Source organism: Corynebacterium freiburgense, from assembly GCF_030408815.1.
Lineage (GTDB): Bacteria > Actinomycetota > Actinomycetes > Mycobacteriales > Mycobacteriaceae > Corynebacterium > Corynebacterium freiburgense.
This window is the reverse complement of the sequence record NZ_CP047355.1, coordinates 1038083-1095753: the sequence shown is the minus strand read 5'-3', so window position 1 is coordinate 1095753 and position 57671 is coordinate 1038083. Positions and strand designations below refer to the sequence as shown.

Annotated in this window: 47 protein-coding genes (2 of these 47 running past the window's edge); 29 read left to right on the top strand and 18 right to left on the bottom strand. The window is 49.2% G+C overall.

The features are described 5' to 3' along the window. On the bottom strand, positions 1 to 17 hold the start of the coding sequence (locus CFREI_RS04980) for a heparan-alpha-glucosaminide N-acetyltransferase domain-containing protein (RefSeq protein ID WP_051256069.1). Its footprint begins 1462 nt before the window's first position; only the first 17 of its 1479 coding nucleotides appear in the window; the start codon lies at positions 15 to 17; its stop codon lies beyond the left edge, outside the window. Then, the gene (locus CFREI_RS04975) at positions 11 to 4006 is read right to left on the bottom strand and encodes a Pls/PosA family non-ribosomal peptide synthetase (protein WP_051256092.1); all 3996 of its coding nucleotides are present in this window, start codon (positions 4004 to 4006) and stop codon (positions 11 to 13) included. The genes CFREI_RS04980 and CFREI_RS04975 overlap by 7 nt, the downstream gene beginning before the upstream one ends. A 149-nt stretch (positions 4007 to 4155) precedes the next feature. Between CFREI_RS04975 and CFREI_RS04970 the strand changes: the two genes are divergently transcribed. Together CFREI_RS04970 and CFREI_RS04965 are read left to right on the top strand one after the other, a co-directional pair. Beyond that, entirely contained in the window at positions 4156 to 5244 is a 1089-nt protein-coding gene (locus CFREI_RS04970; RefSeq protein ID WP_027013326.1) for an alpha/beta hydrolase family protein, read from the top strand. Positions 5245 to 5506: 262 nt separating this feature from the next. Then, positions 5507 to 6958, top strand: coding sequence for a hypothetical protein (locus tag CFREI_RS04965; protein ID WP_156907802.1), 1452 nt, complete (start codon positions 5507 to 5509; stop codon positions 6956 to 6958). A gap of 628 nt (positions 6959 to 7586) precedes the next feature. Here the strand turns inward: CFREI_RS04965 and CFREI_RS04960 are convergent. Beyond that, positions 7587 to 9641, bottom strand: coding sequence for a DEAD/DEAH box helicase (locus CFREI_RS04960; protein ID WP_027013329.1), 2055 nt, complete (start codon positions 9639 to 9641; stop codon positions 7587 to 7589). 302 nt (positions 9642 to 9943) lie between these two features. On the opposite strand from CFREI_RS04960, the gene CFREI_RS04955 reads away from it, so the two are divergent. The 6 genes from CFREI_RS04955 to CFREI_RS04930 all read left to right on the top strand — a co-directional run bounded on the left by CFREI_RS04955 (position 9944) and on the right by CFREI_RS04930 (position 18861). Next, positions 9944 to 12703, top strand: a complete 2760-nt coding sequence (locus CFREI_RS04955) for a Z1 domain-containing protein (protein WP_051256070.1) — start codon at positions 9944 to 9946, stop codon at positions 12701 to 12703. Continuing rightward, a complete protein-coding gene (locus tag CFREI_RS04950; protein ID WP_027013330.1) occupies positions 12690 to 13664 on the top strand; it encodes a PD-(D/E)XK motif protein in 975 nt (324 codons plus the stop codon). Before CFREI_RS04955 ends, CFREI_RS04950 begins: the two co-directional genes overlap by 14 nt. A gap of 6 nt (positions 13665 to 13670) precedes the next feature. After that, positions 13671 to 15674 (top strand): hypothetical protein, encoded by a 2004-nt coding sequence (locus tag CFREI_RS04945; protein ID WP_027013331.1) that lies wholly within the window; start codon positions 13671 to 13673, stop codon positions 15672 to 15674. Continuing rightward, on the top strand, positions 15674 to 16603 hold the full coding sequence (locus tag CFREI_RS04940; RefSeq protein ID WP_027013332.1) for a hypothetical protein: 930 nt from the start codon (positions 15674 to 15676) through the stop codon (positions 16601 to 16603). Before CFREI_RS04945 ends, CFREI_RS04940 begins: the two co-directional genes overlap by 1 nt. Beyond that, the gene (locus CFREI_RS04935) at positions 16600 to 17388 is read left to right on the top strand and encodes a DUF6339 family protein (protein ID WP_027013333.1); all 789 of its coding nucleotides are present in this window, start codon (positions 16600 to 16602) and stop codon (positions 17386 to 17388) included. Before CFREI_RS04940 ends, CFREI_RS04935 begins: the two co-directional genes overlap by 4 nt. Positions 17389 to 17808: 420 nt before the next feature. After that, positions 17809 to 18861: an AAA family ATPase gene (locus tag CFREI_RS04930; RefSeq protein WP_027013334.1), complete on the top strand. Its 1053-nt coding sequence runs from the start codon at positions 17809 to 17811 to the stop codon at positions 18859 to 18861. 108 nt (positions 18862 to 18969) lie between these two features. Here CFREI_RS04930 and CFREI_RS04925 read toward each other — a convergent pair whose 3' ends face one another. Beyond that, positions 18970 to 19317: a DUF4064 domain-containing protein gene (locus CFREI_RS04925; RefSeq protein ID WP_027013335.1), complete on the bottom strand. Its 348-nt coding sequence runs from the start codon at positions 19315 to 19317 to the stop codon at positions 18970 to 18972. Between the two features lie 178 nt (positions 19318 to 19495). Beyond that, positions 19496 to 20941 carry a GntP family permease gene (locus CFREI_RS04920; protein WP_027013336.1) on the bottom strand — a complete coding sequence of 482 codons (1446 nt, stop codon included), beginning with the start codon at positions 20939 to 20941 and terminating at the stop codon, positions 19496 to 19498. 43 nt (positions 20942 to 20984) lie between these two features. Here CFREI_RS04920 and CFREI_RS04915 point away from each other — a divergent pair, with 43 nt between their 5' ends. Further along, positions 20985 to 21560, top strand: coding sequence for a TetR/AcrR family transcriptional regulator (locus CFREI_RS04915; protein ID WP_027013337.1), 576 nt, complete (start codon positions 20985 to 20987; stop codon positions 21558 to 21560). Here the strand turns inward: CFREI_RS04915 and mmsB are convergent. The 5 genes from mmsB to CFREI_RS04890 all read right to left on the bottom strand — a co-directional run bounded on the left by mmsB (position 21529) and on the right by CFREI_RS04890 (position 27061). Then, the gene (mmsB, locus tag CFREI_RS04910) at positions 21529 to 22419 is read right to left on the bottom strand and encodes a 3-hydroxyisobutyrate dehydrogenase (protein ID WP_027013338.1); all 891 of its coding nucleotides are present in this window, start codon (positions 22417 to 22419) and stop codon (positions 21529 to 21531) included. The genes CFREI_RS04915 and mmsB overlap by 32 nt on opposite strands. Positions 22420 to 22433: 14 nt before the next feature. Further along, positions 22434 to 23954, bottom strand: coding sequence for a CoA-acylating methylmalonate-semialdehyde dehydrogenase (locus CFREI_RS04905; RefSeq protein ID WP_035112409.1), 1521 nt, complete (start codon positions 23952 to 23954; stop codon positions 22434 to 22436). Positions 23955 to 24147: 193 nt separating this feature from the next. Next, positions 24148 to 24897: a hypothetical protein gene (locus tag CFREI_RS04900; protein ID WP_027013340.1), complete on the bottom strand. Its 750-nt coding sequence runs from the start codon at positions 24895 to 24897 to the stop codon at positions 24148 to 24150. A 153-nt stretch (positions 24898 to 25050) separates the two neighbouring features. Continuing rightward, complete coding sequence (locus CFREI_RS04895) at positions 25051 to 26202, bottom strand: MFS transporter (protein WP_084170836.1); 1152 nt, start codon at positions 26200 to 26202, stop codon at positions 25051 to 25053. 712 nt (positions 26203 to 26914) lie between these two features. Next, on the bottom strand, positions 26915 to 27061 hold the full coding sequence (locus tag CFREI_RS04890) for a hypothetical protein (RefSeq protein WP_169719172.1): 147 nt from the start codon (positions 27059 to 27061) through the stop codon (positions 26915 to 26917). A 98-nt stretch (positions 27062 to 27159) separates the two neighbouring features. On the opposite strand from CFREI_RS04890, the gene CFREI_RS04885 reads away from it, so the two are divergent. Continuing rightward, positions 27160 to 27678, top strand: coding sequence for a hypothetical protein (locus CFREI_RS04885; RefSeq protein WP_051256071.1), 519 nt, complete (start codon positions 27160 to 27162; stop codon positions 27676 to 27678). Here the strand turns inward: CFREI_RS04885 and CFREI_RS04880 are convergent. Together CFREI_RS04880 and CFREI_RS04875 are read right to left on the bottom strand one after the other, a co-directional pair. Further along, positions 27675 to 28487 (bottom strand): hypothetical protein, encoded by an 813-nt coding sequence (locus tag CFREI_RS04880; protein ID WP_027013342.1) that lies wholly within the window; start codon positions 28485 to 28487, stop codon positions 27675 to 27677. The genes CFREI_RS04885 and CFREI_RS04880 overlap by 4 nt on opposite strands. A 97-nt stretch (positions 28488 to 28584) precedes the next feature. Further along, the gene (locus CFREI_RS04875) at positions 28585 to 29370 is read right to left on the bottom strand and encodes a (2Fe-2S)-binding protein (protein ID WP_051256072.1); all 786 of its coding nucleotides are present in this window, start codon (positions 29368 to 29370) and stop codon (positions 28585 to 28587) included. 94 nt (positions 29371 to 29464) lie between these two features. Between CFREI_RS04875 and CFREI_RS04870 the strand changes: the two genes are divergently transcribed. From CFREI_RS04870 to CFREI_RS04850, 5 genes are all read left to right on the top strand, one after another. Further along, complete coding sequence (locus tag CFREI_RS04870) at positions 29465 to 30508, top strand: alpha/beta hydrolase (protein ID WP_051256073.1); 1044 nt, start codon at positions 29465 to 29467, stop codon at positions 30506 to 30508. A 5-nt stretch (positions 30509 to 30513) separates the two neighbouring features. Further along, positions 30514 to 31323: a shikimate 5-dehydrogenase gene (locus CFREI_RS04865; protein ID WP_027013343.1), complete on the top strand. Its 810-nt coding sequence runs from the start codon at positions 30514 to 30516 to the stop codon at positions 31321 to 31323. Between the two features lie 39 nt (positions 31324 to 31362). Then, on the top strand, positions 31363 to 32169 hold the full coding sequence (locus CFREI_RS04860; protein WP_051256074.1) for a hypothetical protein: 807 nt from the start codon (positions 31363 to 31365) through the stop codon (positions 32167 to 32169). Between the two features lie 15 nt (positions 32170 to 32184). Then, complete coding sequence (locus tag CFREI_RS04855) at positions 32185 to 35715, top strand: ABC transporter ATP-binding protein (protein ID WP_035112413.1); 3531 nt, start codon at positions 32185 to 32187, stop codon at positions 35713 to 35715. 134 nt (positions 35716 to 35849) lie between these two features. Next, on the top strand, positions 35850 to 39590 hold the full coding sequence (locus tag CFREI_RS04850; protein WP_027013344.1) for a multifunctional oxoglutarate decarboxylase/oxoglutarate dehydrogenase thiamine pyrophosphate-binding subunit/dihydrolipoyllysine-residue succinyltransferase subunit: 3741 nt from the start codon (positions 35850 to 35852) through the stop codon (positions 39588 to 39590). Positions 39591 to 40329: 739 nt separating this feature from the next. Here the strand turns inward: CFREI_RS04850 and CFREI_RS04845 are convergent. Then, a complete protein-coding gene (locus CFREI_RS04845) occupies positions 40330 to 41007 on the bottom strand; it encodes a hypothetical protein (RefSeq protein WP_027013345.1) in 678 nt (225 codons plus the stop codon). A 107-nt stretch (positions 41008 to 41114) separates the two neighbouring features. Between CFREI_RS04845 and corA the strand changes: the two genes are divergently transcribed. Continuing rightward, on the top strand, positions 41115 to 42167 hold the full coding sequence (gene corA, locus CFREI_RS04840; protein ID WP_051256075.1) for a magnesium/cobalt transporter CorA: 1053 nt from the start codon (positions 41115 to 41117) through the stop codon (positions 42165 to 42167). Here the strand turns inward: corA and CFREI_RS04835 are convergent. Further along, entirely contained in the window at positions 42130 to 42633 is a 504-nt protein-coding gene (locus CFREI_RS04835; protein ID WP_051256076.1) for a YflT domain-containing protein, read from the bottom strand. The two genes, corA and CFREI_RS04835, sit on opposite strands and share 38 nt — an antisense overlap. A gap of 116 nt (positions 42634 to 42749) precedes the next feature. On the opposite strand from CFREI_RS04835, the gene CFREI_RS04830 reads away from it, so the two are divergent. Genes CFREI_RS04830 through CFREI_RS04795 form a run of 8 tightly spaced genes read left to right on the top strand, consistent with a single transcriptional unit; the run spans position 42750 to position 49234 of the window. Next, positions 42750 to 44057, top strand: a complete 1308-nt coding sequence (locus tag CFREI_RS04830) for a magnesium transporter MgtE N-terminal domain-containing protein (RefSeq protein WP_027013347.1) — start codon at positions 42750 to 42752, stop codon at positions 44055 to 44057. Positions 44058 to 44069: 12 nt separating this feature from the next. Beyond that, positions 44070 to 44651, top strand: coding sequence for a DUF1003 domain-containing protein (locus tag CFREI_RS04825; RefSeq protein ID WP_027013348.1), 582 nt, complete (start codon positions 44070 to 44072; stop codon positions 44649 to 44651). 12 nt (positions 44652 to 44663) lie between these two features. Next, positions 44664 to 45788 (top strand): Mrp/NBP35 family ATP-binding protein, encoded by a 1125-nt coding sequence (locus CFREI_RS04820; protein WP_027013349.1) that lies wholly within the window; start codon positions 44664 to 44666, stop codon positions 45786 to 45788. A 43-nt stretch (positions 45789 to 45831) separates the two neighbouring features. Continuing rightward, positions 45832 to 46434, top strand: coding sequence for a DUF4178 domain-containing protein (locus tag CFREI_RS04815; RefSeq protein ID WP_027013350.1), 603 nt, complete (start codon positions 45832 to 45834; stop codon positions 46432 to 46434). Further along, complete coding sequence (locus tag CFREI_RS04810; RefSeq protein WP_027013351.1) at positions 46434 to 46904, top strand: DUF2617 family protein; 471 nt, start codon at positions 46434 to 46436, stop codon at positions 46902 to 46904. The genes CFREI_RS04815 and CFREI_RS04810 overlap by 1 nt, the downstream gene beginning before the upstream one ends. Then, positions 46901 to 47296, top strand: a complete 396-nt coding sequence (locus tag CFREI_RS04805) for a DUF4247 domain-containing protein (RefSeq protein WP_051256077.1) — start codon at positions 46901 to 46903, stop codon at positions 47294 to 47296. The genes CFREI_RS04810 and CFREI_RS04805 overlap by 4 nt, the downstream gene beginning before the upstream one ends. A gap of 16 nt (positions 47297 to 47312) precedes the next feature. After that, positions 47313 to 47726 (top strand): DUF350 domain-containing protein, encoded by a 414-nt coding sequence (locus CFREI_RS04800; RefSeq protein ID WP_027013352.1) that lies wholly within the window; start codon positions 47313 to 47315, stop codon positions 47724 to 47726. Further along, positions 47714 to 49234: a polyamine aminopropyltransferase gene (locus tag CFREI_RS04795; protein WP_027013353.1), complete on the top strand. Its 1521-nt coding sequence runs from the start codon at positions 47714 to 47716 to the stop codon at positions 49232 to 49234. Before CFREI_RS04800 ends, CFREI_RS04795 begins: the two co-directional genes overlap by 13 nt. Positions 49235 to 49255: 21 nt before the next feature. On the opposite strand, the gene tatB is transcribed toward CFREI_RS04795, so the two are convergent. The 3 genes from tatB to sigE are packed head-to-tail and all read right to left on the bottom strand — an operon-like array spanning position 49256 to position 50722. Beyond that, complete coding sequence (gene tatB, locus CFREI_RS04790) at positions 49256 to 49702, bottom strand: Sec-independent protein translocase protein TatB (RefSeq protein WP_027013354.1); 447 nt, start codon at positions 49700 to 49702, stop codon at positions 49256 to 49258. A gap of 9 nt (positions 49703 to 49711) precedes the next feature. After that, positions 49712 to 50071 (bottom strand): anti-sigma factor family protein, encoded by a 360-nt coding sequence (locus CFREI_RS04785; RefSeq protein ID WP_027013355.1) that lies wholly within the window; start codon positions 50069 to 50071, stop codon positions 49712 to 49714. A 42-nt stretch (positions 50072 to 50113) separates the two neighbouring features. Beyond that, positions 50114 to 50722, bottom strand: a complete 609-nt coding sequence (sigE, locus tag CFREI_RS04780; protein ID WP_035112455.1) for an RNA polymerase sigma factor SigE — start codon at positions 50720 to 50722, stop codon at positions 50114 to 50116. A 184-nt stretch (positions 50723 to 50906) separates the two neighbouring features. Here sigE and CFREI_RS04775 point away from each other — a divergent pair, with 184 nt between their 5' ends. Next, positions 50907 to 51587 (top strand): O-methyltransferase, encoded by a 681-nt coding sequence (locus CFREI_RS04775; RefSeq protein WP_035112415.1) that lies wholly within the window; start codon positions 50907 to 50909, stop codon positions 51585 to 51587. A gap of 91 nt (positions 51588 to 51678) precedes the next feature. Here CFREI_RS04775 and glgC read toward each other — a convergent pair whose 3' ends face one another. Beyond that, positions 51679 to 52905, bottom strand: a complete 1227-nt coding sequence (glgC, locus tag CFREI_RS04770) for a glucose-1-phosphate adenylyltransferase (RefSeq protein WP_205618470.1) — start codon at positions 52903 to 52905, stop codon at positions 51679 to 51681. A gap of 211 nt (positions 52906 to 53116) precedes the next feature. Between glgC and glgA the strand changes: the two genes are divergently transcribed. From glgA to CFREI_RS04750, 4 genes are all read left to right on the top strand, one after another. Next, on the top strand, positions 53117 to 54289 hold the full coding sequence (gene glgA / locus CFREI_RS04765) for a glycogen synthase (protein WP_051256079.1): 1173 nt from the start codon (positions 53117 to 53119) through the stop codon (positions 54287 to 54289). 340 nt (positions 54290 to 54629) lie between these two features. Beyond that, positions 54630 to 56525, top strand: a complete 1896-nt coding sequence (locus tag CFREI_RS04760) for an HlyD family efflux transporter periplasmic adaptor subunit (RefSeq protein ID WP_156907803.1) — start codon at positions 54630 to 54632, stop codon at positions 56523 to 56525. Then, positions 56526 to 57242 (top strand): ABC transporter ATP-binding protein, encoded by a 717-nt coding sequence (locus CFREI_RS04755; protein ID WP_027013361.1) that lies wholly within the window; start codon positions 56526 to 56528, stop codon positions 57240 to 57242. Further along, on the top strand, positions 57239 to 57671 hold the start of the coding sequence (locus CFREI_RS04750; protein ID WP_027013362.1) for an ABC transporter permease. 833 nt of this gene lie beyond the right edge of the window; only the first 433 of its 1266 coding nucleotides appear in the window; the start codon lies at positions 57239 to 57241; its stop codon lies beyond the right edge, outside the window. The genes CFREI_RS04755 and CFREI_RS04750 overlap by 4 nt, the downstream gene beginning before the upstream one ends.

Genomic DNA, 57671 nt, shown 5'->3' with positions numbered 1-57671 from the left:
TTCTCAGGTGTTAACACAATGATGCCTCCTGACCGTGTGAACTAGACACTGGAGCCTCTACCTTTAAAGGTGCAACTGATTGAGCTGGGCGGACAGGATTCCCTTCCCAAATACTATCGGGCGGAATTTGGTCCTGCCGCAAAATCAAGGATGCTGGACCAATAGTGGAACGATCACCAATCACTGAACCTGGAAGCACGAAACTCGAAGGTCCAAGTGTTGCGCCCTCACCTACCACTACCGGTTCCAGTGACATTACCCGGTCGTGGAAAAGGTGTGTTTGAATCACCGCACCACTATTAACGGTGGAATTCTTTTTAAGCTCAATAAGATCAAACTCTGGAAGCCACCAAGTGTCACACCAGACATCTTTTCCTATTTTCGCGCCCATACACCGGGCCCAAAGATTGAAAAATGGCGTACCCAAACTTAAAAAGACCATTGTTGGAACAGCCAAATATTCATTGAAATTATCGGAAAGTTCGTTCCGCCATACAAATGATGAATGCAATTCTTTATTGCCAGGGCGGAATTTACCTACAATAAGCCACTTAACAATCACTGGGATATACGCAGACACAGAATATGCGAGAAGCACAATAGGGCCAGAAGCAGCAATAGCGAACAGTAGGCCGCGCAGCCCCCTGCCCATCTCCATATAAATTCCGGTCATACAAAAAATAATTGCAAGGTCAATCCAGAAAGAAATAAACAGTGGCAGAACCCGCAAAGATTCTACAAACGCGCGTGCCATGCGCAAGCGTATTGGCGGGCGGAATGTTCGCTCAGAATCCGCACCCAGCTTTTGCCTCGGTATTGAGCTTGCAGTACGGCCCAACCATGAAGATCCGGAAGAAGGGTGGTACGGGGCGGTAGATAATACCGCTAGCAGGGAACCATTTGGCATGTCTCGATCAATCCCCACAATGGCGGAATTTCCCACAAAACTTTGTTTGCCCACCGTTGAAGAACCAATATGTACCCATCCATTACCAAAACGCGGCGGAGAAGCCATGGCGTCATCCGCCAAAAAAGACCCATCTTCAATCCGTGTTAAGTGTGGAATAACAACGACTGTTGAAATTTCCACGTTTTTGCCTACCGTGGCCCCACACATACGCATCCACGCCGGTGTAAGCCAGGAAGCATAAATAAAATAGAAGGACTCAAGCGATTGAGCCATTAAACTCGTGGTAAGCCAAAGTGCCCAAGCTGTAAACGATTTCTGTGGATAGAACCCAGGTTGAATAACCACAGATAGAAGGCGAACCAAGCCAGCTATAAAACACAGCCACACGATTTGCTGCATAAGGACAAGCGGGATTGTCCACACAGCTAACTCCCAAAACACGTCCTGGTAAGACTGCATTTTCAAAATACCTGATTGTGTAGAAAACCAAGCTGCCCCCGGAATAAATGCAATAAGCGGCATAAAGTTCACTAAAAACATGCCCACTGAATACAGGGCCAAAGCCTCATACTTATACATAATTCCGAGATGTTGTTGCTCTTGCGGATTTTCTAATGGCCAATTCTGATTGGCGGAACCAATTTCCCGCATTGGCGCGCCGTCGTACATTTTGCCAGATTTAGCCACACCTTTTACATGTGTCCCAGGGAGGATTTCGGCGCCAGCACCAATGACCGCATTCGGCGAAACTGTAGAACGCATTCCGATGCGCGCATTATTGCCAACATTAATTGCACCTACATAAACATTGCTACCTTCAATCCAGTATCCGGTCATTTCAACTTCATTTTCAATGGAAACATTGTTACCAATGACCGTTAAACCAGTGACTGATAGTCCGGAATTAATCGCTGAACCAATACCAATTTTATTTCCAAATAGTCGGTACAACATTGGCGCATATGGAGTTCCATTCATCGCATCATGATGCTGATAGTTTACAAAACGCTCAGCAGCCCAAATACGTAAATGTTCTTTGCCGCCGCGTTTGTATACTCCTGGCTTAAGGTTGTAGTTGAGCGCTCGTACAACCATGGCGGAAATCATCATTTTCCCAAAAGGCGTATAGAACACAAGCCACGCAATAAACAATGGAATAAATGGCGGCCTAGTAACCCAAGCCGCATTGCCAGCAACCGATAAAATCCAAACAACCAATAAAGCACTTATTGAATATCGAATTCCCGTATATACGTTAATTGCAAAAATCCAAAGAGCTTGGAATAGTTTCCCAAATTTTGGCAATGGTTCCGGCATTGCTCGCTGCTCCGTTGTCCCACCAAGAGAAGCTAAATAAGACCCCATTGATTCCAAAGTTGGGTTTTTATAAAGCTCCCCGATATCGGCAGTAGGATACGTTTTACGCAATTCAGCAGCGAGTTTAGCAACGGCTACAGAAGACCCACCAAGGTCGAAAAAATTAGATGAATTATTGAGTGGAATCGGCCCAAGTTGATCTTTCCAAGCCTGCGCCAAATAGCGCAGATTTTCTGGAATATCCGAGTCTTCATCTTCACCGGCATCTGGCAATGGCCAAGGCAGTGCTTTTCGGTCAACTTTTCCAGAAGTCTTAGTTGGCATCTCTTCCAAAACACACAACACCGGGACGATACCCCCAGGCATCGTGGCCGCAAGTTCAGTGCGACATTGGGCAAGATCAATCGTTGTATTTTCTTCCGCAACAAGATACCCAACCAACACATCAGATCCAGCAGCAGTGGAATGCTTTTGCGCGGCCCCTATGCGCACATTTGTGCAAGCGGTGAGCTTGTCATCGATTTCCCCGAGCTCGAGGCGTCGTCCAGCAAACTTAATCTGATCATCCGCGCGACCCGCAAATACCAAACCTTCGCGTTCGGCCTTCACAAGATCACCCGTTCGATAAGCTCGTGACCAATTCATTGCGGGAAGGGGCGCATAAACCTGTGCATCTTTTTCCGGATCCAAGTACCGGCCCAGACCAACTCCGCCAATAATGAGCTGCCCAGTTTCGCCCCACTCAACCACTTCTTCTTGTTCATTCACCACAACTAATTGCCACCCTGGAACCGGACGTCCAATTCGAACTGGCGGTTCAGGAGTTACAAGATGACCGGAGGCAATGACAGTAGCTTCTGTGGGCCCGTATGTATTCCAAATTTCCCGACCAGGAGCATATAAGCGGTCAATAAGATCCTGAGGAAGTGCTTCACCCCCAAAAATGAGCAAACGGATTTTCGTAAGGTCTTCCACTGCCCAAAATGCGGCAAGAGTAGGAACAGTGGAAATCGCTGTAATCTCCTTTTGCACCAACCAACGCCCCAGAACATCACCAGATCGGACGGTATCGCGGTGCGCCGCAACCAGTGTGGCACCAGTCCGCCAAGCCAACCACATTTCCTCGCACGAAGCATCGAAAGCGACGGAAAGTCCGGCCATAACGCGATCGCTAGGACCTAACGGATCTTCCAACAAATACATCCGCTGTTCCGCATCGACAAGGGCTGCGGCAGCACGATGTGTAATCGCAACGCCTTTCGGTTTACCTGTTGAGCCTGAGGTAAAAATAATCCACGCATCATCTTCAAGGGTTGGCGCATTAAACTTATCGACGCCCCATTCGCGCGGTGGCGCCATGGGCGTTATTGATAACCCCTCCCCATAGACCGCAGCAACCTGGGCTTCCTCCCAAACTGTTTTGGCACGAGAATCCGGATCATCCCAATCAACGGGAACATATGCGGCTCCCGCAAAAATCGTCGATAGGATCGCAATATATAGGTCTGTACTCCCCGAAGGGACCCTAATACCTATCCGATCTCCGCGCCCAATGCCTAACTCGTGCAAGCGTTCGACCTCATGGGAGATTCGTAGCTCAACTTCCTGATACGTCAAAGCTTCAGTATCAGATTCAATACCAACGATATTTGGATGATTGGAAAAAGTTGTACATGCAATATCTACAAGTGTGCGCGGCTCCGGTTCGGCCTCCACACCAAAAATAGCCAATTGGCTATGATCAGGGATCGCGGCATAGGAAAACCCGCCTGATGACATCAAGACAACCTCATTTTCTTCAAGCACGATCAAAAATTAAAAAATATTAATATACCTGTAGAGTAAATAGATTTAACGTAGATTTTGGCTAATTGCACTGCTATAGTATAGCTAAAATACAGCCCTGGCAATAAGGAATGGGGGAAGGTGTGGAAAACACTCGATTGGCAGTATATCGAGCACTCGGGTTAGTACTTCTTCTTATACTCTTCCTACTTGCTGGCGCATATTTATTCTCGGAAAAAAATGATGGTGCCAACTTCAATGCTGCAGCTCCTTGCACTCAATGGGGTTTGGATAGCGACGACCCCCGCGCCCGACCCGGCAATTTAGCTTCGGAGGACCACCCCGCGATAGCTACAAAACCTGACGACGTACAACTCAATCAACATTTTGAGGCCGAGGGCGTGAAGGGGCGATACCACCTTTTTGCACGTAATATCGACTACTCCAAGCCTGTGGGCATCCTTATTCGCCTTCATGGAGATGGAGGCTTTGAATACTCGTACCCAAACAATTTGCCGAATTGCCTAGCTTCTGTTGCAGCCTCCTACAACATGATCATGCTTCAACCTGAAGCCCCCATGACTTCCAACAGCGATAAAGAACTCACCTGGTGGAAAGATATCCCCACGAAACGAAAATGGGTACTTTCACTAATCACCGAAAAGATTGAATCCATAAAGAATATTGATCGGACCAATATTTGGTGGATGGGATATTCAGGAGGTGCCGAATTTATTTCTTATGGAATTCTTAATCATCGAACTGATTTAGTTACTGGTGGCACCATAATGGTGGGCGGCGGTGGGGCCCCTCAAGAAACTCAATTGCGAGACCTTTATGACGAGCAGCGAATGCATGTTCCCCACTACTGGGTGGTAGGCACCAAAGACGACGGCACCGATCCGAAAACCCCCTTCAATGCTCGGCGCGCCGCGGCTAAAGGTGAAGAATTCTATCGTTCACATGGCTTTAGCCAAACACTTCGCACAGAGCTAGAGAACATAAACCACCTTAACTTGCCACAAGCAGCCGTGCTGGACAGCGCGCTCGAAGGAACCCTTGAGGCAAAAACATTCCCATTTCCAGAGGGCGACAACCCCCATGCACCCAGACCCGCTCCCGACATTGATCTATCCCAGTTTTTCGACAACACGGAGTCCCCAGAACTCAGTATTCAAGACAATTCCAATGAGCATCGCAAGAATCGTATGCAGTCACACGTCCGTGAATAATTACTCAATAATTAACTTAAATCACACTGGATTCAATTTTCTCAAATGTAACTCAAACACACTTGACTAACATAACTTGCATGAAATTTGTAGGTTTGTTCGATAATGAAACCAGCCCCAGGGGGCACCCTTTCGGGGGCGAGAATAGTATGATAAGCGACTAACGATGCTGGTCATTTCTTAGATAAATACCTAAGCAAAAATCAAAGTTAACTTAAATTCACATAAGCGTGTACCTTGCCGTTAGGTTAGCGTTCACTAAGTGAGCGTTTTCATACATTTCTCCCCTAGCCTTGGAGCACTCCTCGTGAAAAAGACCTATAGAATTCCCGCCGCTGCACTTGCTACTTCAATGGCCCTCAGTGGCCTGGTCGCAGTTTCCCCGGAATTTTTGCCGGCAGTAAGCCATGTTTCCCTAGCGCAAGCTCGTGCTCAGAACGATGATACGGTTCCGGATATCTACAACATTCAGAAGGCTCCGGATGCCGATAAATACGCCAATGAAATCAACACATATCTGCGGGTTTCTAAGGCTCGACATCTTTACCACACCGCTTCTTCTATTCAAAAATACGATGATTATGTCAATGCAACACGAGACATGCGCAACGCTGCTGATTATTCAGAAGCGGCTTGCTACGCCGCAAAGGGTCGCGTAGCGCTTGCCATACTCAAGGCTGAAGGCAACGAGGAAGCCCGCAAAATCGATATTTCCAAAGTTGGCTTTAATCCAGACACTACCGATAAAGCCACAACGATTTTGGGTACCGCTACCGAATACGCTCGCAAAAAGGCCTTTTCCTCAGACGCCGATGCAAGTGACTGGAACCTGCGCCACAAATTCTTCAACGAGGGCTATGGGCGTATCAAGGACATCAATGATCTCCTCAAGCAAGGCAAAACCGATCCTACTGAAATTGATGCATTCTCCATCATCGATTGGACCATCCGAGCCGACTTTATTGCCCAAGCCGAACTGAAGGTCGAATACACTTTAGCCTCATTGCCTGGGATCAAAGTGTATGGCCCAACCACTCTTGAGCAACTTAATGTCGAAGCCGCCAAGACAGCTGCTCGCGAAACTGAAAAAGCTTTGGAAGCCGAATTCGGCCCAATCAATACCGCACCAGCACCAGCGGATCCAACCACCACCCAACCAGCACCAGCGGACCCTGGCGCTGCGGATTCAGCTGAAAAGAGCGCTGAAGAGGCCAAAAAAGCCGCAGAGGCTGCACAAAAAGCCGCCGATGAGGCAAAAGCTAGCGCTGATGCTGCGAAAAAAGATGCAGGGAAAGCAGCTGAGGTAGAAGCGGCTGTTCAGAAGGCAACTGAAGCTGCTAAAAAAGCCGAAGAAGCTGCTGCCCGATCGGAAGCAGCTGCGAAGAAAAGCGAAGAGGCTTCAAAGCAGGCAGAAGCTGATCGTATGAAAGCTGAGGAAGCCTCGAAGAAAGCAGAAGCTGATCTGAAGTCTGCCCAAGAAGCAAGGACCGCTGCAGAGGCTGCACAAAAAGCAGCCGAAGCTGCCAAGAAAGCCGCTGAGGACGCACTTAAGAAACCGCAAAGCAGCAAGCCCACCACAGATAAGAAGGAAGAGCCTAAAAAGGAAGAACCAAAGCGTAATGGGTTCTATAGCTTCTTAGAGAACATTTTGAGCTTCTCCACAATTGGTGTACTGCTAATTACTATTTTGAAGAGCCTTGGCTTTTTAGGCTAATAACGCCCGTACATCCGTATATATGCTGAAAGCTGTCTTGGTGGATTTATAACCAAATCCACCAAGACAGCTTATGTTTTACCTGATGTTAACGTGGCGTATATCCTGCCGCGCTAAGTCTTGAAATATGTGTGAACATCCCTCGCAATAATGCAATGACTATTGCGAGGGATCCCGCTTTTCTAGGCCCAATTCCCAAATACGCGGTACCACCAGCATAACTCAACAACTTCACATCAACAACATAAATAACTCTGTCACCTTTAATCACTCTCTTATCGCAGGTATACAGCTTTTTCATACCCCCTACCATGCACCCCCGGAGTTGATAAGAAGCAACTGTGCAAACAGGGCCTATATCTTGATATCAACTAGCAGTTAGCACATATGCCTCTAGTTAATCTACAAGAAATATCTGAAAGATCAAATTATCGCGCGCAATCTTTGACTGTTTGAGGTGGCCCTACCCCTACGTCATACCTGCCCCCCAAAGCTCTATTTTCGAGAGCCCCAATTGAATGGGTAACTGGCACCCAGAAATGAGAGACCGCCAGGTGCATGCCCATTCCTGGGCGTTTACACCTGGCGGTAAATTTAAGCGAGCGTTGTAGCCGCCTAATATTATGGTTTAGTCTTCACCACCATGGTGGCGATGACCTTGGCTGCCGCGATCTCCACGATCACGGTGGCGGAAACTGCGGTCTTCACGGTTGTAATCACGCTTGCGGAAGTTTCCACGATCGCGGTCACGGAACCCATCGCGTCCGTCGCGACCACGGCCACCTCGTTCGCCACGTCCACCACGGAATCCACGATCGTTGTCGCGATCGAATCGGCCACCTTTACGGTGGAAGGCTGGACGACCCTTTGGTGCACCTGGATCGGGCTCAATATGGATAAGTTGTCCGGAGATCCTGGTGTCCTCGAGCGCATCAAAGACTTCTTGTGGAAGGTCTTTTGGAAGCTCTACAAGTGTGTGATCTACAGCAATGCTAATGCGGCCGAAGTCACGTGAATTGAGGCCACCTTCATTAGCAAGCGCACCAACAATTGCACCTGGACGTACATGTTGGCGTTTGCCTACCGCGAGCCGATAAACGGTCATTTCCTTACCGGAGCGGTCGAAGCGGTCGCCACCACGATCTCGGTCAAAGCGATCTCCCCGATCCCGTTCAAAACGGTCCCGGTCACGTCCTCGGCGTTCGCCACGGTCGCGGCGTCGTTCTGGTGGTGGTTCCTTCATAAGGAATTCATTGCCGGCTTGGGCTTGCGTTGCCAATGCGGCTGCAATGTCTTCCAAAGGAACATCGTGTTCTTCCGAATATGCCTTTACAAGGTTTCGGAATACTGCAAGTTGGTTATCTTCGAGTGACTCCGTAATGGCATCCGCAAACTTGGCTTTGCGGGAGTCATTAACCTCGTCGACCGTCGGTAAATCCATTTCCACGAGTTTCGCATTTGTCGCACGTTCAATTGAGCGCAACATACGACGTTCGCGTGGGGTCACAAAAAGGATTGCTTCACCGGTGCGGCCCGCGCGGCCGGTTCGGCCAATGCGGTGAACATAGGATTCCGTGTCGTGTGGAATATCGTAGTTCAATACGTGGCTAATACGTTCTACGTCTAGGCCGCGCGCGGCAACATCAGTTGCTACCAGAATGTCTAAACGACCATCTTTGAGCTGATCAACAGTACGTTCGCGCTGGGCTTGGGCGATATCGCCATTAATGGCGGCTGCTGAGAAGCCACGGGCACGGAGCTTTTCGGCCAATTCTTCGGTTTCGTGCTTGGTGCGCACGAACATAATCATGGCCTCAAATTCAGTAACTTCAAGAATGCGGGTAAGGGCATCAAGTTTATTGCGGTGAGCTACTGAAAGGTACCGCTGTGAAATATTTGTATTTGTGCGGGTTTCGCTTTTAACGGTGATTTCTACCGGGTCAGTCAGGTACTGCTTAGACAGACGCCGAATTCCATTTGGCATAGTGGCAGAAAACAGCGCAACTTGTTTTTCATCCGGGGTATCGGCGAGGATGCGTTCCACATCTTCTTGGAAACCCATATTCAACATTTCATCGGCTTCATCAAGCACTAAGAAGCGCAGACCGGAAATATCTAGTGAGCCTTTTTCAAGGTGGTCGATAACACGACCAGGTGTTCCAACAACAATATGGGCACCGCGACGGAGACCCGAAAGTTGAATGCCATATGCTTGGCCGCCGTAAATCGGCAACACGTTCAATCGGCCAAGGTGATCGGCAAAAGATTGGAACGAGTCAGCTACTTGTAGCGCCAGTTCGCGTGTGGGGGCCAACACGAGAGCTTGCGGCGCACGTACCGCGGCGTCGATACGCGCGAGGATAGGAAGAGCGAACGCGGCGGTTTTACCCGTACCGGTCTGCGCCAAACCTACAACATCGCGGCCCTGCATCAGCACCGGGATAGTTTGAGATTGGATAGGGGACGGAGTTTCGAAGCCCACCTTCTGGATTGCGGAAAGAACTTCCGAGGGAAGACCCAGGTTTTCGAAACCTTGCGTGGAGCCGGTGTCCTCAGAAGTATTCGCATCCCTGATGTCTTCGGCAGCGTCAACTGCCCCATCCTGCGAAGTTTCCTGAGATTCCGACAAAATGACGTTGTCCGGCTCTTCTACGCCGCCGGTGACGTTATCGGTAATGCTCATTGCACGTCCACGTTACGCTATTGCACAACTAATCGTAAAACCAGTGTGACCAGCATCCTAACGTGACACAAAATGGCGAAACGCCACTCTTCATAAATGCATACGCTTATCGACGCCCGAAAAAATAACTGTTGTACACAAAGTCACGGTTCGGGGGTATCAACGTGGGTAGCCTTATCAAGGGCTTTTACATCAATTTCCGAGTATGCACCCAGCAAAGGGGCCTTAAGGATAATCTAAGTTGATCTTAAAAGGACACATGAATCCAAAAATACTCTTGGGGACGCAAAGGAAAACCGCGGATGGCCAACGAAAATGATCCAATTAATGATGAAGATCTTCGTGAATACTGCGAGAATATCCAACTCTTTATCAAAGGCGGATTAACCGTTGATGCAGCCGTAGCAAGACTGCAACGAATATATGGACCCAATCCCGAGCTGTCAGCAGCGGAAACCCTTGTCAAGCGGATGTTGAACCAGCATGGACTTGACGGTGACCTAAGCAAATTCATTACCCTCGTCGAAGAACGAGAAGAAGGTTCATCTTGGTATGTCGGACCAGACCTAAATATCGACACATACTGGCCGCCGGTTCGATTAAATGTATCTAAGGCTATCGGACAGGCTGTCGAATCAGTGGACAAAAGTTCTACAGCGATAATTCAATCGTTACGTCCGGCAAACGGTTCTGAATTTTTCAACCTTAAAGGCCTCGTGGTCGGATATGTGCAAAGCGGCAAAACTACGAATTTCATGTCTGTAATTGCCAAAGCAGCAGATGTTGGATATCGCCTTATTATTGTGCTTACGGGTATGACCGAAAACCTTCGAGTACAAACCCAGGCCAGGCTCGAGCAACAACTCATCCTCAATGACCACGGCAAATGGCACCGCCTCACAACCATTGACCACGATTTTTGGGGCGACGATAACCCGCAGCGTCTGAAAGATCCTGATACACGCTTCATAGCGGTCGTGAAGAAAAACACCACACGCCTCAAGGCACTAAACCGATGGATCGCTCAGGCCGGAATGCTCGGCGATAGTTGCCCAATTCTTGTGATCGATGACGAAGCAGACCAAGCAAGCATCGATGTTTCGCCACGGGCTAAAGGGCGCCGCTCTGCGATTAACCAACAGATCAGTGACCTCCTCGCCCACCGGAAAACTGTCTACATCGGCTATACCGCGACGCCATTCGCAAATGTATTGATTAACCCGAATAAGACTGACGATCTTTACCCGTCAAATTTCATCCACGTTCTCCCTGAGCCAGATGGATATTTTGGGGCTGAAGCGCTGTTTGGTAGAGATCCACTCGATGGTGAAGAGCGCTCTGAAATTCATGGTAGCGGCCACGACATGATCCGAATCATCGCTGATTCGGAAGTAGAGAAAATCAAGCCACCAACTAGCCGTAAAGCATCCCAGGATTGGTCCGCCGAAATTGGATTCGGCTTACGGGACGCAATCCGTTGGTTTATCATGGCGACCGCCGCACGCTGGATTCGCGGTGATAAAAATAAACACTCGTCAATGCTGGTGCACACTTCGATGCTTACAGAGCATCACTTGAATCTTGAGTACCTAATTACACAAGAAATCAATGAACTACGCTCCACAATTACTGCCAATAATATCCCCCCGGAATGGCTTGAACAGTGGGAAAGCGAGACCTCAGCAGTTACTGCCAGTGAATTCGATTTAGAACCTGTATCTTTCAACGAGATCAAGCCACGAATTCCAGAAGTTTTATCAAAGATTCGCGTCATCGTTGACAATGCGGAATCTGACGACCGGCTTATTTATACTGATGAAGAACCAGAAACAGTCATTGCAATTGGCGGTAACACACTTTCCCGCGGATTAACGCTTGAGGGATTAATCTCGTCGTACTTCGTACGGCAAGCCAGTGCCTTTGACACCTTATTACAGATGGGTCGCTGGTTTGGATTCCGTAATGGCTACCAAGATCTCCCACGTATTTGGATGCCCGCTGAACTCGCTTTGTGGTTCCGTGATTTGGCTTTAATTGAAACCGATCTTCGCCAGGAACTTGCCGTCTATGCGCGTGAAGGCTCGACCCCGATTCAAGTTCAAGCGAAAATCCGTAAACATCCCGCAATGATGATTACTGCACGAGCCAAAATGCAAGATTCTATCAATATGACCGCAAGCTTTTCTGGGCAACAAGTCCAGACAGTCCGATTCAAAGCTGGCGACAAAGAATGGCTGCAAAATAATCTCGACGCTACTTGGAATTTTGTTGAGTCTTTACAAAGCCACAATGTAATGCAAGAAAAGCTCGATAACGGAACGACCGTTTTCCGCAGTGCACCCACCGAAACCGTGCTTAAGTTCTTAAGTGAGTATGAATTTGATGACGATTTCCGATTAGGTTCACGTCGTGGTGCGCTAATTCGCGATTACATTCAAAACGAATTAAATGCCAAAACTCTAGGAAAATGGAATATTTCTTTCTTCGGGTTGGCAAGCGAAGCACAAGGCACTCGCGAAGTGGGACCGGGTCTTTTTGTACATAAAGTCCGACGTTCAAAACTTAAGAATGAGACCACAACAGATGCTCAAATTCGAGCACTGGCTCCTCCGCTGCATCGGTTAAACGATTTACCAGTTGATAATGAGACCCGACATCAGATCATCGCTGACGTCACCTCCAAAGTAAAGGAAAATCCCACAAGGCGTGACGCAGTAATTCGAGCCACTCATGACGATTATGCGGGTATTGGTACAGCCCACCTAGCCATTTACGTCATCAATAAAGATTCCAAAGCGCCAAATCCCCCAGCAACACCAAAACCTCTTTCACGACACTCAATTTCATTCGAGCGCGTTGATCTTAACGCAGTAGATGACGTTATCGGAATTGCAATCTTCTTCCCGACCTCTGCGAACCGCGAATCGGGTGTTGAGTATGTTTCTGCAGTAGAACCAGATGCCCAGATTTTGGAAGCCTATGAGGCTTTGGATGATGAGTATGCGAGCGCGGAAGCCAGTGATGGCAAGAAACTCGAGGATGAGTCTAGTGATCGAGCCTAAACCCATTCCGTCAGCGGAGCTTTTTCAAGCGCTGTTTGAGCGTGCGAGCTCTGGGGAGCGTTCTCCTTTTGCGCGGCTTATTATCCCTACTGGTGTAATTAGCGCACTCGGGCGGATATCAGCGTTTATCAATGATGAACGCTGCATTGGTTTGCAGATTCCAATGGATGAAGAAGTAGCCAGGAAATTCACCACAGATACTCGGAGCCCGAGTTTAACGCTTAGCCGTGATGAATACCGCAATCAGCCTTGCGCGTTATTAACGTTAAAGCAGCCTGCATTGCGCAGTGTGTTTGAAGTGTTTTGTGACGATTTTTTAGACAAGGCCGTAACAAATCCTGATCAGGCTGCGCTCACGGCGTCGGCATTGTTAAAGCGCTGGCGGGATCTTTTATCGCGGGCGACTACCAAGGTTTTGACCCCAGAGGAAGAAACTGGGCTCATTGCAGAATTGGAGTTGCTGGAGCAGCTATTAGAAGAGCGTGGGGAAATCGCTTTTTTGCGGTGGACCGGCTCAGATAAAGCCAGACACGATTTTCGCTTCGACGATTTAAGTATTGAATGTAAAGCGACTACCAACCGGAACGGCTTGTTTGTAGAAATTCATGGCGATGAGCAGTTAACACCAACCACTGATATCCCGCTTCGGCTCGTTGTGCGAAAATACGAGGCGACCCCTACCGGGGAAGTCACACTTCCTGGGATTGTGGATCGGATTGTGAAGCATCCACATGTTTCGGGGCCAGAGTTATTAAACCAACTCGCCGAGATTGGATATCTGCATACCGAAGAAACAAAGAACGAACTCAGACGATACAGATTCTGTGAGCAACACACATTTGATGTTGTGAACGAGTTCCCTAGGTTACTTCGTGTCGGAGCATCCGATCGAATCCAAAATATTAAATACACCATCGACCTCTCCTCCCCCTCCGAAATCCCCGGATATAGGAACGACTAGGAAAACATGCTTAACGTCTTTCACCACAAGGAACCTTTCGGTGATTCCGGAAGCACGTACGGTACTTCAACGAAAAAGGCACTTGGGCGTCCAAATTTGCATCGCTGGGAGATGTTCACCCGCGAAACTTTGCAGAATAGCTGGGATGCTCGGGACGTCGGTAGTCATACAGATGGAGTTACCTTCGCCATCGACTATGACATTCTTAATGAAGCAGCCGTCAAACAGCTCCGGGACTTCTTCGGCGAAGACCTCACCGGCGTTGAAGATTCACTTGGGGCTTTCCTCCAAAAAGATGAACTTCCGCTGATTGTTGTGTCTGACTGCGGCACCGGCGGTTTACAGGGCCCTACCTCCGCCGCAACCTATGTTGACTGCAAAGACGACTTTGTGTCATTTGTGCGAAATATCGGGCGGAGTTCAGATAAGGCCGTAGGCGGTGGAACATACGGTTTTGGCAAAGGCGTATTCTTCGATGCCAGCAAGATCAATACCGTATTGGTGTATACCCGCACTCGCAATGAGGAAGGCAAGCGAGTAAACCGCTTTATTGCCATGGCAATTAGCGAGGCCTTCCATATCGATGAGCTGAACTTTACCGGCCGTCACTGGTGGGGTGTGCAGGCAGACGGTATTGCTGGCGCGGACTTCGCCGAACCATTTACTGGCGACGATGCCGATCAGCTAGCAGCAGCGTTTGGTATGGATCGTTATTTTAATGAGCACCAGCAAACTGGTACTTCTATTGCCGTACTGGATCCGGCATTTGAGGCCCCCGAGGATTCCGATATGGATTCCAGCGCTGTGGCCGCGTTTAGCATGAATAATATTGCAAAAGCCCTGACAAAATGGGCTTGGCCACATATGGTTGTGCAACACAAGAATATGGACCCGATTTCATTCTTTGTAACCGATCGAGGCACTCCAGTTACCATTCCGGATCCAGATAAAGATCCTGGTCTTACCCATATTGTTCGCGCCTATAAGGAATTGGTAAAGCATCCTGAGCCGGAATTCCATGAGGTTTCTGATGATTGGTCCGGTAGTTCCCGGTATCGCATTCGGGATATTGCTTCAAAGCGCCCTGCCGAATACCTTGGCAAATTATGCCTCTATCGCTTGTCACGTATTCCGGAATCCAGCGAAATTACCGATAAAGTGTATGACCGCCATATCGCATTAATGCGTGGTCCTCGTATGGTTGTTGATTATTGGCAGGGCCCCAAGGGTGCGGTCGGTTCCGGGTATGGCGGGGTGTTTGTCGCGGCGTCGAAACTCGATGCGATTTTTGCCGCAAGCGAGCCGCCAGCCCACGATGAATGGAACCCGAAAACCGTTGACCTTTCAGACCCACGGTATTTCCAACCAGGCAAAACCACGCCGCGCCGCACAAACCCAGTCAAGGTAGCATTCGACCGTCTGCGCGACCATATCAAAGAGCTCACCCCCAGCCCGGTCAAGGTTGTACGATCCGTATCCAGCCCCGCGATTGTAAAGCTCTCCCAAGACCTTGGAAAGATTCTTTCCGACGGCACCGGGGGCCGAACCCCAAAGGTAAAGTCACCGTCCGCCACAAATCGCTCAGTAAAGAAAACCCCACGAGCAGGCATTACCACGTCCGCAAACTTTGAAACGATGGAAGCTACTACTCGTGGCATTGTGGCGGTTTTTAAAGTCAATGCCAAACTTAGTAAAGCAGCATCACTCACAGGTGCGACGCTGTCCGTGCATCCAGTTTCAGTTGTGGATGGAAAACGCTATACCAGGCGTGAACAGGGCATTTCCTTAGCTGTCCCGTTGGGATGGATTGATCCCTATGATCCGACCTTGGATTGGGAATCATTGGCGGCGAAAGCCGAAGCCCCAGAAATCACAGATGTCCAGATTACTGACGATAGTTGGGAAGGCTATATTGCACTTCTCCAACCAGATAACACCGCAATTATGCTCAATATCGGCACCGAAGTACACACCACCCTACTTCGACGTGACGAGCAGGAGGAAGACTAATGGCAAATCGCATCAGCCTTGGATTCCGCCAACCTTCGGCGGATTCAATCCGACTCGTCGACTACGAAATCCTTGTCGATGATGAACCCGTTGCCTATACCGAAGACGGTCCCGAAAGCACCTGGACCTACGAAACCCCCGTTGAAGCAACTATCACTATCGACGCCGATCTCCCCCGTGTACTTAAAGAAGCCGGTCTCCCCGATGATGACCCGCTCACTGACACTCCAGCTGCTCGTATTGGCGCCGCAATTGTGTGGAAATCCTCAAAAACCGGGCGGCATAATGCTACCGAAGTTCAAGAAGTTGTCAATGGCAAACAAACCCTCAAGGTCAAACTGCCAGGCACAGAACTCGGCGGCACCGTAAGCTTCCGTATTTCCGTAGTACTGCTTGAAAACCCCCGGGCAAACGAACCAACACTCGCGCCGAAATACCCAGGCAGTCGGCTTTGGGAGGCAACTGTTTCTGTAAACCTTGACAGCCCGGAAACTCAGTTCCCATTAAGTGCTGTCAATTTTAAAGAAGCCCGCATCGAACCGACCACCGCAATGTGGCGCCTTGAGGTTGACCGACATCTCCACCGCCACGCAAGCGCCGCAATTCGCCTCCTGCTTAATAACGCCCACCCCCGCGTAGAAAACTACCTAGCTGACCCACAGTCCTTGGACAGTAAAGACTTCCGAGCTTTTCTTAATTCAGATGTAGTAGGCCAGCTTATCGTTCACACCTTGTTGTTCGAACCCGATGAACTCGACCCGGAAATTATCGAACACGGAACTCTCGCAGAAAAGCTCGTATCCATACACACCGCGATCTTCGGTGAGCAAACCCTGCAAGAAACCAAAAACATCTACGAACAAACCCCTGGCGAAATCCACGCCCGAATCCAGGCATACTTCTTCCACTCTCAAAAGAGCAAGAAATGAATAAACCCAACGACGCATACTTTTACTACAAGCTTCTCGACCGCCCCCACGCCGTTGAGCTCGCCCGTCAAGCTATTTCAAAATCAATAGCACGCCTCCAAGAAAATAACGACGTCGCGCACCCTCTGGCGCACTTCGACGGCATCTGCTCCAACCCCGTCTCCGACGAGTACCTGCTAAAACTCCGCGATGGTGTCCGCCAAATTGCCCATAAACACGGGTATCCCAAAGGCGGCGATAAACAATCCATGAGCATATTCGACTATGAAGTAGGCAACTACCTCTATGAAAATATGCACCTCCTACCAACCCAAGCAGCCGACGAACTCGTCTGGAACTACTTCACACTTGTACTCCTCCCAGACGTAGCAAAATGGCGCTATCCCAATAAATCCCGAAACCCCGAATATGACGCATGGCTAGGCAAAAACCGTCGCAATATCTTCCGACGTGCCTGGTGGCGAAGCTTTACCTTCGGCTCAGAAATCAACGCAGTCCTCGGCGACAATGAATGCGCCTCAATCCTCGACCGCACAACCTTCGGAGGCAACCCTCGCATTGCCCAAGCCATTGCCAAGGAACACATCTCCCGATTCTCCGAATACGCCAATAACCCCTACTCACGCGTAGACAACCTCAATAACGTCATGGTGCACTTCGGCCGCTGGTCCGAAATCATCGACTTTGACACCCTCAACGACCAGCAACTTGAACAGCGAGTCAAAGAAATCTTCACCAAATACCTTGACTCAGTGGCCACCGAATCAACGGCTACAGAAGACTAGGGCTAGATAACGGTGGGCTTAACGAGCTAAGCTCCTCGATACAACGACCCCCAGCACAACCACACCCAAATCTGGTTGATCTGGGGGTTTTACCATTCTGTCTAGTGGACTAAGGGCGCTTAGTGGGCGCGCGATGAGCGTTCGATAGGGGGTACATCGTGTATATAGGGGGCTCCAGTAGCCCACAACCTAAATCTGCCTTAGATGTCAAATGTGCCTGAGGCAGATTTAACAACGGCTTTATCGCGAACTGGGAAAACGTCACCGTTAGACGCGATTCATGTCAAATCTGCCTTTTCACATAAGGCAGATCTACATTGCCCCCAATGTGACACGATTCAAGTAATTCTCTAATCTAATACCTAGCTAATTTTTATAAACCGATATCCGAGTTGAGGACCGCGGAACATGGCAACAGGTATTAAAACCATCAGTTTCTTTAATAATAAAGGTGGTGTCGGAAAAACAACCCTTTCCACCAATGTTGCGCACTATTTCTCGCAACGCGGCAAGCGGGTCCTCTATGTTGATTGTGATCCTCAGTGCAACGCCACGCAGCTCATGCTTACGAATGAGCAGTGCGAAGAAATTTATGGTGGAGCAAATAATGCAGATGAGGCTATACGCTCTTCACTCCGTAAAACCGTTTACTCGCTATTTGTGCCGATTCGCGAAGGCGAACCAAGCATTGATACCGCTATCAATCCGTATAGATCGAACCGCTTCCAAGTTGATGTTTTGCCAGGCCACCCCACGCTTTCCCAAATCGAAGACGTTATGAGTGAGGCTTGGTCCAATGCATTGAGCCGCAAAACTGGGGATTTCCGCCGGGTACATTGGGCCGGCCAGCTAGCTACCGCAATGGAAGATTCTGATTCTTACGATGTAATCTTTTTTGATGTCGGCCCAAGTCTGGGCCCGTTTAACCGCACGGTTCTGTTGGGGTGCGATTTCTTTGTCACCCCTACTTCCACCGATCTTTTTAGCTACCACGCTTTTGGGAACCTGTCCCGATGGTTTTCCGATTGGACCAGCGAATATAGTGAAATGTCGGAGGCGAACATGGCCCAGTGGGAGCGTTATTCCTTTGATGCTCATGAAAAGTTGCGACCACTTCGCCTGCACGGTCAAAATGGCCGCAATCTCCGATACCTGGGATACACGACCTTGGAATATAAGAAGCGTAAAAAGGATGGCCAGGAAATTCTCGTCGGTGCTTATGAGCTTTTCCGCGAAAAATTCAGCACAGAAGCCAATAGGATAGCGACGAGTTTAGGATCATATGAGGCAAATTATCTTCTTGGTCACGTTCCGCAAATGGCTTCGATGCCTGCTTTAGCTCAAGATGCACACAGCCCCATTGCTGGCCTTGAACATTCGGACGGACTCATCGGAAGTCAGAAAAACCAACGAAACAACTATGTCAGTGATATTCATAAGGTCGCGGCGAATATTTACCAACAAATGTTCTAGACGCCACACAAACTAATACAACCATGTTTAACACTAAAACTCGGATGCTCAAACCTAAGGCTTACCACCTTTAAGCATCCGTGTTTTCAGTATTGCCGCCTGTGTATATCAGCGCGGCTTACTTTGTAGTTCCCATTTGCGTTTCTGCTTTGTTCTAAGGATCAGAATCACAATCCCTAAAAAGATCGGCACAACAGTAAATAAAGCGGTCATAATAATTGAAGTAGCCATCGCAATAGGGTCTGCAGAATCATTCGTAATAGGATTTTGGCCACCAACAGCAATAGATACCTGGGCAAGGCTCATTAGAGTTCCAAAAGTAATAAGGATTAACCCTAAAATAATTGAGCCGATTCCTGGCTTTTGCACCATGGTTCCAGTCTGCTGTAGCGAAAGTGGATGCGCTTGCGGATCGGATTGTTGTCCACTGATATCAGATTGTTTATGGTCATTCATCTGCTATCTCCTTCGATGCTAGATATTTGCATTCAACATATCCAAAGGTATAGATATTCAAGGATATAGCAGATACTAATATATGATTTGCTTTACATAATTAAATTCCTCAAATTGTTATCACTTTGTCAATTACACCACCAACACACGTTTAGTGCATTGCACCGTCAAACCACCGCTACATTAAGGTGATCCCGGCAAGAAGCGTAAGCACAACGATAAGTGGAATGACCACGGTAACTACTGCAATGTCTTTATAGGATTGCCGGTGGGTCATGCCACACACAATAAGCATTGTAAGAATTGCACCGTTGTGCGGGAGCGAGTCAAAACTCACTGAGGCCATTGCGGTAATTCGATGTAGGACTTCAAGGCTTACATCCTGGTCAATTGCTGCTTGTTTCAGTTCCTCACCAAAGGCCTGCAATGTGATGGATAGTCCTCCCGATGAAGATCCAGTAATGCCAGAGATCACCCCCGCCGAGGCAGTGGATACCACCAAGACATTGTCACTTATAGAAAAAATGCCTTCACGTACTGCCGCGAAGACAGCGAGTGACGCCACTACTGCCCCATAGCCAACTTCAGAAGCTGTTGTGAATACTGGCAGAATAGCGTTTTTAGCACCATCAGAAAGGTCCGCAAAAAGTTCATTTGCCATTCGGAACTTCATAAGGAAAATAAGCAAAATAGCGGTAACCAGGCCCACAACCACGGACCAAACACTAACCACTTTGTCTAGTGTTACTCCACCGAATTTTTCTTCGGCCAAATAGCTGTAATCCATTTGTTTGGAAATTACATACAGAAAGAGGAAATTCATTCCTATCACTACGGCGATTGGCAGTAACCCTAGTAAGCCGCGTGCTGCGATATTTCCGCCAGATACTGGGTGGTGGATTTCGGTTTCTTTTGTGCCATCTAGATCTATGCCATCTTTATGGAATGTTGAGCGTAATGGTGTGTCATCCGCGCCTTCAGGAAGGAAAGTTTCCCCGGCTGTTTGGAGGCTACGAATTCGGTATTGGAGCCATGCCATTCCAAGGGCAAACATGGCTATTGCACCAATAATTCCGAGTATTGGGGCGGCATAGCTATTGGTTCCAAAGTATTGTGTGGGAATCACATTGTGAATTTGCGGGCTGCCTGGGAGCGCCGCGAGTGCAAAGGTAATCGTCCCCAGGCCCAGAGCTGCTGGCATCAGTCGTTTGGGAATCCCTGCTTCGCGGAATAGTTCGATTGCAATTGGAACGATTGTAAAAGCTACTACCCAAGCACTGACGCCGCCGTATGTTAATAAAGCGGTGGCAAGCACTGTTGAAAGCATTGCGCGTTTGGGGCCAAAGAGTTTGGTAATTCCCTGGGCCAGGTCTGTCGCGAGCCCAGCGGAGGTCATGAGTTTTCCAAAGATTGCCCCTGCTAGAAACAATGGGAAAAAGCTCACAATAAATTTACCGAGCGCCGGCATAAAGATTTGCGTATACGAGGCAAGCAACGGAGCCTGAGAAAATATTGCGGCAATAAACGCTGCGATAGGAGCAACAATCACTACGGAATGTCCGCGGTAGGCTAATGCCATTAAAACAATAAGAGATAGGATGATGCCGGTCAGTGGCAATACCATTGTGTCACTCCTAGGGTGTTGCTTTTTCAGTAGGCTTTCGAGCATGGACGCCGCACAAGACGCCAAGACTCGAATCCTCGAGTGCTCTCGGGACTTATTTAGCACCCATACATTCGCCGGGGTTTCATTAAAAGATATTGCGCAAGCTGCTGACGTAAGCCCGCCTTTAATCATTAAGCACTTTATTAATAAGGAAAATTTGTTTGAGAAAACATTAGATTTTACCCCATCAGCAGCTGCGTTGTTTTCTGGCCCATTTCATTCCCTTGGTGAAACTTCTATTCGGGAGACATTAACTGCTCCAGTCACCGCTTCGTATTCAATGATTCGCACATTGTCTATTACGGACGGTTCCGAGGGTTCTTTGAGCGCAATCGGTAAGCGAATTAAGGAAGATATCCTACAATCACTTACTAAACGTATTCAGCGAGAGGCTCCTTTTCCATTCCCTTCGCCGGAATTACGCGCCCAGGCAGCGGTCTCGTTACTTACCGGCGTTTCATTAATGCGAAGGGTCGGGGATACGGAGTTTACTCAATTTGATTCTGAGCAATTAGTCTCGTATTACTCGGTGCTTTTGCAGTCCATTATTGATGGTTCGAACGAACCGCCGCAATAATAACCCCAAAGTCTTTAGCACCATAACCAGCTTGAGCAAGTTGCTGGTAGCGTTCGGCCGCCTGGGCACCCATTTGGGTTTCCGTCCCGGTGGATTCTGCCGCTTGCATGGCAAGTCCAAGGTCTTTCACAATAAGGTCAGTTGCAAAGCCTGGTTGAAAATCATGGTTGGATGGCGACGCCGCGACAACACCCGGGACTGGGCAGTTTACGGTAAGCGCCCAACAAGCTCCGGTGGAATTGGATACAACATCATAGAATGCTTGTGCACTGAGTCCTAAACGTTCACCGAGGACCATTGCTTCCGCAATTACTATTTGTTGCACACCGAGAATCATATTATTACAGAGTTTGGCTGCTTCACCTGCGCCAACATCGCCGCAATGGGTAACGTTGCGGCCCATGACGTCGAAAAGCGGGGAGGCTTTTGCAATGTCCTCTTTGGCTCCTCCGACCATAAATGCGAGTGTTCCTGCGGCTGCCCCGACAACGCCACCGGAAACTGGGGCATCGATATAACGGTGGCCGTGTGCTTCGGCTAGGGTGGCATTTGTCTTTGCTTCTTCAACAGCGATAGTTGAGGAATCGATAAAAAGTGCGGGTTGTGTAAGAGCTTCGACGGCCTCGTTTATCACCTGGTTGACCAGCGCCCCATTGGGGAGCATGGTAAGGATTACATCGGCCCCAGTAACTGCTTCGCCAACATTTGTTCGAACTTGAACTCCGGCAGTTTTGGCGGCTTCCTGGGCGGCCGGAACAACGTCAAAACCTTGTACGGTATATCCAGCAGCTACGAGGTTAGCAGCCATTGGCCCGCCCATATTTCCTAAACCAATCACGGCAATTGTCTGGTTTGGCATTGTTCTTGCCTCCTTTAATGTATGACCGGCATTGTGAAATCTGCACCGGTGGCTTGCCCTATGGGCCAGCGGCTGGTCACAGTTTTTGTTTTGGTGTAGAAGCGGAAAGAGTCTGGTCCGTGTTGGTTAAGATCACCAAAACCGGAAGCCTTCCAACCACCGAAGGTATGGAATGCAATTGGCACTGGGATTGGCACGTTAATGCCAACCATTCCTACCTGCACCCGCTGCGCGAACTCACGTGCGGCAGCACCATTATTTGTAAAAATTGAAACACCATTGCCGTATTCATGTTCGTTTGGCAATGCGAGCGCTTCCTCAAAGGTTTCGGCGCGAACAATGGTGAGTACCGGCCCGAAAATTTCATCGGTATAGATACTCATATCACGGGTCACATGGTCAAAAAGGGTCGGTGCGATAAAGAACCCTCCACTAAGATCTTCACCCTCGAATGTATTGTCGGTCGCCCCTTGAGTACGGCCATCTATTACTAGTTCCGCTCCCGCGGCTTCGCCTTGCGCGATATAGTCGCGAACGCGCTCCAATGCTGATGCTGCAACAAGCGGGCCATAATCTGCGTCTGGGTCGAGTGAATGCCCTACTTTTAAGTTATGGATGCGGTTAATCAGTTTGTCGCGTAGTCGGTCTGCGGTTTCTTGTCCCACTGGTACTGCCACTGAAATGGCCATGCATCGTTCGCCTGCGGATCCATATGCGGCACCGACAAGGGCATCCGCAGCTTGGTCCAGGTCGGCGTCAGGCAAGATAAGCATATGGTTTTTCGCTCCACCGAAGCACTGTGCACGTTTTCCAGTCGCTGCGCAGCGCTCATAGATGTATTTTGCAATTGGCGTTGAGCCTACAAATCCGATTGCTTGCACAATATCTGATTCAAGAATGGCGTCTACTGCTGTTTTATCTCCATGGACTACATTGAGCACACTTGGCGGACCACCGGCTTCAATAAATAGTTCTGCTAATCGCACTGGCACGGAAGGATCACGCTCAGATGGTTTTAAAATAAATACATTTCCAGCGGCGAGTGCCGGACCTGCTTTCCATAATGGAATCATTGCCGGGAAATTAAAAGGGGTAATTCCAGCGACTACGCCCAGTGGTTGACGCATGGAATATACGTCCACACCGGTGGCTACAGAATCAGAGAATTCACCTTTTAAGAGGTGCGGCGCACTTAATGCGAATTCAATAACATCGAGTCCGCGAATAATATCGCCTTTTGCATCTTCAAATGTTTTACCGTGTTCGAGTGAGAGCGTGCGTGCGATTTCATCCATATGTTCTTGGATGAGCCGAATCCACTTCATAAGGATGCGAATGCGTTTTTGTGGGCTGGTTGCGGCCCACCCCTGCTGGGCGGTCGCGGCGTCGGCAATTATTTCCTGAACTTCTTCGGTGGATGCTAGATCTACATGGGCCTGGACCGCGCCAGTTGAGGGGTTCATAACTGCGGCGGTATTGCCGCTACGTCCGGGCCAGGCTTTGCCTTGAACAAAATGATGGATAGTCTTCACCATCACATACCTCCCTAAAATGTGATTGCAAACACGCTTACGTCTTTGCGGATCACCCTATTAGAAGTCCAGGCCCAATGCTTTAAAATATGTGATGGTGAACACTATTTACCCCATAAAGCTTTGGATATACAGTCTTTTTCCACCTACCTAAGGGGTGATTCACCACCCCAAACCAAAGGCACACAATGGATTACTACCGCAGCCCTGGCCACGGCTCCACAAGTTGTGGCAGCGGGATCACATTACCAAATTCATCTAATTGCGGTGGCCCCAGCCAGGCCACAACATCAGCCTGTTTATTCATTCGTATTGTTGCCAAAATTGCCGGGTCTTCGTACACCATTCGTTGTACTCGGGCAAGAAATTCCGGGGTATCTACCCCCAACCCACGCCATGCGGGGTCGTCGGCAGCCCAATAGTCGGTTTGTACCGGTTCCCGCATTTCCAGCTTTAGATCGACCGCCTCCTGCAGCAATTCGGCACGTTGTTCGACTGTAAGCAACATATAGCCATTCATCCAGTCTTGATATTTCCTAAATCTAGCCTCAAGTTCTTTACGAGAAATCTCTTCGCCCCATGCTATGCGGAGCATATCTTCCCCGCCTTCCGCCGCGAAGCTCCCAACTCCAAGCAGCTCCAGCAATGCTTCTCTACGTAAATCTCCGCTATGAGGCGGCAAAGCCACCCAAGCCACCCATCCGGGGGTAAGACGTTCAATGCTAACTACTTGCAGTTCTCCTTCTGAATTGAGTTGAGCACGCACAATATCGTCAACGGTAAACGGTATACCGTAGCCAGTAGTTCGCATGGCAAAGGTGCCGCCGCCTTCATCGGCCTGTATCGGTTCGGCCCAGCAGTGCTCGGAGGGAACAAAGAATCCAGCCGCGTCGGGTTCTTGGAGTAATGATTTAAAGAAAATCTTTACTCGCTGATCGGTGCTCATCTGTACTCCTAAGACGGGAAAGAGGAACAATTCGCGCCAAAAGTGGCGTAATGCAGGTCGGTGCGTAGGTATGGAACGTCAATCCCCCGTAGCGGTATCCACTCAGGCAGACACAATATCGACGCTACCAATTCTAGCCACGCATCACAGGAGCTACACGCTTTGAATTTCTCGCGTCAGTGTCTCTTTACCTAACAACCCCCACGCCATTAGCGCGGCAAATCCAACTAAGCCACAACTCAGGAATGCAATGCGATATCCCCAAGCGTCCACCATAAAACCAACCAGAATTGGACCTAGAATCGCTCCGAAATCTTGTGTCATTTGATAGAGCGCGAGCACCTTCCCTCCCGAACGCTGATTACCGATAATATCCGCCAAGGATGCTTGCTGCGCTGGATTCATAAACCCTGCACCGATTCCGGCAAGAATAGAAACTCCGAGTAGCACCCAAGCATGTTCGCTAAAACCAATGCATGCCGTAAACACGGTATTTATTGCAAGCCCGCCAAGTATCAATGGCCTCCTGCCAAGAGTGTCTGCCAAATTACCGGAAAACTGTAATGTAATAGCGTTTCCTACCGCATAGACCGCTAATGCAATTCCGGCGACCGCACCACCCCAGTCAAATATATAGGCCGCAAACAAAGGCAAAACCGCAATGCGGACCCCAAAGTTTGACCAACCAAATGCAAATCCGCTTAGCAATGCCGCAATATAAGTTGGGTTACGCAATGCTTCTCGACGCCGCATCGGCTGCTGATCCCCCGCAGCCTCCACTGTTTTTATACTTTGAGGATTTAATTTTACTGCTACAACAATTGTGGCTAGTACCAATGAAACCGCATAAATAATAAATGGAATTCGCATTCCTAGCCCCGATAAGCCAGCACCAATTACCGGCCCGATAACGGAACCAAAAAGAAATGCAGTCGCATAAATCGATGATGCCCTACCACGAATATCCGGCGGCGCAATGCGAACAATTAAACTCGTGGCAGAAACTGTAAACATTGTCGAGCCAATTCCACTGGCCGCACGCAATGCAAGAATATGCCAGTATTCTTGCGCAAATGCAATAAGTCCAGTCCCTATTGCCACTGTTAATAACCCAGTTAAATACACTTGCCGAGAGCCAAGAACATCTACAAGCCGACCAGACATTGGCGCAAACGCAAGGCGAGTTGCAGCAAATATGGAGACCACAGCGCTTGCCGCCCAAACTGACACATCAAAACTCTGCGCGAACTGCGGAATAATCGGCGCTACCAGGCCAAACCCTAGAGCGATAATAAATGCCCCCATCACTAAGATGCGGATTTCCTGTGGAATTGGGGTGCGTTTCACCGGAGTATTCACATTTTTTAGGCTATACCCCTGAAACTGAACTTGCCCCGAAAGCTTGACTGGTCTTTGCTCTATGGTGTTTGGGTTGTTGGGAGCGTGGCCCGAAGTTATCCGGGGCAGACATGGAAAAGCTTGGGAAAAAGTCTGAAGTAAGGCCTTGAGAATAAGCTTGAGGCAGCGTTGAAACAGGCACAGGAAGGCCTAGATGGGCCTGGGAAAGGCTCCGGCAGGCAGATTTGTGTTGTGGGCTCCTGGTTTGGGGGTGTGAGCTGGGGAAATGTTGTGATGGGTTGTGGGTGATGTGAAATCTGCCTTGTTTTCGGGCTGGGTGTGTCAGATCTGCCTGGTTTTCAGGTTGGTGGGGCTGGTTTCTGGTCGCCTAAGTTGCTTTCTAGGATGTTTGACCTAGCTTCCTGGGGGTTTGATAGGCACACCCTATTGAACTAGTGATGTTTTTATCCCAAGTGTCACAGATTCCATAAAATCGCCTGAAAAAATGGAATTTGTGACAGCAACCAACATTGCGCACAATCGGTGACCTGGGGTTTGTCGCAGATTCCATAAAAACAGCGAAAAAAAATGGAATCTGTGACAGGTTCCCTACCTATCGTGTCGCAGATTCCATAAAATCCGCCGAAAAAATGGAATCTGTGACAACACGCCCAAAAGATCAACTTGCGCCCAACCAGCGCCCAACCAGACCAAGCACCTCCCGACCAGAGCCCACCCAACCCCAACCAAATTCCAGGTCAACAGAAGCACACAACCAAACCACCACCACCCAATCAAAGGGCCCGGCAAACGGGGAACGGTTCAAAGGAACTCCTTGATATAAAGCCAGCCCACAGCACCCGGATCGAATTTATGTTCTAATTTTTTGCACCGTAGTTACCGCGGATTCCTATAGTGCAAAACATGATTACATTGCGCCACTTCACCAAGTCCATGCACACTACGCGTCATCATTCCCGCATGATTGACCAGATCCGCAGCAACCAAACCAAAACATTACAACGCGCTGCAAGCCTTATTGCTCACCCGCGTTCGCTGGCTCGTCGCACTCCTACTTGGCGGCCGCCATCCATCCATCTACCGAATACCTATTTCATGACCCATTCGGGATTGCACATAACGGTAAGCAGGTATCGGATTCATGCCCATGAGCGCGCCATACTACGTGCTTGGGATCCAACCACTTCCCTATTACACTCCCCCGCATTCGTACTGACATTACGAATATCCAGCCGTGATGGAAGCCGCGTCGACCCGTCTCTTGCCAGAGCATGGGTAGCGGCAATCCTCCCAAATGTTGTTAATGGGACTATTCACCAACAACGCGATTGCGCAACACCGACGTTTTGCATTGTCCTTGACGGTCGCTTCCACCCATTGCCTTCGCCAGCCGAACTATTTGCATCACAAATTGCGGCCTAGGGTGTGTCTTCTACTATGTCGAGGTCTTCATCCTCATCGTCATAGATTTCATCGAAGACTTCCTCCAGCTCAAGGTAATCTTCGTCTTCTTCATCATCGTCCGGGTCCTGATAATCATCGATAGGCACAAGTTGTGCTTCCCAGTCTGCTGCTTGTTCAGCAGCAAGCGCAAGTACATCGAAGAGCCGATCAAAGTCAGTAAAGGAGCCCAGTTCAAGGACTTCTTCCGAAGCTAGCTCTGCATCTCGGACTGCCGCCGCGATAAGCAAGTTTCGGTCGTCTTCGCTAAGGTCTTCATCCGCACCGGATTCCCAAAGTTCCACAATCGCTTGATCAACAAGGTCTTCATAGGATTCCCCACAAGCTGCGAATGTCACCATCGCCACTGGAACATCACCTTCGGATTCGACAAGCACTTGAATTTCGGAGTGCTGGCCAACTTCAGCGGTCACAAGATTGGGGTCTTCCCAGTCCTGGACAAATTCCAAGTCTGCGATACGCTCATCCGTTCCATCAAGAAGGTCACGGAGAACCGTCACCACTTGATCTGTGGCAACATGCCGGGCAACAGCGGAGACCGCGTCGTCGACAGAAAACGCTACTGAAACTAAGACAGCTTCGAAATCGTCATCGTCTTCATCGACATCGGCTGCTGCGATGTACACATTGGCTGCTGGCAGATCAGGATCAATTTCCACAAACTGGATTTCCACTTCCCGGGTAATTGGGACAAACATCGTGTCCCCTTTTACGCGGGACTCAATCCCGTCAGCATCTAGGGCTGAAGCAATATCCTCAAAGAAGCTCATGTCCGCTTCACCTTCCACTGTTGAGGGGTTTTCATACATACAAACCCTGCCGTGCCAAACGCAGGCTTAACACCACCCTATCCTTGAATGAAGAAAATTATTGAAAGTGTGCAATTAAAGCGGCTTCACGAACAGCTGGTTGTTGTTTTGGACACGATAAACACATCCCACAACCCGGTGAATGGAAAATCATGCAACACGACGCCCGGCGCGCCACCGTATGCACATCGCTAGGCTCCTCACCTGCATAAACGGCATCCATATTGGTTGGCGCAATCTGTCCATTACAAATATCTTGAAACCTTGGTTGGGGAATAGTAACTCCCGGCGCACCATGTGATAAGCCTTTCGATAATTCGCAAGCAATTTTGACACCACGGTAGGGATCAAATGCGTCATTGCCGGCATGCACCGCAGCGGAGACCAAAGCATCGGCCGCAACTGCCCATAACGGCGCAGGTTTAATACCAGCATTAGATACCAGGGCGTCGATAAGCGGGGCAATACTGTGCGCATACTGTTGCCCAGCCTCCTGCCAACCTCCATCACCTGAAACAATATCGGTGGAAAAACTACACCAATAATCGCCCGGCTGGATATGTAACTGCCCTTGGGAAAGGTCCAAACTTGGGGTTTTATAAAATTCCACCATGGCGGTTATAGCTGGGGCAACTATGGAATTATTCCAGGAAAACCACCATAATTGCCCTGCCCAACGCGGGTTCGAAAGTGGGAACATTTTTTCACACGCGACAAGGGCGTTATGTATACGGTGATCCTTGGCAAGCTCCGCCACAGAAACCTCGACCGCTCCTGCTTGCGGCATGACCGCTGCGGAAAAGCGCGGATATTCCGCAACCACCAATTGAAAAACGGAATGCATATCCACCTTTCGGGGTCAAAATTCTCTATAACCCACTGTAAGCACACCCAGGATTCTCTAAACTAGCACTATCCCCACTCCGGAGGTCGTACCATTGAAACCTGCCTGTTCTGCGCTCACCAAAACCCTCACTGGAATCGCTGCCGCCAGCGGAATTATCGCCGGAACTTATCTTGGAATCCAACGCTACCGAATTCAAAAAGTTGCTCCCGAATTACGTACCCCTAAGCTCTATAAACACCCAGCATTAGAAAGCATTAGGGTGTGGCGGCGCAGTTACCCCATCTATGCTGCAAACTATCAGCCACCACGCCGCAGCAATGTCGCCCTTGATGGCATTCATATCTCAAGCCAAAACATTCCAGGTTATGGTGGCGGCCCTGCCGTACCACTGCGTATCTATACCCCGGAAACAATCCGCCGCGACATTGCATTCCTATGGATACATGGCGGCGGCTTTGTATTAGGACAACCCGAAGCTGACGATGAAATCTGCGCGTATATTGCCCGCACTCTGGGCTGCAAAGTAATCAGCCCAGAATATCGGCTCGCTGGAACTGCTCCATTCCCAGCAGCGCTCCATGATTGCCACGCCACCTACACCTGGCTAACAGAAAACCCAGAATTCAAACATATTGTCGTTTCCGGACAGAGCGCTGGCGCGGGATTAGCAGCCTGCCTTACCCAAAAACTTTTGGATGAAAACACTCCACCCACCTACCAACTCCTCCTTGAGCCAATGCTCGATGACCGTACGCGGATTACCCCAAATCCAGGGCGAGGCCAATTTAATTGGCATCAAAGTTCAAATACTTTGGCATGGAATTGCTACCTTTCATACCTCACTCCACATGATGAAATCCCCGACTATGCGGTAGCTGCCCGCCGAATCGACCTTACTGGTATGCCACCAACGTTTATTGCCGTTGGTGACTTGGACTTATTTTATGAAGAAGCTTTAACATACGCGCGTCGATTAAAAGAACAACAAGTCTCTGTTGAGTCTATGATCCTTCCAGGCGCTTACCATGGGGTAACCATAGGGCACTATGAAACCCCATTAATGCAAGAACTTTGGGCAAAAATCTTCGCCGATATTACGCGGCACACCACCCCCAAAGACTCCGGACTACGCTAGGCCCTATGGTAAATGTGATCGACCGTGAAACAACACTGTGTATTTCCCTTGCTGCTCGCCCCTCAAACCACGGAGTTCGGTTTCATAATTGGCTATATGCCGAATTAGGTTTGAATTTTGTATATAAGGCAATTTCACCAAGCAATATTGAGCAAGCAGTGGCGGGAATCCGCGGTTTAAATATTCGGGGCGCTGGCGTATCCATGCCATTTAAAGCCGCTGTAATTCCGCTTATTGACGAGCTACACCCTTCAGCGGAACGACTGCAATCCGTCAATACTATTGTTAATACTGACGGCCATTTGGTCGGATTGAATACGGACTATATTGCAGTATCAGAATTATTACGCCACCATGCCGTCGCCCCATCACTCAATGTTGCGGTTCGGGGCTCCGGTGGTATGGCTTCCGCAGTTGTGGCAGCCCTCGCTGATTATGGGATGTCAGGCACAGTGGTTGCCCGCAATACTGATACAGGTAGTGCATTAGCCCAACAATATGATTGGAAGTTTTCCCAAGATGTACCTGAAGACGCAAACATGCTGGTAAACGTAACACCTTTAGGTATGTTTGGCCCAGACCAGGATGTTCAAGCGTTTTCTAATGCACAAATCAGCCGAGCTTCCTGCGTATTTGATGTGGTAGCCTACCCGGTACGCACTCCCTTAATTATCGCTGCAGAGCGGCTTGAGGTACCTGTGATTCATGGTGGTGAAGTCATTGCGCTTCAAGCAGCAGAGCAATTCGCCGTGTATACAGGAGTGCGACCCACTGATGCCCAGGTAATTGCTGCTGAAGAATACGCCCAGCAGTAAAAACCAAGGACTGCAACCTTATATTGTTCAGGAGCTTATGTGACTTACCCGAATTATCCATCCCATAATTCGAAACTTCCAGTGACCGATGCGGAACATTCCAGCCCAGAAGCTTTAGAAGAGCGCGCTGGTGTTACTGGTCGGATGCTTTTAAAGGTGATCGATAAAGCCGTGCATATGCAATCCGGCGTTATCGAGAACTATGTCGACTGGCTACGTAATCGGAATCCTGATGCTTCTCCAGCAGAAATTCAAAAAAAGCTAGACGCACATTTTAAATATGTTGCCACCGGTACTGGCGCTAGCGTGGGTGCCGCTTCCGCTATTCCTGGCATTGGTTTTGTTACTGGCGCAGCCGCAATTGGCGTGGAATCTTTAGTATTTACCGACGCCGCCGCCGTATACACCATGGCATCTGCATACCTGCGCGGTATTGATATCCGAGACCCCGAACGTCGCCGAACACTCATTTTAGTTGTTGCAACGGGTGCTGCAGGCACAATGCTTGTCGACGCCGCTATCGGCGACCTTTCTCGCAAAAACGGCGCCTCCATTGCCGCAGCTTTATCGCGATATGGGACTCCCCAACTGAAGGATGTAAATAATCGACTCCTTTCAATGGCGTTGAAGCGCTTAGGTAAGAAGTTCCGTGGCATGTGGATTGGCAAAATCATGCCATTTGGCATTGGTGCCGCACTAGGTACCTGGGCTAACCGCAAGATTGCTTCGAAAGTAATTTCAAATACTGCGGAATCCCTGGGCCCGTTACCTGCCACATTCTCAACCCCAGCTCCAAAAAATGTTGAGGCTCCGAACCTTGCGGAGATCAATACACCCGATAAGTAAGTAAGTTCCACCGATATGCGTCAACTCTGGGCAATGCTGGCACCCCACTGGCGCATAGGCTTGTGGGCTCTCCTAGCAACTATTGGGGCAACACTCGCTGAGCTCGCCATCCCGCTATTTAGCGGCAATATTGTAGATATTGCAGTATCGCAACAAGGCATATATGTCTTCCCACAAATGAGTCCTTTGGCAAGTGCGGTCACAATACTGATAGTTACCGCGCTCGCCCGCTGGGGGTTTCAATTCCTCAGACGCTATACCGCTGGCAGACTCGCAATTGAAACGCAACATTCATTGCGAATCCAAATACTGCGCACCGTCCTGCACCTAGACGGCCCAACCCAAGATCGCCTGCGCACGGGCCAGGTAATTAGCCGATCGATTTCCGATATTCAATCCATTCAAGGATTGGTTGCAATGCTACCGCTTACGATCGGAAATCTACTCCAACTTATTGTCACGGCGATTATGATGCTGTATCTTTCGCCACTCCTCGCACTTGCTGGACTTATCTGGTTACCGGTTATTGCCTGGCTAGCTGGCCGATCAAAGGCCCCAGTAACCAGTGCCACCAAAGCAGCACAACAACAGGCCTCAGATCTTGCCACACACATTGAAGAAACAATTACTGGCATTCGAATTGTTCAAGGCCTTGCGCAAGAAGAGCGAGAAGAAAACACCATTGCTAAAAGCAGCGCATCTGTCTACCATGCCCGGATATTTGCTGCCAAAGTCACCGCCAAATTCCAGCCTTTGCTCGAACAATTACCCCAAGCTGCGCTTGTGTGCACCATTCTTCTTGGTGGTTGGATGGCTACCCAAAATATGGTGAGCGTGGGTATTTTTGTCACCTTTTCAATGTACGTTTCTCGCCTTACCGGCACGGTACGTATGTTGGGCAATATGGCTGTTCGTATTCAAAGCGGATTAGCCTCCGTTGAGCGGGTTCATGAAATATCTTCGCTAGAACCAGCCACAGATCACGGCGACACTAATATTCCTCAAGGTCCATTAACACTTGAGTTTCATCATGTTGATTTCCAATCCAAACTTCGCGGATTTCACCTTACAATCCCTGCGGGATCCACGGTCGTCGCGATAGGACCACCAGCCGGCGGGAAAACACTCGCAGTGCAATTAGCCGCACGTTTTTATGATCCAGATCAGGGGGAAATCCGAATCCAAGGGATCCCGCTACCGGAAATCCCCCGGGCACAATTACGGGACTCGCTCGCGGTAGTCTTCGATGAACCGTTCCTTTTTGAAGCTTCTGTACGCCAGAATCTCACTCTCGGCGAAACCATCCCTGAGGACGAGCTTTGGCGGGTACTACGCATTACGCAAGCGCAGGACTTTATCGCAGAACTCCCCCAAGGATTAGACACCATTATAGGGGAACGCGGTGTGACACTCTCCGGCGGACAACGACAACGGTTGGCGCTCGCACGCGCACTTTTGCGGCAACCCCGTATTTTACTTCTTGACGATGCAACATCCGCCATCGATGCAGAAACCGAATCCCGCATCTTCCAAGAGCTCGAAAACGAGTTCACTGATATGACGGTTTTTGCGATTACACATCGCACTTCAATGGTGCGCCTCGCCGATTACATAGCCGTTATTGAAGATGGCGCAGTAACCAGCCTGAAACACCGGGACACCTTTACCAACTCAGCAGAATTTCAAAAATTCATAGGCACTGAAGCCTTAAATACATATAAATATAGCGCTGCTAAACTAGAGCTCGAAACAGATTTTGATTCGATACAACTGCCAATAGATGACAATAAAAACACACTTGAAATAGGCGCATCCCCGCAACCCGTAGAAATTTCCAAACCATTTTCTTTGGCATTTATTTTGCGCCAAGTTTCGCTGCCGGTTGTGGCGCTGATCTGCCTATTATTAGGTGGAGTTGCCACTGATTTAGCACTTCCCACCTTAGTCCGATATACCGTTGACTCCGGCATTACCCAAGGCAATACCAGTATTTTTATATTGGTTGCGGTCACCGGTTTTGCCATTGTTTTAACCGCTTGGGGCATGAGTGTAATACGTACACAACTTGCCACACGTATTGGTGAACGTTTGTTGTATTCCCTGCGGGTGAAATCCTTTGGGCATCTTGTACGTTTGGATCTTGCTTACTTTGAGCGGACCCGTACTGGCAGCATCCTTACGCGGATGACTACAGATATTGATAACCTCAGCTCGTTTTTACAGCTCGGCGTCGCTCAAGCAATTGTTGCTTCCACGACTCTTATTGGCATTGCAGGCATGCTATTGATTACTTCCCCAAAACTTGCAATTGCAGCATTTGCAGCGATTCCAATTGTGGTTATTGCAACAGTGACATTTCGCCGAGTAACCGCGCCGCTATACACACGTGCCAGAGAAGAATTAAGCACTATTAATGCGGAATTCCATGAGTCTTTTTCCGGAATTCGCACCATCCAAATGCACAATGCAGAGCCAGAGCTCCTGCGACGTTTTGCTGCTAGTTGTAATGCGTACCGTTACACTCGGTTCCGCTCCCAATTGGCAGTGGCAATGTTCTTCCCTGGCATCAACGCCATTGCACAAATCACAAGAGCGACGGTTCTTGGTATTGGCGCCTCGATGGTACTCCACGGCAATATTTCGCCAGGGGTCTTAGTGGCGTTCTTACTCTATATGGGCCTGCTTTTTGACCCCATTCAAGAGCTTTCTCAACTCTATGACGCCTACCAACAAGCCAAGGTCAGCCTGCAACGCATAAGCGAACTCCTCGATGAAAAACCAAAAGTTCATTCCATAGGGGAAGAACCTGGCGCAGCAAACGCTATCCAAGGGCAAATCCAATTAGATTCGGTGACATTTTCGTACACGCACGCAGACGTACTAGAAGATATTGACCTTACAATCAAGCCAGGCAGTACTGTCGCACTCGTGGGGCATACCGGCGCGGGTAAATCCACATTGATTAAGCTGCTGGCACGGTTCTATGACCCTTCGTCCGGGACTATTCGGGCTTCTGGCACTAATATCGCGCAATTTCCACTCGATCAATGGCGCAGGAGTATTGGCATCGTTCCACAAGAACCCCATCTTTTTACTGGCACCATTGCAGAAAACATTGCTTATGGTAATCCGACAGCTAGTAGTGAAGAGATTATTGCCGCTGCCCGGCGTGTAGGTGCGCTCGCAATAATCGCCAAGATTCCGGATGGTTTTAATTTCCATATTGGTGAGCGCGGTCGTGGTCTATCCTCCGGACAACGGCAACTTATTGCACTTGCTCGTGCGGAACTTACATACCCCAAATTGGTGCTCTTTGATGAAGCAACCGCAACACTTGACCCCGCCACAGAAAAAATTGTGTTGGATGCTTCTCAAAAATTTACAATGCAACGAACGTCGATTATTGTCGCTCACCGCTTAGCTACAGCCGCGCGAGCCGACCGCATATTAGTGCTAAAACGTGGGCGTATTATCGAAGATGGTACCCACCAAGAATTGTTGGCACACAACGGCACCTACGCACACATGTGGGGTGTTGGGCGGTGAGAATAAAAAATTCCCACCAATTTGTTTGCCAACAATGCGACAAGCGGGGTAACAACACGTTAGCCTGTAGTGAATACTTACAGTGACAACACTGACGTAAGCGATGACACAAGGAAATGAGGCGAGCACCTGCCGTGAGCAGCGCTAGTACTTTCGGCCAGAATCAGTGGCTGGTTGACGAAATGTTCCAGCAATTCCAAGCCGATCCGAATTCGGTAGACAAGGAATGGCGTGAACTTTTTGAATCCCAGGGCGCACCCTCCGCCACCCCCGCTACTACCCCCGCGAAGGCCCAGGAACAAGCCTCGGCTGAAAAACCTGCCAAGGCTCCTGCCCCGACACCTAAAAAACCTTCTCCTGCTGCTGCACCTCAAGAGAATCCAGCAGCAAAAAATCTTCCCGAAATGCATCAGCCAGATGAGATTCGAGCAGCTCAAGAGGCGAAAAAGAAGGCTGCTTCCCCACTAAGCAAAATTGGCACAATGCCAAGTGCAAGTGAAAGCCCCTTAAAGGGTATGGCAAAGGCGATTGCTAAGAATATGGAGATTTCGCTTGAAGTCCCCACGGCAACGTCTGTGCGCGATATGCCAGCCCGACTTATGTTCGAAAACCGAGCGCTTATTAATGACCAATTGGCACGCGGTCGAGGCGGCAAGATTTCATTTACCCATATTTTGGGTTATGCACTGGTTAAAGCGGTTATGGCGCACCCAGTAATGAATAATGCTTACGCCGTTATTGACGGAAAGCCAACCCTTATTGTGCCGGAGCACATCAATTTGGGCTTAGCTATCGATATGACACAAAAGGATGGTTCTCGGGCGCTTGTTGTCGCTGCCATTCGAGAGTGTGAAAACTTATCATTCCCAGAGTTTGTCGAAGCATATGAAGATGTGGTCAAGCGTGGCCGTACCGGCAAACTCACTGGTAAGGATTTCTCGGGTGTCACCATTTCGCTGACAAACCCTGGTGGTATTGGTACCCGACATTCGGTGCCTCGTCTTACTAAGGGCCAAGGCGCAATTATTGGCGTTGGTTCTATGGATTATCCGGCCGAATTTGCGGGTGCTTCCGAGGACCGCATGGCGGAGCTGGGCGTCGGCAAGCTCGTTACAATTACCTCTACTTACGATCACCGCATTATCCAGGGCGCGGAATCCGGTGAGTTCCTGCGCACCATGAGCCAATTGCTTATCGACGACGCGTTCTGGGACGATATTTTCGAAGCCATGCGCGTTCCTTACACCCCGGTTCGGTGGGCACAGGATCTCCCAAATACCGGCGTGGATAAGAACACGCGTGTGATGCAACTTATTGAGGCATACCGCTCCCGCGGCCACCTTATCGCGGATATCAATCCGCTTCACTGGCACCAGCCTGGCATGCCAGTACCTGATCACCGCGACCTGGACATTGCAACACATGGTCTTACGCTCTGGGACCTGGACCGTACCTTCCATGTCGGCGGCTTTGCTGGCCGCGAAACCATGACCTTGCGCGAAGTGCTTTCTACACTACGTCGCGCCTACACCTTAAAGGTTGGTTCCGAATACACCCATATTTTGGACCGCGATGAGCGCACGTGGTTGCAGGACCGTCTTGAAAAAGGCATGGCTAAGCCAACCCCTGCAGAGCAAAAGTACATTCTGCAAAAGCTGAATGCCGCAGAAGCTTTCGAAAACTTCCTTCAGACCAAGTATGTTGGCCAGAAGCGATTCTCCCTTGAGGGCGCAGAATCTCTGATTCCACTTATGGATGCTGCAATCGATACCGCCGCTGGCCAGGGCCTCGATGAAGTAGTTATTGGTATGCCTCACCGTGGTCGCCTTAATGTACTGGCCAATATTGTAGGCAAGCCGCTACATACGATCTTTAATGAGTTCGAAGGCAATATGGACCCAGCACAAGCTGGTGGTTCTGGCGACGTTAAATATCACCTTGGTGCTGAAGGCCGCCATATTCAAATGTTTGGCGATGGTGAAATCAAAGTCACCCTTACCGCTAATCCTTCCCACCTTGAGGCCGTAAACCCGGTCATGGAAGGCATCGCCCGCGCAAAGCAAGACATTTTGGATAAGGGCCCCGACGGCTACACCGTTGTTCCTTTGCTCCTCCATGGCGATGCAGCGTTTGCAGGTTTGGGCATTGTTCCAGAAACCATTAACCTTGCTGCCCTGCGCGGCTATACCGTTGGCGGCACGATCCATATCGTGGTGAATAACCAAATTGGATTTACCACCACACCTGATTCCGGCCGCTCCAGCCACTATGCAACCGATATTGCGAAGGCTTTTGGTTGCCCGGTATTCCACGTCAATGGTGATGACCCAGAAGCCGTAGTATGGGTTGGCCAACTAGCCACCGAGTATCGACGCCGCTTTGGCAAAGATGTCTTTATCGACCTTGTTTGCTACCGACGCCGCGGCCACAATGAAGCTGACGACCCATCCATGACTCAGCCAAAGATGTACCACATCATCGAGCAAAAGGCCGGAGTTCGTGCACAATACACCGAAGACCTTCTCGGTCGTGGTGATCTGTCCAAGGAAGATGCCGAAGCAGTAGCACGTGACTTCCACGACCAGATGGAATCGGTATTTAACGAGGTTCGCCTCGCGGAAAAACAAGCCGCCGAAGCCCAAGTTGGCATTACTATGTCCCAAGCGCTACCGCACGGCTTGGATACCTCCGTTACCAAGGCCGATCTTATGGAAATTGGCCAGGCCTATGTCACTTTGCCTGAGGGCTTTACCATGCACCCACGTGTTGCACCGGTCGCCCAAAAGCGCGCAGAATCAATTCTGGAAGGTGGCATTGACTGGGGCTGGGGTGAACTCCTAGCATTCGGTACTTTGGCCAATGCTGGCAAGCTTGTTCGTCTAGCTGGTGAGGATTCCCGTCGCGGTACCTTTACCCAGCGCCACGCCGTAATGTATGACCCCAATACCGCCGAGGAATACAACCCGATCGATGAGCTAGCCCGGTCAAAGGGCGCTGGTAAGTTCCTGGTGTATAACTCCGCACTTACCGAATATGCCGGCATGGGCTTTGAATACGGTTACTCTGTAGGCAACCCCGACGCCGTAGTCGCATGGGAAGCCCAGTTCGGCGACTTCGCTAATGGCGCACAAACCATTATCGATGAATATGTCTCCTCCGGCGAAGCCAAATGGGGTCAGACATCCAGTGTGATTCTGCTGCTACCACACGGTTATGAAGGCATGGGCCCAGACCACTCCTCGGCACGTATCGAGCGTTACCTCCAACTCTGCGCCGAAGGTTCTATGACAGTGGCACAGCCATCCACACCGGCTAACCACTTCCATCTGCTGCGCCGCCATGCACTTTCTGACCTTAAGCGCCCAATGGTCATCTTTACCCCGAAGTCAATGCTGCGTCTGAAAGCAGCCGCCTCCCCGGTCGAAGACTTCACCGAGGTAAAGAAGTTCCGCTCCGTAATCAATGATCCACGGCTCGTTGACCGCGACGGCAATATCATTGGCGACGTCAATAAGGTCAAGAAGATCCTCCTGGTTTCCGGCAAGCTCTACTACGAGCTCGAAAAGCGCCGCGCAAAGGAGAAGCGCGAAGACGTAGCAATCGTACGCATTGAAATGCTCCACCCGATCCCATTTAACAGGCTCAAAGAAGCATTCGATTGCTACCCGAACGCTGAAGAGATCCGCTTCTGCCAAGACGAACCCGCCAACCAAGGACCATGGCCATTCCTGGGGCTCCACCTCCCAGAGCTCATCCCTGGAATGCTGCCTATGAAGCGCGTTTCCCGACGCGCCCAGTCCTCCACCTCTACTGGCATTGTGAAGGTTCACCACTTCGAGCAAGAACAACTGCTTAAAGCTGCATTCGAGGACTAATCAACCCCCCAAACGCCCCCGTTGTGGGTAGGGCTTCACTTCCCGTAAAGCCCTCTACCCACAACGGGGGTGTTACTTTTGAAAATTAGACCGGTTTTTGGTTGTAGACGGTTCGGGGTTTACGAGTGCTGTCTAATTTACCTGTTGTTTTGGGGTGGCGGGGCTGGTTGGAAGTGACTGATCTGGGTGGTTGACGCCGATTTCCATGCAGCCTGGCTGGGTTTCCTGGGGTTGGAGCTGCTTTCCCTGCGGTTTGATAGGCGCACCCTATCAAATTAGTGATGTTTTTATCTCTACTGTCGCAGATTCCATAAAATCGGCTGAAAAAATGGAATTTGTGACAGCAGCCAACATTGCGCACAAGCGTTGACCTGGGGTGTGTCGCAGATTCCATAAAAACAGCGAAAAAAATGGAATTCGTGACAGGTTCCCTACCTATCGTGTCGCAGATTCCATAAAATCGGCCGAAAAAATGGAATCTGTGACAACACGCCCAACCAGCACCCAAAAAGACTGAGCACCTCCTGGCCAGCAGCCCGAAAAGATTAAGCACCTCCACCCAACCCATATGCACCCCAACCAAATCCCAGGTAACCGGACGCACACAACCCAACCACCAGCCACAAATCCCACAACACCAGGCTAAAACCTTGCACAGTACAGTCCAATAAATGGGGAGCAGTCCACCCCTACCACACATCGGTGGTGTTGCGCCTTTTAAAGGGGCTGCATTGTGCGATTAGAAGCCTTTTTGGTTAATATATCGATCAACCACTGCGGAAACTGATTTTTCTTTCTCTACCTCTTCGGCCAGCTTCGCCATATCATTTGTACTAATAGTGCCACTAATATAGTTCAATACCAGTTTGTCATTGCGGTTGAGTACTTCATTGCGGAAAATCGGCACAATATTTTGGGGCAATTCGGGGCCTTCATAGTTTTCGCAGCCGAGCGCATTTGAAGGATCAGATGCGGCGAGTTTTCCTGGAAGCGAACCGACCATCGCCTTATATACTTTGTCCCGCCACTCACCATTATTTGAATCAATTTTTCCGGATTCGAGCGCTTTGCGATATTCAGCCGAGATTTCCTCCGCAAGTTTCGGATTTACTTCATAGAGGATTTCACCAGTACAACCCACAACGAGGTCCGCTGAGCGATTTCGAATACGCTCGACTTTGCGGACTTCTTTGTCACTTGAAAGCCGAATAAGAAACGCATTTCGTTCTTTTTTCTTAAATGCGTGTTGATAGAGCTCGCCAAGAATGAGTTGTTCATTGGACCGGTCTAGTACCGCGATTTCAATAGGCTTATAGTCAGGTTCGCGTTCGGGATGTTTGGGTTCATCGGTGCAGGCGATTAGCGTGGACGCTAGACCTAGTACGGCCAAGGTGGCCGGAAGAAATCGACGATGCATAAAGGTAAACCTTGGTCGGTGTGGAATATGGATAACGTATTCCACTCTACGCGGACGGCGTACACTAAAGCTGTTTTGTCCCCCTTCGGGAAAGGTTTTTCACGTTTATGGTCACGCCACGTAGAAATATTCGGAATTCTTCTCTCCCCCACCGCACAATAGAAAGTGTCATCGAGCGGTGTCGAGTCTACGTGGATGGGCATCGGCTGCCGGAGGAATTTACATATGCTGCAGCATTAGCTGAAGTGCGAAACCGCAATAATAGTTTTGTGTGGTTGGGCATGCTGGAACCCTCAGAGGAGCATATGAATAATGTGGCCGAGGCGTTTGGATTGCACGAACTGATTGTGGAGGATGCGGTTTCCGCACATCAACGCCCCAAAGTTGAGCGATACGACGACCAAGTATTTTTTGTTGTTCGGTCAGTAAAATACCAAGAACACGAATCTGTATCTGACGCCAAAGAGATTATTTCTACAGGTGAAGTGCAAATGATCGTCGGCAAAGATTTCATAATTACAATTCGGCACGGCGAGCACACAAAGATTGCCGGTTTACGCCAAAAAGTTGAGCAAGATCCAGAACAATGCGCATTAGGCCCCTCCGCCGTTGCATGGCGAATTGCCGATATCCTCGTGGATGAATACCTAAGTATTTCTACCCAATTGGGATATGACGTAGACGAGCTAGAAAGCGAGGTATTTACGCCAAATTCGCGCTTTGATATTGAGCAAATCTATATGATTAAACGAGAAATTCTGGAAATGCGCCATGCTATTGACCCACTAGCTCAAGCACTGCAGGCTTTGATTCAAAACCACAAAGACTTACTGCCAAAACCAATTCGCTCCTATTTTCGTGACGTTTTGGATCACGAACTTATTGTTGCTGACCGTGTCGCTGGCTACGACGAGCGTCTTTCGGCATTGATTGACGCGGGCGTCGCAAAGATTACATTGCAACAAAACAGCGATATGAGGAAAATTTCCGCCCTCGTTGGTATGGCCGCACTACCAACAATGATTGCGGGAATTTACGGCATGAATTTCAACTACATGCCAGAATTGCAATGGAAATATGCCTATTTTGTAGTGCTCGGCATCATGGTTGGCTCAGTACTTATTATGTGGTGGTCGCTCCGGAAGAATAATTGGCTTTAGCAATGGCATCTCGGGCTTCTCGCGCATGAGCAGGAGTGCACAATACGTCATAGCGCCCGGCAACTATATGGGTTGTTGTGGCAAAGTCTCGACGTCCGCGCGATGCTGCATATGGCACGGCGCTATATACCACCCCAAAAATAACTCCTAAACCAACACCGAGGACTAATGGTGATAGCCAATCATCACTAAATAAGCCCATAAGAATTCCAATAAATAGCCCTAGCCACGCGCCAGATGCAGCACCACCAAAAAGCACTCGCCCCCAACTTAATCGACCGACAACTTGTTCAACTTCCATTAGGTCAACGCCCACAATTGTGAGCTCAGCGACAGGGAAATCACCGCGGTCACTCAGCATATCTACAGCGGCTTGTGCCTCATCGTAGGTGGCAAAACTCCCCACCGGCCAGCCCTCCGGAAGAGGCCGCGACGAACGCTGAACGCCCTTGCCTGGGGTCGTCATAGTGCAGACTTCTCCTTCGAAATAAAAACCGATCAATCACTTAGATAACGTTCTTGAGCTGGACTAAGTTCCCAAAAATCCCTTGCCCACTGTAAGAGTGATTACACTTTACAAACATGAGCCCTGTGACACGAGTGTATGCCGGCAGGCTATCTGGCATGGTAGTGCGCGGACCGGACATGGAATCGATTGGAAGAGTCCGCGATGTAGTGGTTATTGTCCGACCAAACGGACAGACCTCTCGTGCCATAGGTTTGGTCGTGGAAATGGTAAATAAGCGCCGCATTTTCGTTCCCATGCTCCGCGTATCTGCTATCGAACCTCAGGAAATTACGCTTTCCTCTGGCCAAGTGAATATGCGCCCCTTCCAGCGCCGTATCGGCGAACTCACCATTATGAATGACCTTATTGGTTCTCGGGTTCAAACAGATGACCCAGAGATGGATCATCTTCATGCTCGGGCCGTAGAAATCGCCGATATTGAACTCGAGCGCACTCGCACCCGCGACTGGATTATTACCAAAGTTGCAGTTTTTGGGGAAAAACACACGTTTGGGCGGCGCGGAGATCTTCATGTAATTCCATGGGCTCATATTCATGGCATTACGGCCGCCGGTGTTGGCCAAACAAATGCCACGGCGGAACTTATTGCGCAATTTGAAGATATGCGTCCAGCAGACGTGGCAACAATGATGCATAATCTTTCGGCCGCACAACGTCAACGCGTTGCCGAAGAGCTTGATGATGAGCGACTTGCAGATATCCTGCAAGAGCTTCCAGAAGATCACCAGACTGAGGTTATTGAAAGCTTAAATATTGAGCGCGCCGCCGACGTTCTGGAAGAAATGGACCCCGATGATGCAGCAGACCTTCTTGGGGAACTTCCGGATGAAAAAGCCGATGTGCTTCTCGAACTAATGGACCCTGAAGAATCCGCCCCAGTGCGGCGTTTGATGGTATTTTCGCCAGACACTGTGGGGGCACTAATGACCCCAGAACCGTTGATTTTAACTCCCCAAACAACTGTCGCGGAAGCACTGGCAATGGCGCGGAATCCAGAGTTGCCCACATCTTTGTCCTCTCTGGTCTTTGTAGTACGGCCGCCAACAGCAACTCCGACTGGCACATATTTAGGGTGCGTACACTTACAGAAATTATTACGGGAACCCCCCAGTTCTCTTATTGGTGGAATTTTGGATCCTGACTTACCACCTCTTTATGCTGATGATAACCAGGAAACAGCTGCCCGCTATTTTGCCACATACAATCTAGTGTGCGGACCTGTGCTCGATGATGATAATCATCTTTTGGGCGCAGTAGCGGTTGATGACCTTCTTGACCATATGCTGCCAGAAAATTGGCGCGAGACTGGACTACGTCCGCATAGCACTACTCATCACATGCAATCCCAATTAACCAAGTAAAGGAGTTCCGCAGTGGCTGATTATGCACGCAGTGACTTGGATACCCCATTTGTTGGTTCGCGGCGAAAATTATTGCGACTTGATGGGGATACTGTTGGCGCTTTTGCAGAAAAGGTCGCGCGGTTTTTCGGCACAGGGGAATATTTATTCTGGCAGACCGTCTTTGTTTTGATTTGGGTTGCTCTAAATATTGGCGGATTTTGGTGGAATTGGGATCCGTATCCTTTTATCTTGCTAAACCTGGCGTTTTCCACCCAGGCTGCCTATGCGGCGCCCTTAATCTTATTGGCACAAAACCGCCAAGAAGACCGCGACAGAGTTACTCTTAATGAGGATCGGCGCCGTGCCGAACAAACCAAGGCTGATACCGAATTCTTAGCTCGTGAACTTGCCGGTGTACGTATCGCTTTAGGCGAGACAGTCACACGAGATTACTTGCGCCATGAACTCGAGGATTTGCGCACCTTATTGGACCGCATTGAAGCGAAGCTAGACGATGAATCAGCCGCCCGTATCGCCCGAGAACATCGGGAATTCGATCATTCACACGAATTAACGGAACCTACACAAGGTGATATTGCGCAAGAGCGCTAGTATCAGGAAGTGATGTCTACTCTCACTGAATCCGCTGTCCGCGGCGCACTGTCCCGCGTAGAGGACCCCGAAATTGGCCGCCCTATTACCGAGCTGGGCATGGTGAAATCTATATCGATTACCGGTGCCGATATTGCAATCGAGCTGTATTTAACTATTGCCGGTTGCCCAATGAAAACCACAATTACCACTAATGCACAGGCGGCAGTGGAAGAATTGGAGGGCGTTGACACCGTCACCGTGACCACTGATGTTATGAGTGATGAGCAACGGCGTGAACTGCGAACAAAACTTCGGGGCACTGCGGAACCAACTATTCCGTTCGCGGACCCTGATTCAACAACACGGGTGTTTGCGGTTGCCTCAGGCAAGGGGGGCGTCGGTAAGTCTTCAATGACGGTAAATCTAGCTGCAGCATTGGCGGCACGGGGCTTGAGCGTGGGCATCCTTGATGCGGATATTTATGGGCATTCCATTCCACATATGATGGGTTCAGATGATCGTCCAAGCAAGGTGGACGATATGATTATGCCGCCCATTGCACACGGCGTAAAAATGATTTCTATTGCGCAATTCACAGAAGGAAATGCGCCAGTTGTTTGGCGTGGTCCAATGCTTCACCGGGCGATTCAACAGTTCCTCTCGGAGGTTTTCTGGGGTGATTTAGATGTGCTCTTTATGGATTTACCCCCAGGCACCGGCGATATTGCTATTTCGGTGGCACAATTAGTACCCACTGCTGAATTGCTTATTGTAACTACTCCACAAGCGGCATCAGCCGAGGTTGCAGAGCGTGCCGGATCAATTAGTTTGCAAACTCGCCAACGCATTGCTGGTGTTATTGAAAATATGTCCGCAATGGTTTTGCCGGATGGTTCCACAATGGATGTATTTGGTTCTGGCGGCGGCGATATTGTGGCCAACCGGTTGCAGAATCTTACCGGTGCACCGGTTCCTCTATTAGGGAAGGTGCCATTGGATCCAAAGCTGCGTGAAGGTGGCGATAACGGTGTTCCAATTGCAATTGCAGATCCGGAATCTCCAACTGGTCAAGCGTTGCAAGCAATTGCAAACAAGCTGGCAGTGCGAAGTGAATCACTGATAGGCAGACAACTAAATTTAGGTGTGCAACGTTAAATTCTAGGGTAGAATTGCAGCAATCTCTTTAGGAGTTTTTATTGTGAGTTCACTGTTCGTTATTGTCTTTATCCTCGCCGTACTATTCGCGATTGTTGGCATTTTTGCCGCAATCAAAGCTTTGAAAAAACCCACTCAACCTGCATCGTTTATGCCAACCCGCGAAGATCCACTTGCCTCAACATCAGGCGCCGGCAATTTTGGGCCCCAAATTCTGGGGCCAGGTGCTGTAGTTACGCGAAATGGGCACGACTATGTTGTTCGTGGTTCTATTTCCTACCGCCAAGGACCTTATGTGTGGTGGTCGCATTTATTTGATAATGGTGAATGGCTTGGCGTGGAAGTTGATGAAGGCATTTTACAGCTTACGTGGTGGCGTAGCCGAAAAGATCTCTACGGCCTTACCGGCAGCAGTTCAGTAAGTGCTGATGGTTTGTCGTTTAATCATGAGGAAACTGGTTCCGCCGTTTACACTTCAGAAGGCACTACTGGAGTTGCACCTTCCGGGAATATGGAATTCCAGGATTATGCATCCGGATCCTTGCTGTTATCATTGGAAAACTATGATGGCGCAGGCTGGGAAGTCTCCACTGGGGAAACCATTGGCCAACATGAACTAACTGTCTATCCAGCGCCAACCAGTTAATGATTCATCAGATACACTGCCCAATCGCCGATGTTTCAGCGGCGGATCTCGGCTTGCTTCTCGACGGCCCGCTCCCCGATGTTCTTGCAAACCACAGGGTGGCTGGGCCTCAAGGCCACCTTGATCTTGGTGTGATTGGGGCTTCACATGTTGCAAGTATTACGCTTCAAGGAACACTGGTGTTTCGCGAAGAAATGTCGTGCAATGTTACTGGTCCCCTGCCAGAACACCGGGAATTTCCAGGATACGAATTCCGTAGCACTAGAGAAAGTGTATCTAATACAGAGCTTGCACAGTGGGCGGAATCACTCGATGATTCATGGCTTGTGGCTTATTTTCCAGGAGAAAGTCCGTATCACATTACGGCGCTGCGAGGCAGTTGGGATGCATCGCTCATACATTGGCAAACGCTTCATTTCTACCCCGAGGAGCAGACTATCGTGACTTCCCAAAGTAGGTACATAATATGAACCGCAAATACTGGGGCATTATTTCTTTAATCAGTTTCGGTTTATCTCTTGTCTTGTTTATGTCTTCCGCAGTGCTTGTGAATTCGCGACCGCTTATTGACGATAAAGCTCGCCGCTGCGAAGGAGGACCAGAAAAAACAATGAACCGCATTGTCGATCGGTCGTCCCCACAAGCACAAGCAATTGATCCTAAAACTGGCGTCATCTATCTGAAGTACCGCAATGAAATAATTACCATTACGCCAAAAGGTAATAACAACTGCGTTGTACAAACTGAAGATCTCACCAGATACAATACCGGTTTTTACACCTTCCTTGGCACTGGTTTTTCACCATCTTCGCCATCAAATTCATCAAATGGCTCCTCAGGTTCATCCAGTGGTGTGAAGTAAGAAAGTTCTCGTTATTATGTTGTACGAAATCGCCGCTACATTTGCATATTTTGCCCTTTCCATAGTTATTTTGGTTATCGGGTTTTTAGTGCTCGATCTTATTACCCCGGGCAGACTACGGCAGTTAGTATTTGTTAAACATCTTCCCAATGCAGCCCTTATTACTGGGGCACAACAGATTGCACTTGGAATTATTATTGTCTCGGCAATTTTGCATTCCTCTGCTGACCTTTTAACAGGTTTATTCGATGTTGCAGTCTTTGGCGGTATTGGTGTACTTATCCAAACCGGCGCGTTAGCCTGCATTGAGTTTTTAACACCGCATCGATTCCGTGATGTGATCGGCGATCCAAAACCTCGGGCTGGTGTTTTTGTTGCCGCTACTACAATAATTGTTATTTCTGTGATTAATGCAGCATGCATAACGTAGCAATATCCAAAAAGTGGCGCTGGTTTCTGCTTATTTCCGTAGGAATCTGCGCCGCTTCCGGTTTAGTCTATGAATTAGCACTGCTCACCCTTGCTACCAGCCTTAATGGTGGTGGTGTGGTAGAAACCTCTCTTATTGTTGCTGGCTATGTGGCCTCCCTTGGATTCGGGGCATTTTGTATTCAACCACTGCTTCGCTGGCCAGCACAAACGTTTCTTGCAGTAGAAACACTCCTTGGGTTAACCGGCGGTATTTCGGCCCTGGCACTCTATATTTTCTTTGCCACTGTTGGCCAGTCAGTATCCGCATTAGTTGTGGCTACCGCTTTAAGCGGAATCCTCGTTGGGGCCGAGGTCCCACTGCTTATGACACTGCTTCAACATGGCCGCACAGCAACCGCACAAGTTGCCGGCCAGCAGGTTGCTACATTAAATGCAGCAGACTATTTTGGGGCACTAATTGGCGGCCTTGCATGGCCGTTTCTTTTGCTTCCCACACTTGGTTTAGTTCGGGGAACACTCGCAGCTGGACTCCTTAATATTGGCGCCGCGTTATTTATTGCAGTAGTGCTGTTACGCCCACTCCTTTCGGTGCGTGCATTTTGGATTCAAACAACAAGCCTTATTATTGCTGCATTAGTGCTAATCGTTTTAGTGCTTCGGAGTGAAGGAATTGTAACTACCGCACGCCAGGCCTTGTATAGCGACCCAGTAGTCTTCGCTCAACAATCTGATTACCAAGACATCGTGATTACTCAATATGGTTCAGACCGGCGACTTTTTCTTAATGGTGGTTTGCAATATTCCAGCCGTGATGAGCACCGTTATACCGAATCTTTAGTACATCCTGCTGTTCCAGAAAAGGCGAAAAAAGCACTGATTATCGGGGGCGGTGATGGTCTCGCTGCACGAGATTTACTCCGCTACCCGGATATGCGAATCACTCAAGTTGAATTGGATCCTGCTGTTATTGAAATTGCGCGTAATCAATTGCGTGAAGATAATCTCGGGGCACTTGACGATCCTCGCGTAAATGTCATTATTGACGATGCTTTTACTTGGCTGCGGGCAGGCCATCACGAATCCTATGACACCGTTATTATTGATCTTCCTGACCCGGATTCGGCAACACTCGCCCGCTTATATTCCACCGAATTTTACGGTATGGCATTACGTACATTAACGCCTCATGGACGTCTTGTAGTTCAAGCCTCCAGCGCATACTCCACCCCTGAAGTATTTTGGCGTATCGACGCCACGCTACGAAACGCTGGGTGTAAACATACGGTCCCGTATCACACCCATGTACCAACATTTGGCGATTGGGGCTTTATCTTATGCGCCGAAAAAGCAACATTACGATCTGATGCTCCGGATTTACGCTACCTCAACCAAGAGGTACTCGATGCCGCAACCGTATTTGGCAAAGATAATCAACGTCTCACACTTGAGCCATCTACTCTTGAACATCCTCGAATCGTCGATGACCTGCGGAAAGGTTACCGCTAATTATGCACAAAGCCAAATTGGCTATGTAACATCAACCCACGAAAACCCACCTTTTGCTTGTCCAGTTGGCGTTGCAGTGGACTCTACATCGGATTGTGGTGAAGGTGCAGGTTTTTTGGGTCCTGCAGAAGGTGGGGCGTCAAGACGTAGCTCTTCTTTGCTAATAATGTTTTTTGGGTTAAATGCATCTAACACGCTATCGTCCCCATCCAACAGTGTTTTTGTGAGTACGGCCTTTGGCCCCATGCTTTTTAGCGCAGCGAGTTCAGCAATTGGCTTACTCAACTCATCAAACTCTGGCCCTATCTCTTTACTAAGATCCTTTTTAGCATTTTCAATTGCGTTCCTGGCTGCGTAAATAGCGGCTCGTACATCTTCAATAACGCGCGGAAGCCGCTCTGGTCCAATGACAATTAAACCAATAACAAACAGGAAGAGAATCTCTCCCCAACCGACATTGCTAAACACTCCCCCAGCCTACCGCAAGCGACTACGCCGTACAGCACGGTATATAACTTCAACGCGATCGAGCAACGTTTCGGGGTTACCGCTCATCTTCTCTTCCGCACCAGGCCCTTGTGGGCAGGAAGACGCAAGATCTGCTAACCGAGCTAAAAGATCCTGTGGCGCGCGAATATCTTCACTATCGGCACAAGTGCGAAGACGCTCCGAAGCCCGACGCTGATGTGCCACCTCGGCACGGCACTCCGGGCAGTGCACTAAATGGATACGCGCTCGGTGCATTGCACCTGGACTTAGCTCATGATCAACAAAAGCGGCGACAGCCTCGGCGCTTAGGTGCTCAACTGAAGCAAATTGCTTGGGTTGTTTACGCATCGTCACGCCTCCTTTTCCCACGAGGATACGCCGGAATGGAAATTATTGCGCCGCGACAAATTGTTCGGCGTCCGGATTCGCTTCTAAACTTGCACGTAACTGGCTTCTACCTCGGTGAATACGACTACGGACTGTACCCATTTTCACACCAAGGGTATCTGCGATTTCGTCATAGGTCATGCCCACAACATCACACAACACCACTGCAACACGGAAGTCTGGACTCAATTCATCCAGTGCACGTTGCAAAGCAGGATCTAAATTGGCAAAGTGATATGCCTGTTCAGGAGTCATATCATTGCCTGGAACGCGATCATAATCCTCAGGCAAAGCTTCCATATGGATCTTATTGCGATGCCGAACCATATCTAAGAAGAGGTTCGTAGTAATACGGTGCAGCCAACCCTCAAAAGTTCCAGGTTTATAGTTTTTGAGCGAACGGAATACCCGCATAAAGGTTTCTTGGGTAAGGTCTTCCGCATCATGTTGGTTACCAGTCAACCGGAACGCTAAGCGATACACACTATCCGCATGTTCCTGGACCAACTCAGCCCAGGAAGGCATCTCCCCTTGACCAGCATCAAAAGCTGCAGTTCCAGACAATGATGCCTCAATATCGTCGGATGGGGACTCATCTGCGCGCGTGATCATGATTCGATTTTGCATTGTTGTACTAGTATAGCCCCTAATCTCCAATAAGACCACGCTGAGAGCTTGGATTCGTTTATATAACGTGACTTTAAAATGGATTGCCACTTGTCACGATAGGACACAACTCTACCACTAGTAACATTCCGGCGAGTACAACTGCAGGACCGAACGCGCGCGACATAAAATGACCTTTGTGACTGACACCGCTCTCGATACTCTCAACTCCTATATAACCTCGACCATTGAAGTACCTGCAGCACTCGCCGAAGCTCGACAAGATGCACAAGAATTCGGCGTCACCGTGCCAGACATCCTCACTGGTTCACTGTTGAGCACCCTCGCGGCAGGTGCCGCGACACCCGAAAATGCGGCAGCGATCGCAGTCACACCAGCCGCAGGCGTTGTAGGGCTCCACATCTTGCACGGGCTTGGAAAAGAAGGACACCTTACGTGTATCGACCCCGAAACCGAGCTACAAGCCCAAGCACGCACCACATTTCGCCACGCAGGCTACCGACCAAGTGCTGTGCGCTTCCTCCCCTCACGACCCCTCGAGGTAATGAATCGTCTTGCGGCAGACTCCTACAATTTTATCTACGGGGAAGTCCGCCCAACTGAACTCAAAGCATTCTTTAAAATTGCTTGGCCGCTTTTGGAAGAAGGTGGCGTACTAGTGCTTGCAGATTCTTTGCTTGATGGCACTCTTGCAGACGAAACCCGCAAAGACCGCGATACCTTGGCTGCCCGCGAAATCGACGAATATTTAAACCTTCTTGAAGACGCCGTGGTAAGCCGACTTCCTCTCGGCGCTGGAATGACCATTGTTTCAAAACGCCGAATTAGTCAAAACTCCGATGTAAGCTAGCCTCCACATAGCAAGGCTTACAACCAAAATGCTCTGCCAGATATACAACATCCAGCAGAGCATTTTTGCAGTGTACGAGGTTATAAGCCGACTACACTACTTCATTTTTGCCAACACAAACCACGCCACCAGGACTGATTTGGAAACGAGCTGCGTCCCGTTCATGATCAACGCCAATAAACTCGCCGTCAGAAACAACAACGTTTTTATCCAAAATGGCATGACGCACTACAGCGCCCTTGCCCACTCGGACACCAGGCATAAGCACTGAGCCCTCAACCGTTGCACCTTCTTCAATAATCACGTTATTAGAAAGCACAGAGTTACGGACAGTACCGGCAGAAATAATCGAACCAGATGCCACCATCGAAGATTGCGCTATGCCGCCCTGCACAAACTTTGCAGGAGGCAGATTGCCATCATCCGTGTTATGAATCGGCCAACGGCGGTTGTATAGGTTAAACACCGGATGAACGGAAATAAGGTCCATATGGGCTTCATAGAAGGCGTCGATAGTACCAACATCCCGCCAGTACCCTTTATCACGTTCAGTTTCCCCTGGGACAGCATTCTTGGAGAAATCATAAACATGCGCATCGTTTTTAGATACGAAATAAGGGATAATGTCTCCACCCATATCGTGCTCAGTGTCCTCGCGCTCAGCATCTTGCTTTAAAGCCTCAATAAGCGCTTTGGTTGTGAACACGTAGTTACCCATTGATGCATAGGTGACGTCTGGGTCATCTGGGGTTCCAGGTGGGTCAGCTGGCTTTTCCAAGAATTCGGTAATGTTTCCTTCGCTGTCTGATTGAATACAGCCGAATGCACTGGCCTCGGACCGCGGAATTCGAATACCTGCAACGGAAACAGACTTACCTGAAGCGATGTGCTCCTCAACCATTTGGCTTGGATCCATACGATAGACGTGGTCTGCACCAAATACGATGACGTACTCGGGGTCCTCGTCATAAATCAGGTTAAGAGACTGCAAAATGGCATCTGCGGAGCCAGTAAACCAACGTTTACCGAGCCGCTGCTGTGCCGGCACAGGGGTAATATACTGTCCAGCTAAACCGGACAATTGCCACGACTGGGAAATGTGGCGATCCAAAGAGTGAGACTTGTACTGGGTTAATACACAAATTTGCATATATCCGGCGTTCACCAGATTAGACAGTACGAAGTCAATGAGCCGGTAGGTTCCGCCAAAAGGCACGGCGGGTTTTGCGCGGTCCGCAGTGAGCGGAAACAGACGCTTACCCTCACCACCGGCAAGGACAATTGCTAAGACATGTGGTTGGCTCCTCACATATTCCAAACTATAACCTTTGACATATTCTTGCCGCGAAAGTGAGACAAACAACCCCGAAAATTATAGAAATCCCAGGTCACAATTAGCCCTTGTGACATACAACGCTATCCAGCTGGTCTCGTACCGGACACAATACCGGCGTTAAGGTAAAAGTTTGCCTGAATGAGCACATAAGTTTTCCTGCAAAACCCACGTTCACACGTCTACGCTCGGAATTATGCGAGTAGGAATGTTGACTAAGGAGTACCCGCCAGAAATTTACGGTGGTGCGGGTGTACACGTCGCGGAGTTAACGCGTTATATGCGAAAACTCGTTGAAGTAGATGTTCATTGCATGGGTAAACCACGTAACGAACCGAATGTATTTGCGCATGGAGTAGATCCAGTCTTGCAGGATGCTAATGGCGCATTGCAGACATTATCTACCGGGCTTCGAATGGCTCATGCTGCTAATAATGTTGATGTTGTCCATTCACACACCTGGTATTCAGGATTAGGAGGACATCTTGCAGGCAAACTGTATGGAATCCCTCACGTAGTTACGGCACATTCGCTGGAGCCGCACCGTCCATGGAAACGTGAACAACTTGGCGGCGGATATGACGTTTCAAGTTGGTCTGAGCAAAACGCAATGGAATATGCTGACGCAGTTATCGCAGTTTCTTCACGTATGAAGGACGCAGTACTCGATGCTTATCCACGTATTGAGCCAGAACGCGTACATGTGGTGCTCAATGGTATTGACACAGAGCTCTGGCAACCTCGGCCGATTTTCGACGCCGCGCCTGATTCGATCCTGCAAGAGCTCGGCGTCGACCCCTCCCGCCCAATTGTTGCTTTTGTTGGTCGTATTACACGCCAAAAAGGCGTTGGACACCTTGTAAAGGCAGCGAAACTTTTTGATCCAGAAATTCAACTTGTGCTCTGTGCAGGCGCTCCGGATACCCCAGAGATCGCCGCAGAAACCAAAGCACTTGTCGAAGAATTGCAAACCACGCATGACGGAATTTTCTGGGTGCAAGAAATGCTCCCCAAAGAAAAAGTCCAGGAAATATTGAGCGCTGCAAGTATTTTTGCTTGCCCATCCATCTATGAACCTCTAGGCATTGTCAATCTTGAGGCCATGGCATGTGGCACCGCCGTTATTGCTTCCGATGTTGGCGGCATTCCAGAGGTTGTGGTCAATGGAACGACCGGGACACTCGTTCACTATGACGAAGCTGACCCAGAAGGTTTTGAGCAAGGGCTTGCTTCTGCAATAAACACATTGGCTGCCAATCCTGAGCAAACCAAGCAATTTGGTGACGCTGGACGACGCCGCGCCATCGAAGATTTCTCCTGGGCTACCATCGCCGAACAAACGGTAGATATTTATCGATCTCTCATCTAGTTCGTGTACGGCACGAACTTGGGCAGTAGCTTAAAAGATAAGCTTATTCATATAGCAAACCTTCTGAGATATTGCCCACAATTCTTTCTTTTGCGCTAACGAACTATCTAAAGTAGGGGACAACTCAGGGTTTTCCCCGATGTTTTGAACGCTTCCGACAATTAAGCTTGCTCCTAGATCAATTTGCAGCAAGCTTTATATTTGAAGATTCGTAGATGCTATTGCGTTGATAAGGGGCATCAACCAAAAAGCATGCCAAGCTTTGTATTAAACTTTGCTGAAAAATAGACGTAACACCACGACCGTTGAACCATCCGCTTAGCAGCCAGGAGGATTGACATTGAATACGGCAGCTGTCGCAGGTTCCCCTAAGCCTCGACACAAAACAAAGAAGATGCTAGCCAACCGCGGCAAAATCCTGCTCGCGGCCCTCGCTTTGTTAGTGGTCGCTGCCCTGGGATGGTTCTGGATGGCACAGTCCAGCAGTGGTATTACAGTCACTTCGAGTGATTATAAGGTCCTTAAAACTCAAAAATATTCCAATAAAGTTGCAGTCACAGGCGCGGTGGCACCAGGGAAAACCGCAACCCTCTTTACCCATCTCAAAGGGCCAGTTTCTAAAGTTGACGTAAAAATTGGTGATCGCGTAAACGCTGAACAATTAATCGCACAAATTGATGTATCCGATGTCGAGCGTGAACTCAACCGCCAGATGGCCGAGCAGGCAAGTACAGAAGCTGGCAATCTCAATCAGGTGGAACAGGCACGCACTCAGCTAAACCAATATCAAGAAGCAATCAATAAAGGTTTAAACCCTGAAATAAATAGTGCACAAGCAGCTTTGCGTACAGCTGAAGACCAATACAATGAAGCTGTTAAAACTTTTGAAAATAAGCAAGCCGATAAGGACCTTGGCCGAGACCCATTAATTCGTGATCAAGGTATGGCCGTAGAAAATGCTCGCTCCCAAGTCCTTACCGCCGCGATTAATACCGTTCGCGCAGGTCTCGGTATTGCACAAATCCTTGGAGGTAATCCGAGCGGTAGTTCTCCAGGTAATGGTGGCAACCCCGGTGGTAACACTCCCGGCGGCGGTGCTGGTGATACAGGCGGGACGGGTACCGGCAATACAGCAGTAGGAGGCACTGGCAATCCTGGTGGTGGCGACACTCCGGGAACAGGCGGCCAAGGTTCACCTGGTAGTGGTGGGCTTGGCACAGGGTCAAGTTCCTTACTTAATGGTGCCGATGCCTTAAATCAGCTCAATAATGCTAACCAGAATCTAGCGTTGCAGGAACGAACATACATCGATAACCTCGCTAAAATCGACCAAGATCTGGCTGCAGCTCAACGCGCAATCGGTGGTGCCTTCGAAAGCAAAAAAGAAGCAGCAACAGCTTTAGAATCCACCATTCTTGCTTCCGACCACAAGGTACAAAGTTACGAACAGGCGGTAAACCACGCAGTTCGCGCAGCCGAAGCCGGACACGTAGTTACTGAACAAAGCGCCAACCAACTTCGCTACGATATTTCTTCATCTGAGATTCGAGCACCTTTTAATGGTGTAGTTACCAAGATCATGACCGAAGAAGGACAACCCGCAAATGGCGCGGTACTTGCTGTCGGTGATGACTCAACGTTGCTTATCCGCACTGAGGTAAAAGAAGTTGATGTTTCAAAAATCACTCCGGGTAAACCAGTAATTTTCACAACCTTAGCCACGGGAAATAAGAAATTCAGCGGACGTGTAACCTCCGTTTCCCCGGTCGGCACTAATGAGGCAGAGCAAGCAGCCCCGACTGCAGGAAGCAATGGAGCCGGTGGCGGCGGTGGTTCTGCGACGTCGTCAAGCAAAAAAGCCACATTCCCGGTAGAGATTGAAGTTGTTGGCGATCGCGACGGCCTGCTTATCGGTGGCTCAGCAAAGCTGCAGATTATTACTGACGAAATTCCGAATGTAATTACGGTTCCAAGAGATGCTATTTTCTCCACTGATGACGGCGCCAAGGCCGTGCTGGTAGCTGCGGAAAAGAACGGTTCCCGCATTATTGAGGAACGAAAAATCAAGATCAAAACTTCCAATGATGTGGAAGCTGTTATTGATAATGGATCACTAAAAGCAAACGACATTATTATTACCAAACCGGAAAACTACCGCAATATGGTTGGTAGCCCAATAGTTGTTGATGAAACGTCGTCAAGTTCTGAATCTTCTACAACCGAAAAAGGTGAGTAGATGCTTGACTATCAAATACAAGACAATGAGCGTCTTATTGAGATGCGCAATATTGTCAAAACGTTTAATATTGGCACTCCGGCCGAATTAACCGTAATTCCCGGATGCGACTTCGATGTGAATAAAGGTGAGTTTGTATCAATTGTCGGTGCATCTGGCTCTGGCAAATCCACACTAATGAATATTATTGGATTGCTTGATCGTCCCACTCAAGGAACCTATTTCTTTGGTGGCGAGAATATGCTTGATACAAACGACGATGAGTTAGCGCATTATCGCAGCCAGAACATTGGGTTTATTTTCCAAAACTTCAACCTTATTTCCAGAATTAGCGCACTCAAAAACGTTGAAATGCCAATGCTTTACGCCGGCTACTCAGCCCGCGAACGAAACGAGCGTGCAAAAGAATTACTAGAAATGGTTGATATGGGCGACCGTATGAACCATCAACCTAACGAATTATCTGGTGGCCAAAAACAACGTGTAGCAATTGCCCGTGCTTTAGCCAATAACCCTGACCTTTTACTCGCCGACGAACCCACCGGTGCACTTGATTCCGTCACCGGACGGTTAGTTATGGATATGTTCCATAAGCTCAATCAGGAACAGCATAAAACCATTGTTTTTATTACGCATAACCCTGAATTAGCTGCGGAAACTTCCCGCACTGTTGTAATGGTGGACGGTGTAATTACCAAAACGGAAATAAGCTCATGAGTTTTGCCGAATCAATTTCCCTAGCATTAACAAGTCTGCGCACTAATAAAATGCGCGCTTTGCTCACACTACTTGGTGTGATTATTGGTATCGCTGCGGTTATTACGATTCTTACACTTGGAAAGGCGCTAGAGAAACAAACTTCTGATAATTTGGCAAGCGTTGGTGTCAACGACTTCACTGTTCGCGTTCAACTCCGCGCAAATGAATCAGACGAAATAGAATATGGAAGCATTGACGAGATTGAGGCAGACAGCAAAATCGGTCCTGATCTCATCGACGATATGCGAACACGATTCGGTGACCAGATCGACGGTGTTGCTATTGGAGAATATTCGAGCCATAAAGGAAATGCCACCCTTGAAGGAGAAAAATCTACAACAACATTAATGGCAGTTAATGAAGAATACTTTGACCTTAAAGGCGTGA

Coding starts and splice junctions, on each gene's coding strand:
- CFREI_RS04855 (WP_035112413.1), top strand. CDS start 32,185: ATGCGTCAACTCTGGGCAATGCTGGCACCCCACTGGCGCATAGGCTTG.
- CFREI_RS04835 (WP_051256076.1), bottom strand. CDS start 42,633: ATGACGACCCCAGGCAAGGGCGTTCAGCGTTCGTCGCGGCCTCTTCCG.
- CFREI_RS04830 (WP_027013347.1), top strand. CDS start 42,750: ATGAGCCCTGTGACACGAGTGTATGCCGGCAGGCTATCTGGCATGGTA.
- CFREI_RS04935 (WP_027013333.1), top strand. CDS start 16,600: ATGAATAAACCCAACGACGCATACTTTTACTACAAGCTTCTCGACCGC.
- CFREI_RS04875 (WP_051256072.1), bottom strand. CDS start 29,370: ATGCATTCCGTTTTTCAATTGGTGGTTGCGGAATATCCGCGCTTTTCC.
- CFREI_RS04755 (WP_027013361.1), top strand. CDS start 56,526: ATGCTTGACTATCAAATACAAGACAATGAGCGTCTTATTGAGATGCGC.
- CFREI_RS04845 (WP_027013345.1), bottom strand. CDS start 41,007: ATGCATCGTCGATTTCTTCCGGCCACCTTGGCCGTACTAGGTCTAGCG.
- CFREI_RS04915 (WP_027013337.1), top strand. CDS start 20,985: ATGGACGCCGCACAAGACGCCAAGACTCGAATCCTCGAGTGCTCTCGG.
- CFREI_RS04945 (WP_027013331.1), top strand. CDS start 13,671: ATGCTTAACGTCTTTCACCACAAGGAACCTTTCGGTGATTCCGGAAGC.
- corA (WP_051256075.1), top strand. CDS start 41,115: ATGGTCACGCCACGTAGAAATATTCGGAATTCTTCTCTCCCCCACCGC.
- CFREI_RS04895 (WP_084170836.1), bottom strand. CDS start 26,202: ATGGGGGCATTTATTATCGCTCTAGGGTTTGGCCTGGTAGCGCCGATT.
- CFREI_RS04775 (WP_035112415.1), top strand. CDS start 50,907: ATGACCTTTGTGACTGACACCGCTCTCGATACTCTCAACTCCTATATA.
- CFREI_RS04795 (WP_027013353.1), top strand. CDS start 47,714: ATGCATAACGTAGCAATATCCAAAAAGTGGCGCTGGTTTCTGCTTATT.
- CFREI_RS04820 (WP_027013349.1), top strand. CDS start 44,664: ATGTCTACTCTCACTGAATCCGCTGTCCGCGGCGCACTGTCCCGCGTA.
- CFREI_RS04805 (WP_051256077.1), top strand. CDS start 46,901: ATGAACCGCAAATACTGGGGCATTATTTCTTTAATCAGTTTCGGTTTA.
- CFREI_RS04810 (WP_027013351.1), top strand. CDS start 46,434: ATGATTCATCAGATACACTGCCCAATCGCCGATGTTTCAGCGGCGGAT.
- CFREI_RS04955 (WP_051256070.1), top strand. CDS start 9,944: ATGGCCAACGAAAATGATCCAATTAATGATGAAGATCTTCGTGAATAC.
- CFREI_RS04925 (WP_027013335.1), bottom strand. CDS start 19,317: ATGAATGACCATAAACAATCTGATATCAGTGGACAACAATCCGATCCG.
- CFREI_RS04800 (WP_027013352.1), top strand. CDS start 47,313: ATGTTGTACGAAATCGCCGCTACATTTGCATATTTTGCCCTTTCCATA.
- CFREI_RS04865 (WP_027013343.1), top strand. CDS start 30,514: ATGGTAAATGTGATCGACCGTGAAACAACACTGTGTATTTCCCTTGCT.
- CFREI_RS04975 (WP_051256092.1), bottom strand. CDS start 4,006: ATGTCATCAGGCGGGTTTTCCTATGCCGCGATCCCTGATCATAGCCAA.
- CFREI_RS04940 (WP_027013332.1), top strand. CDS start 15,674: ATGGCAAATCGCATCAGCCTTGGATTCCGCCAACCTTCGGCGGATTCA.
- CFREI_RS04785 (WP_027013355.1), bottom strand. CDS start 50,071: ATGCGTAAACAACCCAAGCAATTTGCTTCAGTTGAGCACCTAAGCGCC.
- CFREI_RS04905 (WP_035112409.1), bottom strand. CDS start 23,954: ATGGTGAAGACTATCCATCATTTTGTTCAAGGCAAAGCCTGGCCCGGA.
- mmsB (WP_027013338.1), bottom strand. CDS start 22,419: ATGCCAAACCAGACAATTGCCGTGATTGGTTTAGGAAATATGGGCGGG.
- sigE (WP_035112455.1), bottom strand. CDS start 50,722: ATGATCACGCGCGCAGATGAGTCCCCATCCGACGATATTGAGGCATCA.
- CFREI_RS04880 (WP_027013342.1), bottom strand. CDS start 28,487: ATGAGCTTCTTTGAGGATATTGCTTCAGCCCTAGATGCTGACGGGATT.
- CFREI_RS04885 (WP_051256071.1), top strand. CDS start 27,160: ATGATTACATTGCGCCACTTCACCAAGTCCATGCACACTACGCGTCAT.
- CFREI_RS04960 (WP_027013329.1), bottom strand. CDS start 9,641: ATGAGCATTACCGATAACGTCACCGGCGGCGTAGAAGAGCCGGACAAC.
- glgA (WP_051256079.1), top strand. CDS start 53,117: ATGCGAGTAGGAATGTTGACTAAGGAGTACCCGCCAGAAATTTACGGT.
- CFREI_RS04900 (WP_027013340.1), bottom strand. CDS start 24,897: ATGAGCACCGATCAGCGAGTAAAGATTTTCTTTAAATCATTACTCCAA.
- CFREI_RS04920 (WP_027013336.1), bottom strand. CDS start 20,941: ATGGTATTGCCACTGACCGGCATCATCCTATCTCTTATTGTTTTAATG.